General features: G+C 41.5%; 45 protein-coding genes (2 of these 45 only partly in view). 15 read left to right on the top strand and 30 right to left on the bottom strand.

All coding sequences use genetic code 11. The features are described 5' to 3' along the window. The 4 genes from FHW88_RS08515 to FHW88_RS08500 form a co-directional block, all read right to left on the bottom strand. Positions 1 to 3,079: the 5' portion of a VCBS repeat-containing protein gene (locus tag FHW88_RS08515; RefSeq protein ID WP_176624614.1), read on the bottom strand. Its footprint begins 224 nt before the window's first position; the window shows 3,079 of its 3,303 coding nt (coding positions 1-3,079); the start codon lies at positions 3,077 to 3,079; its stop codon lies beyond the left edge, outside the window. 70 nt (positions 3,080 to 3,149) lie between these two features. After that, complete coding sequence (locus tag FHW88_RS08510; RefSeq protein WP_176624612.1) at positions 3,150 to 4,691, bottom strand: RagB/SusD family nutrient uptake outer membrane protein; 1,542 nt, start codon at positions 4,689 to 4,691, stop codon at positions 3,150 to 3,152. A gap of 10 nt (positions 4,692 to 4,701) precedes the next feature. Beyond that, positions 4,702 to 7,743, bottom strand: coding sequence for a SusC/RagA family TonB-linked outer membrane protein (locus FHW88_RS08505; protein WP_176624610.1), 3,042 nt, complete (start codon positions 7,741 to 7,743; stop codon positions 4,702 to 4,704). A gap of 508 nt (positions 7,744 to 8,251) precedes the next feature. Next, positions 8,252 to 9,862, bottom strand: a complete 1,611-nt coding sequence (locus FHW88_RS08500) for a DUF6377 domain-containing protein (protein ID WP_176624608.1) — start codon at positions 9,860 to 9,862, stop codon at positions 8,252 to 8,254. A 479-nt stretch (positions 9,863 to 10,341) separates the two neighbouring features. Between FHW88_RS08500 and FHW88_RS08495 the strand changes: the two genes are divergently transcribed. Further along, positions 10,342 to 10,938, top strand: coding sequence for a hypothetical protein (locus FHW88_RS08495; RefSeq protein ID WP_176624606.1), 597 nt, complete (start codon positions 10,342 to 10,344; stop codon positions 10,936 to 10,938). A 171-nt stretch (positions 10,939 to 11,109) separates the two neighbouring features. After that, the gene (locus FHW88_RS08490) at positions 11,110 to 11,526 is read left to right on the top strand and encodes an RNA recognition motif domain-containing protein (protein ID WP_090525518.1); all 417 of its coding nucleotides are present in this window, start codon (positions 11,110 to 11,112) and stop codon (positions 11,524 to 11,526) included. 82 nt (positions 11,527 to 11,608) lie between these two features. Here FHW88_RS08490 and FHW88_RS08485 read toward each other — a convergent pair whose 3' ends face one another. The 5 genes from FHW88_RS08485 to FHW88_RS08465 form a co-directional block, all read right to left on the bottom strand. Continuing rightward, positions 11,609 to 13,345 (bottom strand): phospho-sugar mutase, encoded by a 1,737-nt coding sequence (locus tag FHW88_RS08485; protein ID WP_090525515.1) that lies wholly within the window; start codon positions 13,343 to 13,345, stop codon positions 11,609 to 11,611. A gap of 277 nt (positions 13,346 to 13,622) precedes the next feature. Next, complete coding sequence (locus FHW88_RS08480) at positions 13,623 to 15,773, bottom strand: hypothetical protein (RefSeq protein WP_176624604.1); 2,151 nt, start codon at positions 15,771 to 15,773, stop codon at positions 13,623 to 13,625. Then, positions 15,770 to 16,870, bottom strand: coding sequence for a S8 family peptidase (locus FHW88_RS08475; RefSeq protein WP_176624602.1), 1,101 nt, complete (start codon positions 16,868 to 16,870; stop codon positions 15,770 to 15,772). The genes FHW88_RS08480 and FHW88_RS08475 overlap by 4 nt, the downstream gene beginning before the upstream one ends. Next, positions 16,870 to 17,925 carry a hypothetical protein gene (locus FHW88_RS08470; protein ID WP_176624600.1) on the bottom strand — a complete coding sequence of 352 codons (1,056 nt, stop codon included), beginning with the start codon at positions 17,923 to 17,925 and terminating at the stop codon, positions 16,870 to 16,872. The genes FHW88_RS08475 and FHW88_RS08470 overlap by 1 nt, the downstream gene beginning before the upstream one ends. A 410-nt stretch (positions 17,926 to 18,335) precedes the next feature. Next, positions 18,336 to 18,707, bottom strand: a complete 372-nt coding sequence (locus tag FHW88_RS08465) for a hypothetical protein (protein ID WP_090525506.1) — start codon at positions 18,705 to 18,707, stop codon at positions 18,336 to 18,338. Between the two features lie 156 nt (positions 18,708 to 18,863). Here FHW88_RS08465 and FHW88_RS08460 point away from each other — a divergent pair, with 156 nt between their 5' ends. After that, on the top strand, positions 18,864 to 20,144 hold the full coding sequence (locus FHW88_RS08460; RefSeq protein WP_176624598.1) for a hypothetical protein: 1,281 nt from the start codon (positions 18,864 to 18,866) through the stop codon (positions 20,142 to 20,144). Here FHW88_RS08460 and FHW88_RS08455 read toward each other — a convergent pair. The 3 genes from FHW88_RS08455 to FHW88_RS08445 form a co-directional block, all read right to left on the bottom strand. Further along, positions 20,126 to 20,449, bottom strand: coding sequence for an HTH domain-containing protein (locus FHW88_RS08455; protein ID WP_090525502.1), 324 nt, complete (start codon positions 20,447 to 20,449; stop codon positions 20,126 to 20,128). The two genes, FHW88_RS08460 and FHW88_RS08455, sit on opposite strands and share 19 nt — an antisense overlap. A 105-nt stretch (positions 20,450 to 20,554) precedes the next feature. Next, positions 20,555 to 21,130, bottom strand: a complete 576-nt coding sequence (locus FHW88_RS08450) for a dihydrofolate reductase family protein (protein WP_176624596.1) — start codon at positions 21,128 to 21,130, stop codon at positions 20,555 to 20,557. A 62-nt stretch (positions 21,131 to 21,192) separates the two neighbouring features. Then, positions 21,193 to 21,615, bottom strand: a complete 423-nt coding sequence (locus FHW88_RS08445) for a DoxX family protein (RefSeq protein WP_176624594.1) — start codon at positions 21,613 to 21,615, stop codon at positions 21,193 to 21,195. Between the two features lie 157 nt (positions 21,616 to 21,772). Here FHW88_RS08445 and FHW88_RS08440 point away from each other — a divergent pair, with 157 nt between their 5' ends. Beyond that, a complete protein-coding gene (locus FHW88_RS08440) occupies positions 21,773 to 22,753 on the top strand; it encodes a GlxA family transcriptional regulator (protein WP_176624592.1) in 981 nt (326 codons plus the stop codon). A gap of 230 nt (positions 22,754 to 22,983) precedes the next feature. Further along, on the top strand, positions 22,984 to 24,378 hold the full coding sequence (locus FHW88_RS08435; protein ID WP_090525492.1) for an arginine decarboxylase: 1,395 nt from the start codon (positions 22,984 to 22,986) through the stop codon (positions 24,376 to 24,378). A gap of 57 nt (positions 24,379 to 24,435) precedes the next feature. Here the strand turns inward: FHW88_RS08435 and FHW88_RS08430 are convergent, their stop codons facing one another. The 4 genes from FHW88_RS08430 to FHW88_RS08415 form a co-directional block, all read right to left on the bottom strand. Next, positions 24,436 to 24,669, bottom strand: coding sequence for a hypothetical protein (locus tag FHW88_RS08430; protein ID WP_090525490.1), 234 nt, complete (start codon positions 24,667 to 24,669; stop codon positions 24,436 to 24,438). Positions 24,670 to 24,687: 18 nt separating this feature from the next. Further along, entirely contained in the window at positions 24,688 to 25,089 is a 402-nt protein-coding gene (locus tag FHW88_RS08425) for a hypothetical protein (RefSeq protein WP_090525488.1), read from the bottom strand. 261 nt (positions 25,090 to 25,350) lie between these two features. Continuing rightward, positions 25,351 to 26,367: a type IX secretion system membrane protein PorP/SprF gene (locus tag FHW88_RS08420; protein WP_176624590.1), complete on the bottom strand. Its 1,017-nt coding sequence runs from the start codon at positions 26,365 to 26,367 to the stop codon at positions 25,351 to 25,353. A gap of 1 nt (position 26,368) precedes the next feature. Continuing rightward, entirely contained in the window at positions 26,369 to 29,902 is a 3,534-nt protein-coding gene (locus tag FHW88_RS08415; protein WP_176624588.1) for a PKD domain-containing protein, read from the bottom strand. Positions 29,903 to 30,094: 192 nt separating this feature from the next. Here FHW88_RS08415 and FHW88_RS08410 point away from each other — a divergent pair, with 192 nt between their 5' ends. Further along, entirely contained in the window at positions 30,095 to 30,256 is a 162-nt protein-coding gene (locus FHW88_RS08410) for a hypothetical protein (protein WP_176624586.1), read from the top strand. A gap of 291 nt (positions 30,257 to 30,547) precedes the next feature. On the opposite strand, the gene FHW88_RS08405 is transcribed toward FHW88_RS08410, so the two are convergent. The 3 genes from FHW88_RS08405 to FHW88_RS08395 form a co-directional block, all read right to left on the bottom strand. Beyond that, positions 30,548 to 31,252 (bottom strand): NUDIX hydrolase, encoded by a 705-nt coding sequence (locus FHW88_RS08405; RefSeq protein ID WP_090525482.1) that lies wholly within the window; start codon positions 31,250 to 31,252, stop codon positions 30,548 to 30,550. A 173-nt stretch (positions 31,253 to 31,425) separates the two neighbouring features. Next, positions 31,426 to 33,186 (bottom strand): ABC transporter ATP-binding protein, encoded by a 1,761-nt coding sequence (locus FHW88_RS08400; protein WP_176624584.1) that lies wholly within the window; start codon positions 33,184 to 33,186, stop codon positions 31,426 to 31,428. A 34-nt stretch (positions 33,187 to 33,220) separates the two neighbouring features. Further along, on the bottom strand, positions 33,221 to 34,975 hold the full coding sequence (locus tag FHW88_RS08395) for an ABC transporter ATP-binding protein (protein WP_090525478.1): 1,755 nt from the start codon (positions 34,973 to 34,975) through the stop codon (positions 33,221 to 33,223). Positions 34,976 to 35,222: 247 nt separating this feature from the next. Here FHW88_RS08395 and FHW88_RS08390 point away from each other — a divergent pair, with 247 nt between their 5' ends. The 5 genes from FHW88_RS08390 (at position 35,223) to FHW88_RS08370 (ending at position 40,547) form a co-directional block, all read left to right on the top strand. Continuing rightward, the gene (locus tag FHW88_RS08390) at positions 35,223 to 35,855 is read left to right on the top strand and encodes a MarR family winged helix-turn-helix transcriptional regulator (RefSeq protein ID WP_090525477.1); all 633 of its coding nucleotides are present in this window, start codon (positions 35,223 to 35,225) and stop codon (positions 35,853 to 35,855) included. Between the two features lie 27 nt (positions 35,856 to 35,882). Then, complete coding sequence (locus FHW88_RS08385; RefSeq protein WP_176624582.1) at positions 35,883 to 36,482, top strand: GNAT family N-acetyltransferase; 600 nt, start codon at positions 35,883 to 35,885, stop codon at positions 36,480 to 36,482. Positions 36,483 to 36,587: 105 nt separating this feature from the next. Further along, positions 36,588 to 37,277, top strand: a complete 690-nt coding sequence (locus FHW88_RS08380; protein WP_176624580.1) for an ABC transporter ATP-binding protein — start codon at positions 36,588 to 36,590, stop codon at positions 37,275 to 37,277. A gap of 4 nt (positions 37,278 to 37,281) precedes the next feature. Beyond that, complete coding sequence (locus tag FHW88_RS08375) at positions 37,282 to 39,840, top strand: ABC transporter permease (RefSeq protein ID WP_218117143.1); 2,559 nt, start codon at positions 37,282 to 37,284, stop codon at positions 39,838 to 39,840. Positions 39,841 to 39,860: 20 nt separating this feature from the next. Further along, positions 39,861 to 40,547, top strand: a complete 687-nt coding sequence (locus FHW88_RS08370) for an arylesterase (RefSeq protein WP_176624578.1) — start codon at positions 39,861 to 39,863, stop codon at positions 40,545 to 40,547. Positions 40,548 to 40,604: 57 nt separating this feature from the next. On the opposite strand, the gene FHW88_RS08365 is transcribed toward FHW88_RS08370, so the two are convergent. Both FHW88_RS08365 and FHW88_RS08360 read right to left on the bottom strand, forming a co-directional pair. Next, positions 40,605 to 41,618: a LacI family DNA-binding transcriptional regulator gene (locus FHW88_RS08365; protein WP_090525468.1), complete on the bottom strand. Its 1,014-nt coding sequence runs from the start codon at positions 41,616 to 41,618 to the stop codon at positions 40,605 to 40,607. A 191-nt stretch (positions 41,619 to 41,809) separates the two neighbouring features. Further along, the gene (locus tag FHW88_RS08360; RefSeq protein WP_176624576.1) at positions 41,810 to 42,613 is read right to left on the bottom strand and encodes a hypothetical protein; all 804 of its coding nucleotides are present in this window, start codon (positions 42,611 to 42,613) and stop codon (positions 41,810 to 41,812) included. A gap of 276 nt (positions 42,614 to 42,889) precedes the next feature. Between FHW88_RS08360 and FHW88_RS08355 the strand changes: the two genes are divergently transcribed. Next, positions 42,890 to 44,197: a PQQ-dependent sugar dehydrogenase gene (locus FHW88_RS08355; protein WP_255485229.1), complete on the top strand. Its 1,308-nt coding sequence runs from the start codon at positions 42,890 to 42,892 to the stop codon at positions 44,195 to 44,197. A 254-nt stretch (positions 44,198 to 44,451) separates the two neighbouring features. On the opposite strand, the gene FHW88_RS08350 is transcribed toward FHW88_RS08355, so the two are convergent. From FHW88_RS08350 to FHW88_RS08315, 8 genes are all read right to left on the bottom strand, one after another. Then, a complete protein-coding gene (locus tag FHW88_RS08350) occupies positions 44,452 to 44,922 on the bottom strand; it encodes a RidA family protein (protein WP_176624574.1) in 471 nt (156 codons plus the stop codon). A 45-nt stretch (positions 44,923 to 44,967) separates the two neighbouring features. Further along, on the bottom strand, positions 44,968 to 46,701 hold the full coding sequence (locus FHW88_RS08345) for a carboxypeptidase-like regulatory domain-containing protein (protein ID WP_176624572.1): 1,734 nt from the start codon (positions 46,699 to 46,701) through the stop codon (positions 44,968 to 44,970). Next, positions 46,701 to 47,663, bottom strand: a complete 963-nt coding sequence (locus FHW88_RS08340; protein WP_176624570.1) for a FecR family protein — start codon at positions 47,661 to 47,663, stop codon at positions 46,701 to 46,703. The genes FHW88_RS08345 and FHW88_RS08340 overlap by 1 nt, the downstream gene beginning before the upstream one ends. Before the next feature lies 1 nt (position 47,664). Further along, positions 47,665 to 48,270, bottom strand: a complete 606-nt coding sequence (locus FHW88_RS08335) for an RNA polymerase sigma-70 factor (RefSeq protein ID WP_176624568.1) — start codon at positions 48,268 to 48,270, stop codon at positions 47,665 to 47,667. Positions 48,271 to 48,511: 241 nt separating this feature from the next. Continuing rightward, positions 48,512 to 50,881, bottom strand: coding sequence for a response regulator (locus FHW88_RS08330; RefSeq protein ID WP_176624566.1), 2,370 nt, complete (start codon positions 50,879 to 50,881; stop codon positions 48,512 to 48,514). Between the two features lie 297 nt (positions 50,882 to 51,178). Then, positions 51,179 to 53,035, bottom strand: coding sequence for a glycoside hydrolase family 35 protein (locus FHW88_RS08325; RefSeq protein WP_218117142.1), 1,857 nt, complete (start codon positions 53,033 to 53,035; stop codon positions 51,179 to 51,181). Positions 53,036 to 53,314: 279 nt separating this feature from the next. Then, positions 53,315 to 54,169 (bottom strand): RNA polymerase sigma factor RpoD/SigA, encoded by an 855-nt coding sequence (locus tag FHW88_RS08320; protein WP_176624562.1) that lies wholly within the window; start codon positions 54,167 to 54,169, stop codon positions 53,315 to 53,317. A gap of 11 nt (positions 54,170 to 54,180) precedes the next feature. Then, complete coding sequence (locus FHW88_RS08315) at positions 54,181 to 55,179, bottom strand: NAD-dependent epimerase/dehydratase family protein (RefSeq protein ID WP_176624560.1); 999 nt, start codon at positions 55,177 to 55,179, stop codon at positions 54,181 to 54,183. 148 nt (positions 55,180 to 55,327) lie between these two features. Between FHW88_RS08315 and FHW88_RS08310 the strand changes: the two genes are divergently transcribed. Beyond that, positions 55,328 to 55,801 (top strand): Lrp/AsnC family transcriptional regulator, encoded by a 474-nt coding sequence (locus FHW88_RS08310; RefSeq protein WP_090525447.1) that lies wholly within the window; start codon positions 55,328 to 55,330, stop codon positions 55,799 to 55,801. Between the two features lie 10 nt (positions 55,802 to 55,811). Here the strand turns inward: FHW88_RS08310 and FHW88_RS08305 are convergent, their stop codons facing one another. Then, positions 55,812 to 56,120 carry a hypothetical protein gene (locus FHW88_RS08305; protein WP_090525443.1) on the bottom strand — a complete coding sequence of 103 codons (309 nt, stop codon included), beginning with the start codon at positions 56,118 to 56,120 and terminating at the stop codon, positions 55,812 to 55,814. Between the two features lie 231 nt (positions 56,121 to 56,351). On the opposite strand from FHW88_RS08305, the gene FHW88_RS08300 reads away from it, so the two are divergent. Both FHW88_RS08300 and FHW88_RS08295 read left to right on the top strand, forming a co-directional pair. Next, the gene (locus FHW88_RS08300; RefSeq protein WP_176624557.1) at positions 56,352 to 56,627 is read left to right on the top strand and encodes an ArsR/SmtB family transcription factor; all 276 of its coding nucleotides are present in this window, start codon (positions 56,352 to 56,354) and stop codon (positions 56,625 to 56,627) included. Positions 56,628 to 56,705: 78 nt separating this feature from the next. Beyond that, positions 56,706 to 57,671 carry the 5' portion of an MFS transporter gene (locus FHW88_RS08295; protein WP_176624555.1) on the top strand. The gene runs 243 nt beyond the window's last position, so the window shows 966 of its 1,209 coding nt (coding positions 1-966); its start codon is at positions 56,706 to 56,708; its stop codon lies beyond the right edge, outside the window.

Genomic DNA, 57,671 nt, shown 5'->3' with positions numbered 1-57,671 from the left:
CTCCTAATATGATCTTCACAGCTCCGGTATTATCAAAATCTGCACACAAAATAGTATTTATCATAGATAACTGTGCATCGGCAGGCAGTGGTTTACAAATAAATTTTCCGCGTTTATTAAAAAATACCGCCGAAGCCAGGAAATTCATTTGGTGCTTTTCGGCGCCATCAAGCATCTCAGCAGGAAATACCTCGTCAAATGGTTTGCCCGCATAGTCAATATAGCGCAGAAAACGTTTTTTGAAGATTGGCATCTGGCCCACTAAATCAGGTTTCATATGAAAAACATAGTTTACCCCATCACTTTTATACATGGAAGTTACACATTCTTTTGTACCGTTATTATCGAAATCCTTTACAAAAATTTCCATTGGTTGCTCAAACGAAGCCCTGAATTTTGAGTTAAGCCCGATGTTACCGCCAATAATATCAAGTGCGCCATCGCCATCCACATCAGCAATTTCAAGACTGCTCCACCAGCCTTTGTAATTAGCCAATTGTTTATCTTCAGCAAATTTTCCTTTGTTGTTTTTGAAAATCTTAATCCCCATCCAATCACCGGCAACTATCAAATCGGGCGAGCCGTTATGGTCAATATCAGCCCATTTGGCTGCTGTTACCATACCGAGCCTTGTATCCGTGCCCAATACTAATTTTGATACATCGGTAAAATGCCCGTTGCCTTCATTATGAAAAACAAATGATTGCGGCGAACATCCGTAAAGCCCGGGCATACTTCTGCCCCCAATAAAAAGGTCGGGCTTGCCATCGCCATCATAATCAGCCGAAATAATGATCGAGGCATTAACAGCTGCATGGAGTGTTCTCTCAGGGTCCCTATGAAAATTCCCTTTACCATCGTTCACAAAAAAGCGGGGATTATAGACTGGTGTTTCGGCTTCATCGGCATTACCTCCTACTCCTATAATCAGGTCCTGGTCGCCATCGCCATCAAAATCGCCAAAAACAGCCCCGGCATTTTCCAGGTATTCCTGCTTTTTAAAATCTTCGGGAATAGTTTGTTTAAACTTACCGTTCTTTTGCTGGATATAGATGCTGGCAAAGCTGTTTTTTGAACTTCCGAAATAAAAATCAGTCAGCCCGTCGCCATTAACGTCACCGGTAGCCATATAAGGATTTTCTGTCGATAACATCTGGAGCATCAGGCGCTCGTTGTCGAAATCGATAAAATCATCCTCCTTATGCTTAGGAATGCTGTCAAATATTGATTTGGTAACATCGGCGAATAGTGTTTTAACAGCAGGCTTTGTCCAGTTATATTTCAAGGCGGCATCGGTTTGCTTAACTGTGTAAACTTTATCCGCGCTTACGTTTTTTAGCAACTGATAAGTATTACCCGGCCAAATCACCTGGACCGAATCAATAGATTTGTATTTACCTATACCTATTGTAAGTAAATTGGGCGATGTGCAACTTTGAAAACCACGTGTAGGCTGATTATAGTAAATTAGCGAACTGCCCTTCATAAACACTTTTACCGTAGTACCTATTCCAAAAGTATTCAGACCTGTTCCTTTTAATTTTATTTGGATATGATGGTTCCCGTTTTTTTCGGCGTTGTTTTTAAAGATCGACACCTGGGCATTTTCGTTATTTACGATGAGGTCATTGTCCCCATCATTATCCAGATCGGCATATGACGAACCGTTACTAAACCCCGGCTTATCCAAACCAAAATCAGTTGATTTATTGGTGAAAGTAAGGTTGTGATTATTCAGATAGGCATAATTAGACAAAGGCGATGAAGCCATTTTATCAGTAAAATCTTTATAATCAAATTTTTTCCGGCCTTCGGCTATTTTGGCCATATTATCACGATTGCCTAAAAATTCAATGTAATCCTGATCGGTCAGGTCTTTATAAATACCGTTTGATACAAAAATATCTTTCCAACCATCGTTATCCATATCAAACATCAGCGCTCCCCAGCTCCAGTCGGTTGCTGCTACGCCCGAATAGAAGGCCGTTTCGGAGAACGTACCATCGCTATTACGCACCTGCAGGCAGTTTTGCATGTATTGGTTATAATAGCCGTCGCGCTGCTTGGCTTTGATCACATCGTATGATTCAAACGAGGTCATTTTTTTTAAACGCCGATCGCCTTCAGGCAGCATCTCTGTAGTAAAAATATCATACTGCCCATCGTTATTGATATCGGCAATATCTGATCCCATTGAGGCCAGGCTCAGGTGCCCCGTTTCATTTTGAATATCCTCTTTAAAAGTTCCGTTTTTTTGGTTGATATAAAGATAATCGCGCTCAAAAAAATCATTGGAGACATAGATATCAGGATATCCATCCTGGTTGATATCGGCGACAGAAACGCCTAAACCAAAACCTATATCACTTGAATATATTCCTGCTTCTTTGGTTACATTTGTAAAATGGCCGCCATCATTACGATAAAGACGGGCACCACCCAACTCATCAACAACAGCACGCAGATTTTTACTAAAATCAAACGACTCTATAGGCCTGAAAGAATTATTTAGTACAAAGCAGTCCAGATCGCCATCATTATCATAGTCGAAAAAAATGGCCTGGGTGGATAACCCATTATCTACCAGGCCATACTTTTGGGCTTCTTCCTTAAACGTACCATCGTGCTGATTAATAAACAGTTCATTACCCTTTTCGTTGCCGCGGGCATTACCACTGTGGCAAACGTAAATATCAAGCCAGCCGTCGCCATTGATATCAACCATGGTAGCTCCGGTGCTCCAGTATTTAGTTCCCTTCACCCCCGCTTTGTCAGTTATGTTTTCAAATTTCCAATTTCCCTTGTTGATATAGAGTTGATTGCCGCCCATGTTTGATGTCAGGTAAACATCATTTAACCCATCATTATTTACATCGCCAATGGCAACCCCGCCTCCATTGTAATAATTACGAAAGGTAAACACATTGGTACGGTCCTGGTCATTGAGCTGATTAGCGAAATTGATGCCGATGGCTTCATTATTTTGCTCGGTAAACAGGGTTTGTTTATTCCCCCCATTACAGGCGCAAAAAATAGTAAGGGTTAAGATAAGCAGAAACAGGGGTATTTTTGGTTGCATATACTTTACGAAAAAACAAACGTAGCGGAAATTTCCGCTACGTTCCTTTCAATCAAATAAATCTCAAATATTAATAACCTGCGTTTTGTTTAAGGTTAGGATTGGTATCAATAGCGCGTTGCGGTATAGGATACACAGTTTTGGTTTTATCTGTTTTAGCCGGACGCTGATCAACCGGATCATTAAATTTCTCAAAACGGATCAGGTCATTCCTTCTCCAGCCTTCCCAATAAAGCTCACGGCCTCTTTCGGCAAGCATGACGGTTAAATCTACTGAGGTTAAAGCCGAAGCGCCACGAGGCACACGGATCTGATTAACAAGTTGTAACGCGGTTTGACCACCTGTAGGCGTACCACCACGTAAAATAGCCTCCGCCTTTTCAAGTACTACGTCGGCATAACGTAAAATAACATAATCGTTTGATGAGTTGTCGTCATTTACGGTATTGTCGGCTTTAGGCTGAGGGAAGTATTTGAAAACCCTTATACCTTGAGCTTCGGTAGAGAAGTTAAGATTTACATCAGGAGTAAAAATCAGCGGTTTACCACTACGCTGGGTTAAGGCTTTATGACCAGGCCCGTATTGCTGCCCAACGGCAAAACCTGCCCTTAAACCAACCCTGTCTGTAAGTCCAGGATAATCTACCCCCCGGCGCTCGTCGGTATTCTCAAACGAGTTATAAAAGTCGGCGAGTGTTGTAAAACCGTTCCAACCGTCAGGGGTCTGATTATAGTGCAGACCCATCCTCCAACGGTTTTTGGCCGATGCAGGGGCTGAAGTTTCGGTGTTGTAAAAACCAAAAATATTTCCATGCGATTTTTCTGAGTTATCCCAGGCAAAATCCTGAAAATACTTACCGGCTGGCTCTAAAGTGTATCCTGCCGCAGTTACCTTATCAGCATACTCAATTACCTTATCCATATCGGCTTTGGCAAATGTAAATGGTCCACCAACCGAGGTGGCAGTATAAACAGCCTTATTAAGGTAAATTTTGGCTAATAGCGCCTCGGCTGCCGCTTTATTAGCTATCCCAATGTTGGCGGTTGTGGCAGCAAGATTTGCTTCAGCAAATTCCAGGTCTTTGATCATGAAATCTGTAGCCTCCGGGCGCTTCATAACTGTTGGTATAGACGAGGTTGGCGCATCCGGATCGCGCATCGGCTGTTGGCCGTACAAGTCAACTATCTGGAACATAAAATACGCCCTCAGGAAACTTGCCTGTGCTTTGATATTATTATCAGTAGCCTTTTTTATAACCTGTGTTGCACGGAACACACCGATATTTAACTGATCCCAGGTATCGTTAACCTGGTTATGAATAGGTGTCCAGGTATGCGTGTGCAATTTGCGCCATGTACCAAAATCGCCCCAGTCAGTACCGCGGGTTGGCCCCATCATTTCGTCTGTAGGATGCTCTTGTAAAGCGTAAGTATTTGCCTGGTCTGTTTGCCCGTATAATTGTGAGTAAACCCCGTTTAGTTCGGCTGTTGAACCCGTAGGATTATTGTTTACGTATTTTGATCCGTAAGTTTTCTCATCCAGTTTTGCGCAACCGCTTGCGATCATCAAAGCCAGGCAACAAATTGCAGCCTGTGATGTAATATTTTTCATTTTCATGTTGTTAAAAACTTGCGTTTACACCTAAAGTAAATATGCGGGCCTTAGGATACGAAGTATAATCAATACCCTTGGATGCCACATCGTTTCGTTGTTTATCTGTGTTAACTTCAGGATCCAAACCTGAATAATTTGTGATCAGGAATAAATTCTGTCCTGTAAATGATACTCTTAAAGTTTTAATCGCGTTCGATTTAATTGGGAAGGTATAACCTAAAGTAGCATTGCTTAACCTTAAAAAATCGCCTTTTTCAAGGAAACGTGTTGATACTTCGCCTGAATTAAGCGGACTTTCGTTGGTTGCAGCTACATCTTTAGTTACGTTACGACCACTAAGCAGATTGCCTTTGTAGAAAAATGCATTGGCGGTGTTGTTATAAATGTAAAAGCCTGTCGCAGCGTTAAGGAAAAAGCTAAGAGTCCAGTTTTTATAGCCAAAATTATTGGTTAAGCTGGCGGTAAATTTAGGATTAGGACTGCCTTGCAGCGAAAATGAATCTATACCCTGAGGATAAATGCCGAAGCCATTTTTATCTAAGCCGGCATAGTTTGGCATATTGAAAGTAAACAAAGGCACACCATTGGTAATAAGCTGTGCATAGGCACCTGAAAGGCCCTGCCCGTCAATATTACCGGTAACAATGTAGTTTTTAAAGTTTTTAAGCGTATTGCTAATAAAGGTCATGTTGTAGGCTACATCCCAGCTAAAATCCTTGCCTTGTACGGCGGCGAAATTTAAACCAACTTCAACGCCCTTATTTATAACATCACCATCAAGGTTTCTGTAAAGTTGCGGTGCCGCAGTAGGTTGGGGAAGATCCTGGAGGAACAACAGATCTCTGATAGATTTATTAAAATAATCTACCGAACCATTCAAACGCCCTTTGATAATGGAGAAATCCAATCCGGCTCCATAAGTGATATTGGTTTGCCATTTCAAGTCGGGGTTGTTTTGGTGCAGGGGGCCGGTTGCACTGCCGGAGAAATTTAATATCTGCCAAAGGTATTCTGAACCTAAAACAGGGATTTCCTGGTTACCGGTTTTGCCGTAGTTTAACCTTAGGCTCAAATCATCAAAGAACCCACCTTTAGGCATAAATTCCTCGTTGGTGATACGCCATTTTGCGGCTACTGCCGGGAAATTACCATATTTGTGTTTGTCTCCAAAGCGCGATGAACCGTCCCTCCTGATTGTACCGGTTAAGATATAACGGTCCTTATAAGAGTAGTTTACACGTGCAAAGTACGATTGTAGTTTATAGCTCGAGCTATCCCCAACCGGATATGGCAGGTGTGTCTTAAAATCATTATAATTTTTAACCAGCACACCCGGGGTTGACGTTCCGAATCCAAATTCGTTACGGGCAAAGTTTTTAAACGTTTGATATGAGTAACCAACCAAGCCGGTTATAGAACTACCGTCTTTCCACTTTTTATCATAATTTAAGGTATGCTCAGTGGTGTAATTCGACACCTCGTTATGAGTGATGATAGCTGTACCATTGCCAGTTGGTGAAGGGAAATTTGTTTGTCTGATACCGATTGCATCGGTAAAGCCAACAATTTTAGGATCATAAAAAGTTTTCCTAACACCTCTTGATATATCCGCACCGAAATTACCTTTGTATGAGATACCTGCAAATAATTTTAAGGTAAGTGTAAGGTTGTTCAGGTACCTGTTAATATTATCGCGGTCATCTATTTGATTTAATAATGAAACAGGGTTCCTGAAGCTGTTGCCATTTGGGTAACCTGCATCGTTATAACCATTTAAGTCAAAATATCTGCCTTGTGAATCAAACACCGGCGCAGTTGGGTTTAACTGTATTGCGGCACCAATTAAGCTTCCGTTAAAACCCGCGTTGTTGGTAACCGGCGCATACTGATTTTTTACGTTTGAATACGTAGATTGCAGATCGAACTTGAGCCTGTCGTTAAGGAAGGATTGCGAAGCATTGATACGTGCGTTTAAACGCTTCAAACCTGATTTTCTTACTATACCTTGTTGATCATCATAACCCAAAGAAGCACGAAAAGTACCAGTATTATCTTTACTGGCCCCGCCAAAGCTAAGATTATAGTTTTGTGACACCGGGCTGCGGAAAATCTGATCCTGCCAATTGGTATTACCACCATAATCAACACCGCCATCGGCAACCGGACCAGCGTTGGCACCAACTGCGGCCACCGCTTTTAAAAATGCGTCGCGGCCAAGCACATCATAGCGTTTTGCCGGAGTTGAAACACTTGTATTTGACGAGAATTGAATCCCCTGCCCTTTCCGACCTTTACGTGTGGTAATTAAAATTACACCATTTGCACCACGTGCACCGTAAATAGCGGCAGAAGACGCATCTTTCAAGACCGAGATATTTTCGATATCAGCCGGGTTTAAAAAAGCTAAGGGGTTACGTGCAGACGAGCTACCGGCACCTACGCCATAGCTGCCGCTTGTACCGCCGCTATTATCGATCGGAATACCGTCGATAACATACAAAGGCCCGTCGCCAGAGCGGATAGACCCGGCACCACGTATAGCAATTGCCGCACCTGCACCAGGCTCACCGCTGGAAGGGGTTACCTGCACACCAGAGATACGTCCCTGTAACAATTGATCAGGGGTTGAAATAACACCTTTGTTAAAATCTTTTGTACCTAAAGTAGCAACCGAACCGGTAGCATCTTTAACTTTCTGTGTACCGTAACCTATCACTACAACTTCGTTCAGTGCACGATTCGCTTCTTCCATCTGCACATCAACAGAAGTCCGACCGTTTAATGGAACAGTTGCGTTGAGGAAACCAACATAAGTAAAAGTAAGGCTCGCGGTATTTGCCGGAACGGAAATTTTGTATGATCCGTCTGTTGCTGTTATAGCGCCACCCTGGGCACCTACAGCAGTTACTACCGATACTCCTATTAAAGGGGAGCCATCTTTTTTGTCGGTTACTTTACCTGTTATTATCTTATTTTGGGCCATAGCAGGCTCCATCAAAAAGAGAAAAACAGCAAAGAAACATACGTTGAGTAAATGTTTAATTTGCATAAAACTTGAGATTTAGTTGAAATTGGTTGTTGTTTGGGTTTAGTTTTCAATCCGTAAAAGAGATCCCCAACATTTTATACGAAGTCATGCTGATATGGTTTCGGGTTATCATAATAAATAATACCCGAAGTATACGCATAATGGCCATGCAAACATCGCCCGTACCGATAGGTTAGCAGGTGAGCACAGGAAAAGGTTAACAATGACCGATCGTTTAAAAATGTAATGGTTTACAATTATTACAGGTTAAATTCTGATGCAATTTACTTATAAATAAACTCAGAAAAAGACTTATGCGTTGCGGTAAACGCGAAAAGGGCTTATTTTAATAATTTTATAATTTTTTTCGATGTTTTTTAAATTTAAAATATTGAAAAACAGATATTTATATAAAAAATGGCGACAAAAAATATAATGTTTTTTTAATCATTTATAATACTTTTTTTGCTAAAAACCCTGTAAGGTTTGGCTACTTTACAGGTTTTTTAGCATGTATCTTCAAAAAAAATCACTCGTAATCAAAAGCCTTAATATCCATAATCCGTTGTTCGAATTGATCAGGGTGCAACGATTTGGCTTTGATCCTCATTTTGTAAACATAGATTGTATTGACAGAATATTCCAATATTTTGGCAATAGTTTCATTATCAGTAATACCCATCCTTATAAGCGCGAATATGCGAAGGTCGGTATTTAATACTTCGTCCTCATCAGGCCAGATCTGATCTTTCTCGGCAAACAAGCTATTGAACACCGTAATAAAGTTAGGGAAGATCTTTAAAAAAATATGATCAAAGCTGTAATACAAGCTCTCCCTTTCTTTTTTAATATCAATATTATTTACAAAAGTATGAATGGCGTCATACTTCTTCATCGAGAGCTTGGCATCAATAGAGATTTTTAAATTTTCAAGCTTAACGATATATCCCGAAATGGCTTTAAAAAACTGCCCGATATATTCCTCTTTAATTTTTGCATCTTCAATTAGTTTCGCATTTATGTGGTTTAATTGCACATTTTTCCCTTCAATTATTGCTTCTTTAACCTTCAACTTTTTTAATTGGTTAATGATCATCAATAGAAAAAAGACAACCAGCAATGCAAGCGCAGTAATAATTAACAGGAACACCAGGAAGCGGTTTTTTTGATGCTCGGTATTATTAAGCTCGGCTGCTGCTATTAATGGTAAAATTGAAGCAATTTGTATTTTACGCTGCCGGGCTCCGTAAAAGTCGGCATCAGCTTTTGCCAATTGAATGAAACTGTAAGCATCTTTGATATTGCCCTGTTTATACAACAGTTCTGCCAGCGTATAAAGCGCAACCGTTTCACGGGTTGATGATTTGATATCGGCTATGGCAGCCCTCATCATCAAATTAAGGCCTTCCTGCCTTTCGTTATCTTCAAGACAGATTGCTCCTAACGAGCATGAGACCATTGCCCGCAAGTGCATGGAAATTGGCATATCTTTCTCCAGTAATTTTTTAAACCGTAAGCGTCCTTCTCCGTAATTCTTTTCCTGGTAATCCTTCAAACCAAGTAAATAAGTATGCATTATATGGTCGTTGCCGCAAAACGAGACCGCCGAATCAATGTATTTATTGCCGGCCTTAATATAATCGGGGCTAAAATATTTGTCATTACTGTAATTCGCCAGGTCATAATTGCACCTGCCTAAAAAGAAATAGTAATCAACTTTATCGGTATTGCTTAGGGCTTTTACATTTACTTTTCGTAAATAGTCAAAGGTTTCGTTAAACATCCCCGACGACAGGAGAATAAAAGCCATCCTTACATAACTATAATACTCCTTTGGTTTATTACCTGTTACCTTGCTTAGCGATATCATTTTATCGACATAAACATACGCTGAATCAAACTGATATGATTTGTATTCGGTGTAAAGCTTGTCCCAGGTATCAAACCGCGCATCATAATTGGTTTGCGAAAGATTTGATTGATATGCCTTTAATTTTCGGATCCTTGCTTCTTTACTGCTATCATATATATTTTTTTTTGCGATTTCAGTTTTTAATTCTTCGAGTAAGGTATTAGGATCAGTGAATGCATTTGCCGAAAGAATAATTAATGAAAAAAACAAACAGAAGATATATTTCATTTTTGTTATAACGGTTTTTAAATAGCATACCGATCCGATGATTAATCAAACACACAATTTCTGCAAATCAAATGCGGCAATAAATTAATTAAACTGCAACCAACAAGGCTATCATTTTAGGAGATAAATTGCACACCTATCCCCGGTTTATATTCTCAAATATATGGATTTACGGCATTGCTAATGCGTTTTAGTTTTGTTTTTTGGTCAACAGAGATTACACTGTCCGAACCGAAAAAAGATTGAGACTATGCCACTCAAACGACGGGCTTTGTTTTTAATCTATAGTTAACAAAAGCAGACAGTATTTTCAATTACTGCGTTCTTTTCTATACAAGAAGTGCGTAACTAATTAAAGTATTGCAATAAATTCAATTATATAAACTCAAATTTTCAAAATTTAAGTAAAAATTAATACAAACTAATTTTTAGGGCGAAGATGGCATCTCCCTTGTTTTTATTATTGTAAAACCTGACTTATGAAAGCCTATTATGAATCTCTAACAACAGGCATCAAAACCCTATTGATTGCAACAGTCTGCCTTTTACCATCGCTGGTTTTCTCACAGTCTAAAACACCAGGATCGGTTGAGTATTTAAAATTTTGCAATGGAATTGGCGGACTGACACTTGGTGAGGACATTAGCCAAATTCCGGCCCGTAAGTTTACCTATTTAGATAATGACGCTAAACCCGATGCAGACAGCTGTATCCGTTATCAATATAAAGACAGTAGCTCATTGATACAGGGAGATAGTTTGTTATTAGATGCAATAGGTTTCCGCGTTTACAAAAACAAAATAGTGAACATTTATCTTTTCTTTAAGATGACTGACGCTTATAAAATACTGGACTATTTCTTAAAAGCATATGGGCCATTTACAGGGCGCCCGAACGCTTATGCTGATATTTATAACTGGGATACAACCGCACTGAATTTGTCATTGAGATACCAGGTAAAAACCGAGATGGGGGTAGCTATATTTAGCAATAAAAACCTTGAAAACGAAATTACAGCCAACCGGCCTTCAGTACTCCTTAAAGATGCATATCAGTCGTTTTCTGTTTTGTATTGATGACGTTCTATTATTAAGGGTCACAAAATGCCTCTTCAGGACCATTACTGACTTGAAAACAACGAATTATTAAATAAACTTTGGTTTTAACGCGAAAACATCCTTTATTTAAAAAAAATCAAACGAAATTTGTGTACGGTGGTTATCTATCATCTTAATCTCAATTTATAAATGGTCAAATTATTTGTAGGCGGCTTTCCTCTGGAAATGACAGAGCTGGAACTTGTTAAAATGATAGGTCCACATGGCGATGTGGAAACGATTAAAATTGTACGCGACAAAAAAACAAGGATATGCAAAGGATATGCATTTCTTGAAATGAAGGACCGCACCGGGGCCGAGAACGCGGTGATTGCCTTAGACGGTACGCCCATTGCCGATCGGGTATTAAGTGTAAAAATAAACGACGACTTTGTTAAGAAAACTCCTCCGCCACGTAAGTCATTTGGATACGGCAACAACAATAATAGAGGCACCGGTGACAGAACTAACAATACCCGAAGCTATAATAGCCCAAGCAATTACCGGAGCAATAATGATCAGTCACCTGGAGGTGACAGACCAAGGCGCCCCAGAAAAACGATGTAACAAACCACTGATAGGTCATACTAAAAAAAATCCCGGCCAGATCTCAATCGGCCGGGATTTTTTCAAACATCATTATCCGTAGTTAAACACCGAGGTCCTGCATAATTGAGGCAATCTTAGCGTCAAGTTGTTTGTCTGTTTCACTGTATGTTTCTTTACTTTCAAGTTTGCCGTTCACACTGCAATAAAACTTAATTTTAGGCTCCGTGCCTGACGGACGGGCCGAGATGATACTGCCGTCCTCGGTAATGAATTGTAAAACATCAGATACAGGCAATTCAATTGGTTTGCTTGTATTGGTTGCTAAATCAGTTTCAATACGTTTTTCATAATCCTTAAGCGTGCTTACTTTTGATCCGCCTAAGGTGGCCGGAGGATTGGTACGGAATTTCTCCATCATTTCCTTAATTTCTTCCGCACCGGTTTTACCTTTTTTAGTCAGGGAGATCAGCTTTTCCTTATAAAACCCATATTGCACGTAAGTATCAATCAATGCTTCAAAAAGGCTGCTTCCTTTGTCTTTGTAATAAGCGGTCATTTCTGCAATGAATGCGCTTGAAACTACAGCGTCCTTATCCCTTACCAGTTCGCCTATCAAATAACCATAGCTTTCTTCACCGCCACCTATAAAAGTTTGTTTACCCTCAAAATGGGTCATTAACTCGCCAATATATTTGAAGCCGGTAAGGGTGTTATAGTAAGTAACATTCTTGGCTTCGGCTATGCGTTCGATAAGATTTGTGGTAACAATGGTTTTAACAATGTATTCTTTACCGGTAAGCTTGCCTTTTTCTTCCCATGCGCTTAATAAATAATTGATCAGCATAGCGCCGGTTTGGTTACCATTGAGCAGAATAAACTCGCCATCGGTATTTTTCACAGCAATACCCACACGGTCTGCGTCCGGATCCGTTGCCAATACCAGATCGGCATCAGTATCCTGGGCTTTTTTAAGAGCAAGTGTAAGCGCTTCTTTTTCTTCGGGGTTAGGGTAAACTACTGTTGGGAAATTTCCATCGGGAGTTATTTGCTCGTCAACCAGGATCACATTCTCAAAACCAAACCGTTTCAGGGCTTGGGGTACCAACGTGATGCCTGTACCATGGATGGGCGAATAAACTATTTTAAGATCTTTTTGACGTTCAATAGCATCAGGCGAAACAGAAAGCTCAGTGATCTTGCTCAGGTAAAGCTCGTCAATGTCCTCCCCTATTTCTTCGATATTAGCATCAACGCGGTTAAATTTGATGTCATCAATGCTGCTGATTGCAGCAACCTCGTCCATTACGGCCTTATCGTGCGGAGAAACAAATTGCCCACCATCGGCCCCATAAGCTTTGTAACCGTTATACTCTTTTGGGTTGTGCGATGCTGTAAGCATTACGCCGCTTTTGCAACCTAAATGGCGCACGGCAAATGAAAGCTCGGGTGTAGGACGCAATGCCTTAAAGAAGTAAACATAAATGTCATTAGCTGAAAAAACTTCGGCCGTAATAGTCGAAAAGAAATCGGCATTGTTACGGCTGTCATGAGCAATAGCTACTTTGATTTTTTCGCCGGGGTAGGTTTTTTTCAGATAATTAGCTAATCCCTGTGTGGCGGCGCCTATAGTATACTTATTGATACGGTTTGAACCCGGCCCCATAATACCGCGAAGGCCACCGGTACCAAACTCCAGATCACGATAAAATGAATCCGTCAGTTCGGTATATGCCTTATCGTCAATTAATTTTTGAATTTCCTGCTTTACATCAGCATCATAATTTCCTTGAAGCCATGAGTTTGCTTTTTGAAGAATGGTGGGGTCTAATTCCTGCATAAGTGGTTGTATATTTTCAATTTATCAGATTCGGTTTTGTTTTAAATATGATAATAAATAATCAAAACAGAACGCCTTAAAGTTAAATCATCTTTTTAATTATGCCAGCCCAATATGCAATAACTTTTAAATATAATGCACGGCAAGAGCGGCGGCCGCCGAACCGTTATCTGAACAAGATACTCCAGTAAAAGTTTTATCAATTTCAAGCTATAAATGGCGCTGCCATCCTTCGCCCTCGATTTATCGTTGGCCGACGAACCGTTGATCAAATCTGTTAACGTCCTTTAGTAAACAAATTGAGTATCGGTATATCAACTAAAACCCCCACCGACCAACGTGTATATAACTTATTATCGCCGTAAGTGTTAGTTATCACATCTTTATTGGCTCCTGTTAAACTAACGCTACGCAAATTTGGCGCAACCTGGAAACCACCCGAAATTGAGATTGGCGTGGATGGTATGCCTACAGATAAAAACAAACCTGGGCTTATGATATTCTTCAGCTCAATTTTAGGCACCTGCGCTACAGTGGCGCTGGTATCTTTTGCTACCGGGGTACTTCCGGATGTAAAACGGTATGAAGCAAGTGCGCCGATATCAATTAAAGAAACAAAAACAGAAGTCGACCATTTTTTATCGCCAGTAGGAACAAATAATAAACGGTGCCCCCAGCTAAATGAAATTCCTACCGGTGCTGAGAGCCCGTATGTGCCTTTATACTTTTCATCAATGCCGTGCACTTTTTCTTTACCTACATAAGGGCCAACATAGGCGTTTAGAGCGACATTAAAAATAGCCTCGCGTTTAACGGTTGAGCTGCCTACCGGTAAAGCAATTGCTTCAATAGCATTTTTTACTTCGTCGCTGTTTTTCGCTTTTGATACCTCAGCGGCAAAATTGGCATATTTAATAAACATTTTATTTATTGCCGGCCACTCGGTGAACGCTGCAATTTTCGCTTCAAGTTCATTTATTTCTTTCTTTATGGCAGTCTTGACGACTGCATCCTGCAGTTTATCATATTCTGCTTTTTTGTCTGCAAGATTTCTAACTAAATCCTGTTTTATTGGGTTAGTAACGACTTTATTAATAAACAGGTTATCGTAAACGCCACTAAGCTCAACTATGGCCGATGGGTACTGTTTTTCGTAAACATCAATGTAAACGTTGCCAAGACTCCTGGCTGATGACAGGTACTGATCAATCTTTGTGTCTTTCCGGTCAATCATTGGTATAGTAATATTGGCCGGGTCGACATTTAAAAGCAATGGTGATTTCAATAATTGCTCAAAAAGGTTTAGTGATGAATTATAAAGCGCGTAATAATCCTGATAATTAAAAGTATTTTCACCTTTTTGCTGAAGTTGCTTTAAATTAATGAAATACCTGTTTACTATTGTTGCTTTTTGGATAAATTCAATGTTATAACTCTGATAAATTTCCTCAAACTTTAAAAAGTCACCACTACGATCTTTCAGAAACTGCTTCATTGACCCCTCTTTAAAATTAATGTCTTTTTTTTCCAATTGCTGATAAAGCAAACCGAGGTAGATTTGGAAAGTTACAGGGTTACTAAACAGCATCTTCGCCGAATCGGCATCGACCCAGTATTTATCTCTCTGATTTGACCGTAATGATTGTGAAAAAAGATCAAAAGCTTGCAATGCCGGATATACATTTTCATTTACAAGCTTTAAGGTGCCATTGCCTGCTTTATTAACCAGATAGGTATGAAAAATATCCCCGGGATGGGAACCCTCATGAAACTCGTTGGCTATATACAAGGCATCGATGAAGATTATCCTGACGTGGGGCATGGCAGCAAACAATTGATCCATGCACGGGTCGTCAATCAAATTGGAAACATTGGGAAGTAATAGTGCCAGGTCTTTCTGAAATGACTCCCGCAGCAAATCCGTATAGGCGGCGTAATTATAGATCTCAACATCTATAGCTGTAAGTGATTTGTAAGTAACCGGGAATAATAACTGCAACTGCCTGGTACTGTCCAGCTCCTTTTTAAATCGTGAAAAAAAGGCAGTGGAAAGTTCCTGCTTTGTTCGTTCCACCAAAAACTTTGCAAGACCGTCGGCAAGATTGGTAACATCAAGAGAGCCGATGGATTGTAGTAATCCGGATGGGCTGGGTATTGTCCCTCCGCTTGCACCGCCAGCTTCATAAATCCCGTTCAGGCTAAAAAAAGGATTTTTCTGAATAACAGTATCTACATTGGTGGTATTTTTAAGATTAAAATAATAAGCAAACAGCGGCTTATTTTGTGGGCTGATCCTTATTTTACCATCTTTATCGTAAAGGCTTTTTAAATATAACACATCATAAAAAACGCGCCTTTCGGGTTGTTGCGCAAACGTTTTGCAGGATAGAAGCAAGAACAAAAAAAGGGAGGCGTATTTATATTTCATACAACATCGTTAAAAAAATTCAACAAAAGTTCGGGTTTTAGCAATGGGAGATCGAAGGATACTTGCGAGCTTCCATCTTCGGTTATAATGAAAGTTGTTTTCTGCGTCATAGCCGCCAATTTTTCAGTGATCGCAGCAAATGAATAACTAAAATTCATTTTTTGAATCATCAGCGCAATTATGCCCGATGTAATAGCCGTCGCAAAACTACTCCCGCTATCAGCTATCAATTCGTTATTCTGATTATATGATTTTATTTGCGAGCCATTGGTCACCACCGATAGGAACTCATTTATACAAGGATCGCCATTCTCTTTATCCGGAACCATGCCTACTCCGATTGTATTTTTTAAACAGGCCGGATAATATTTTCTTGTATCACCGTATACTATCGAATTTCCGATAGAACAAACAACTATTTTATTGTTAGCTACGGCATTGTTTATAGCCTCCTGAATTAAACTTAGAGTAGCCGCATTACTTATACTTGACGACCAACTTATTGACACTATATGAATATCAGTTTTTTTTGCACACCAATTAATCGCGTCAGCATATCTTTGGGCATCTCTCTCCGTGTTTTCAAATGTTCTTTTTTCGGATATTTTACAGGCGAATAAATTACATCCCGGAGCCACACCGACATAGTTGCCGCTGGTATTCCGTAGCCCAACAAGGGAAGCACAAAATGTACCATGACCGGCGTTGTCTTTTATCTCAACATTATCGCCATAAACATAATACTTACTCTGATTATAAAACAGGTCTGTTATGCCTGGCGCAATACCGGTGTCAACCACAGCAACACCAACGCCTGTACCTGCATACCGGCCCCAAATCTCCGGCAGGTTCAAGTCAATCATCCATTGCTGATAATTGCTCCCAACGCCATCTATTTGTTCGGCCCCGCCGCTCCAATAATGACTATTAGCATCGTCACCCACTTTATACCAGGTATTGTTTCCATCAAGTTCCTCTCCCTGCACAGTACCCGTTACTTCTATCTCGTCACCCGGCTCTCTTACAGCACCGGTTTGATAGGTTGTATGAGCGCCTCCTACCCTGGTATTGAGCAGCTTGGTTACTTTAATACGCATTAGCCTACTGGTTTTACGGTTACGGTGGTATTCTTAGTTGGTGTGGTTGCTTCTTCTTCAGGCTTTTTGCCTGCCGCCCGTAAACTTACAATTTTATTGATCAAATCGAACCAAAAGGGAGCGCCTAACATTAAAGCGATAGCTGTTAATAATAAACCCGTTATCTTGATTAAAAGCGACAAAAGGCTTTGACAAAATGTTTTACCCTTCAAATCTGGCGTGTTTTGTGCCGTCCAACCAACAGGGATACCAGAGCTTACCAGAAACGTACTAACTGTGCTGATTTGTTGGGCGACTTTTTTCCCGTTAGGTGCGTTTTTACTCGTATCGGCAGGTATGTTTTTAATAACCGTTACTTTGCTGGCTTCAAACTTTATCGTATCAGTTTTAGGATTATATCCTTTTTCGTTTACTTGTTTAACTACGGTTTGTAAATTATCGGCTGTATGTTTCAGTGCTTCCTGGTTACCCCAAAGCTTGTTCACAATATTTATGGTATCAACATTCAAGGAGGCACAGATTACCACCGAAATAATAAATACAATAAGCTGAGACGATCGTTTATAAACTCCCGAGGCCCTGTCCATGGCCGAATTATAAAATGTTTCGATCTGTTTTTGAAAACTCTGAAGATCGCCCTGGGCGCGTTCATAAAAATTAAGAAGAAGTTTCCTGATCCCGGCAGAGATACCAACCTGTGCCGCTATTCCATCATCTGTTAAAACGTCCCTGATCTTATTCATATCAAGGATAATATTTTTATCGTCTTTAAACTGATCCATTAAAGCCGCGGCAAAATTGCCCGCTGGGATATATGATGGCAAACTGTTTAAATCCTTTTTTAAAGATGTAATGTTCGGATTGTTATAAAGCTTTTCAGCTATTTTTTTCCAGTCCTGGTCAAAAAGTAAACAGTCAATAGCATTTTTCAGATACTCTCCCCGCTTATTAAGCAGAGCGGATAGATACTCATGAATTGTGCTAACAGTTAGACTGAGCGAAAAATAGGTGAACGACAGCGTGAGCGCAAGATCGATAATTGGGGAATTAAACATAAGGTTGCGGGTTTAACAGACATAAAAATGTTTCCCAATTTACAAAGCAATCGGCCAGATATCAATCCGTTAAAATACGGTATTTTCATACGTAATTTTGCGCAAAAACCAGAGGTTCCCTCGTTTTAAACTTGTACCAGACAGGTGGTGTGAGGCTGGATAATTTATGCTTTTAATGACCGTTAGCCGGCTTGCTTGTGCAAGCCGGCTAACAGGTGGATATATATAATTGTTGGTAAGTGTTTGCACAATTCGGCTTCCCTATTTATCCAGTTCAGTTATGATCTTTTTAGGGTTATCTACTTTATTCAAACAGCAACTGTATCGGCCGTTTTTTTTGTTCATGAGATAAGAGTTGGTTTCGTTCATACAACAAACGCATTCATATTACATACGATAGGATATTAATTTTACCCCTGCCGATCGTAGATAGCCGCAAGTATAAAGGCACATGATGCAAGACCGGTATCTTTAAGGGCATTAGTAATTTTACCCGCATCAAAATGACTGTCGATCAGCAGCGGGATATGGATCGTTAAAATAAACACCCATATCATACATCCTAATAAAAAACATCCCCATTGGGCATACAGATTAACATAGATACTAATTGCAGCGGCTATAAGTGCAACCGCCGTAAGATATACCCAAAATAGATGGAATGGGATCCAGCCGGGTACAAGCGTTGCTACAAAATCGGCATACATAAAATGCTGGATACCGAATATGAACATTACTGTGGCATAAATGTATGCACTGATCCTGCTTAGTATTTGTTTCATTGTTGGTTAGGTTATGGTATATTTAGGCTTAATTTCGAATTGCTGATAAAATTAGTTTGCCCGCCAGGCTATTGCAATTCACAGCCTGTACAAGTTGGTACAAGCCCGTACAAATAATATTTGAACTGATTTACCGGCTATTTTTGACCAATGGATATGCCTGCACAAGCGTTGCTTATTACCGAACTGATAAAACAATACGAGGCCTTCACCGGCTGGGGCGACAGTAGTAACTGGAAGAACCAGGATTTTATAAACCTTAGCGAAAAGATAAGGGAGAAGACCGGCGCTTCTATTAGCCACGTTACGCTGAAGCGCATCTGGGGCAAAGTTAAATATGACAGCCTGCCCAATACCTATACCATGGATACGCTGGCTCAGTTTTTAGGTTATGAAAACTTCAGGGTATTCAGTATGCGGTTTGTTCCTGCTGATATACCGGTCAATCTCCCTCAACCGAAACCCCGGCCTGTAAAAAAACAGTTCAGATCAATGCCCTATGCTTTGGGCGCTTTAACGCTGACGGGTATTTTATTGGTTGTGATAATGGCTTCACGTACCGAACATTCGAAAACAACACCGGCTATCAACCCTAAGGATTATACTTTCAGCAGTAAAAAGGTGATCACATCAGGATTACCTAATTCAGTTGTGTTTGATTTTGATGCAAGTAAATCTCCATATGATTCGGTAGCTATTCAGCAATCATGGGACCGGCATTTACGGGTTAACGTTTCCAAAAACGACCGCCAGCATACGTCCATTTATTATTTTCCCGATTTTTATTACGCCAAGCTTATTGTCGGTGGAAAAATTGTAAAACAGCATGAGTTGTTTGTTGAATCGAACGGATGGTTACCCGTAGTTGAAAAGCAGCCTGTTCCCGTTTATTATGAAATAAGGGATGCGTTAGGCGATGGTAAGCTTTCCCTATCGCCCGAAAAGATCAAAGAGCGAAATATTGCCCTGCAACCTGCCCCTCCTTTTGTGGTTTATACCAATGTAAGCGATTACGGCGAGATTTACAGCGATGATTTCACATTTGAAACATTCGTAAAAAACAACTATAACGAGGGCGCGGCTGCTTGCCGTCTAAGTACTGTTTATATACTGTGTAAAGGCACTGCTATCTGGATTCCACTAAGTACTAAAGGCTGTGTATCTGATCTCGACATGTATTTTGCAGGTTATGAGGCATCCGGTAAAAAACATGATCTATCAGCCTTTGGGGTAGATTTTGAAAAATATGTATCGCTTAAAATTGAATCACACAATGGAAAGGCACTGATTTTCATTGATAACAAACCTATTTACACAGTGAATAAAGGAATCAGTCGGGCTAAAATAATCGGGATTGTTTTCCGGTTCCAGGGTACAGGATCGGTAGATTATGTGCGGTTAAAAAATGGAAAGGTAAACTACGACGATGAGTTTTGAGGATCATTATTTACCACACGCGGGATAATTGATAACATTTCATTTTTTATGGCCGCCGGAATAACCAGCATAGGCTGAGAAATGATGTCATTTTTTCTATCGGGTGAAGGGCAGCTTGCGACTAAAACCAAACACCCCTTTTCAGCTTCAAAGGTCACTGTTATTTTTAATTGCTTCAGGCACTCAAGGTCCTGATAGGCTGTACGGGTACTGATATGAAAATGTGATTTCAGCAGGTCGATAGAAACCACATCCCTGGTTTGCAGCAACACCAATACTCTGAGCAACCTGTCGGCTCTGTTCATAACGGATCACATTTTTATTATACAAAGATGTAACTCGCTGTTGACAACAGTGTGTCAGCAGTAAAGACGCGTTTTAACCCGGTCGGTTTGATTCTGTTACCTAAGTTAATTATGTGATTGATAAACCATCAATATAACACCCGATGAAAAAACTTTCTTTAAAACCGGTTTTAAAGGCAAGTTATTTTTTAATCCCTTGAAAAGTGCTTTACCATTGCCTAAAATTACTGGGTGGATCCAAAGCTGGTACTCATCAACTAAATTCGCGGTCACCAGTTTTTTAACCACACTGATGCTTCCGTAAGTAAGGATGTCACGGCCATGCTGCTTTTTTAAATGCTCAACAGCTTTCTTCAGATTTCCTTTGATCAATAATGAATTGTTCCACAACGCGGAGGTCATTGTTGAGGACATAACCACTTTTTGGTAATTGTTCATCATATCTGCATAGGCAATATCCGTACGGGGAAAGTTCATGCACTTAGCTTGAAAGGGCCAATAGGCAGCCATAGCCTGATAGGTGTTTTTGCCTAATAAAATAGTATCGGCCCGGCTAAGCAGTTCTGTTGTTGTCTCGGCTATTTCATCCGTCCAGTATTGATAGTGCCAATCCAGGCCCTCATCCTCCGCCGCTACAAAACCATCCAGCGTAATGTTTAAGGATACGATCAGTTTGCGCATGGTGATAAACAAGCAAACCGGGTTTATTGATAAATCCGGAATTTATAATTAAACTAATAACATTAAGCCAGTTCGGTATTTCCGGCAAGTTTAGTGTTGGTTAAGCCCAGTTCTTTTACCTGCTCATACCTTTTCCATAAATAGTAGGTAAGGAACATAACAAGCAGCATAACTACCGGCGGAATGAGCATGGCAGCCCCGGCTCCAATAGCAAGCCATGATAAAAATGCACCGATAAAGCTGATGGTAAAGCCTGAATAAGCCCATTCTTTAATAACCTGGTACTTGGTTTGAGCTATGGCCAGTACACCTGCTATTTTTGCCCACCCCATAATAACCATGAGGTAAAAAGGGTAACCAAGTTTAGCTAATGAATCTTTGCCCGCCTGCTGCATAGTGATTCCCCCATAAGCATCGCCGAGCATAGCTAATAAAAAAAGGACGGTAAAGATCCAGTACAGGGTTTTAATTGTTTTGGGTTTCATGATGACATTTATTTTGTGTGATTGAATGTTTGTTAACAATACAAAGTTATCTGGAGCGATAAAGTTGTGTAGCACGTAAAAAGGACTTGTTAAGGGGTTGTTTGCGACTTTAGTGTTCACTATCTTTATCCCAGATAACCAGTTATACAATAATAAAATGAAACATGTTGCCATCCTGATACCCAACGAAGCAGTTTTAGCCAGCATCGTTGACGCCCGAACCATTTTTACAGGCGCCAACGATTTTTTACAATCCATGGGGAGGCAACCTGTTTTTGACGTACAGATGGTTGGGCTTTCTAAAGAAGTTAAGGTGCATGGCGGCATGTTTTCGGTTCATACGGATATTTTGTTAAGCGATCTGCAAAAAAGCGATATGGTGATCATTCCTGCCATAAGCGGCGATCTTCAAAACGCGGTAAACGTAAATCGGGATTTTGTACCCTGGATCATCAGCCAGTACAATAATGGTGCAGAAATAGCAAGTCTTTGTATCGGCTCATTCATATTGGCCTCTACAGGGTTATTGAACGGTAAAGAGTGTTCCAGCCATTGGATCACAGCCGATGCTTTCAGAAATATGTTCCCGGAAGTGAAGCTGGTTGACGGGCGTATTGTTACCGAACAGCAGGGTTTATATTCAAGCGGCGGCGCTACCTCTTACTGGAGCTTATTACTGTTATTGATTGAAAAGTATGCCGGCCGGGATATAGCCATCATGGCTGCCAAGATCTACGCCCTGGAGATCGACCGGAAAAGTCAGTCCCCATTTGCGATGTTCACCGGGCAAAAAAAACATGAAGACAATCCTATAAAGCAAGCCCAGGAATACATAGAAAATAACGTTACCGAAAAAATCTCAGTTGAAGATTTATCATCAATGTATGCTATTGGCCGCAGGCATTTTGAACGACGGTTTAAAAAAGCCACCAATAATACCCCGGTTGAATATATACAGCGCGTAAAAATTGAAGCAGCCAAAAAACAATTGGAAAGTACCCCCAAAAACATCAATGAGGTAATGTATGATGTTGGGTATACCGATGCCAAAGCATTTCGTACAGTTTTTAAAAAGATCACCGGGCTCTCGCCAATTGATTACCGTAATAAATATAACAAAGAAGCGGCTGTAGCATAGGTATGTCCATCAGAATTTTGAATTTCTGCTAACCCTCGGTCACCTATACTCCAGGTTTGTTATTATCGAAAATATCTATTGATTATCAACCGGAACCTGCTGTATTGCAGTAAGTACTGGCCAATCCGGCTTCTACCTCAAAAACATTACATTCTGTCAATAAAATTAATCCTAACAAATAGCCAAATATTCCGTTTAAAAATTACATTTTTGCCCCAAAATTTTTAAGGATGCAGAGTTATCAGGAATTTCTTGACTTAAGTGTAGGCTTTCCACAGGATGGTTTTGAGATCATCGACGATGAACTATACTTTCAGGACCTAAATTTGATGGAGATGATTGAAACGTACGGTACTCCCTTACGCTTTACTTATCTGCCTATGATATCCAAAAAGATCCAGCAAGCTAAACTGCTGTTTCAACAGGCCATCATCAAAAACAACTATCGCGGCAGTTATAAATACTGCTATTGTACCAAGAGCTCGCATTTCAAGCACATTGTTGAAGAAGCCCTGAAAAACGAGATCCACCTGGAAACATCATCAGCCTTTGATATGCCGATGATTGATGCGTTGGAGAAAAAAGGTACTGTAACAAAGGATATAACCGTAATATGCAACGGCTTTAAAACCTTCCAGTACAAAACATATATTATTGATATGCTGCATGATGGCTTTAAAAACATCATTCCGGTATTAGATAATAAAGAAGAATTTAACCTTTACGACGACGAAATTGAGATGGACACCCCTTGCAACCTGGGCATCCGGATCGCAGCTGAAGAACAGCCTGATTCTCAGTTTTATACTTCACGTTTGGGTGTGCGTATGGAAGATGTTATTGATTTTTATCATAACAAAATTGAGGATAACCCTAACTTCCAGGTTAAGCTGTTACATTTCTTCATCAACTCCGGTATATCCGATACACCATACTACTGGAACGAGCTTGAAAAATATGTAACTCTTTACTGCAAATTCAAAAAAGTAAACCCGCATCTGGATACGCTTGATATTGGCGGTGGTATGCCATTTAAAGATTCACTGGTTTTCGATTTTGATTATGAATACATGATCAACGAAATAGTAAGCCGGATCAAAGAGATATGTGCTGAGCATGACACCATGGAACCGGATATCATTACCGAATTCGGCAAGTATACTGTAGCCGAAGCTTCAGGTATTTTATACAAGGTATTAGGCCGTAAACAACAAAACGACCGCGAACGCTGGCTGATGCTTGATGGCTCGTTCATTACCAATCTGCCTGACGTCTGGGCGCTGAACCAAAAGTACATCCTGTTGCCGGTTAACAACTGGGATTCGGAATACGAACGTGTAAACCTTGGGGGTATCACCTGCGACGGGCAGGATTATTACAACCAGGAAGCGCATATGAACAGCGTATTTATGCCTAAAACCCGTAAGGTGCAATATTTAGGCTTCTTTAATACCGGCGCCTACCAGGAAGTATTAAGTGGCTACGGCGGTATCCACCACTGCCTACTGCCATCACCCAAGCATGTGATCATTCGCCGTAACAGGGACGAAACGTTTAACTTTGAGGTGTTTGGAGAAGAGCAAAACAGCAAGCAAGTATTGAAAATTCTGGGTTATACCACGTAATTGTAAATCTAATCATAACAGCATAAAAAAGGTGGCCATTTCGGTCACCTTTTTTGCTTAACGGCCTATGGTGCCATCTCCGACGCCTGCTCCTTCAACATTTGGATCCGGAAGATCAGCCAGGCTCCCATCCTCATGTAAAACTTTAAAGTGTTTTCTTTGAGGACCTTTTGTTTCAAGACAGGGGTTGTTTCGGGCAGCATAGTTATAGCTGTCTTTAATGTTACTTTCCCTGGTCTCCTTAATATTACCCTGCCGGGAAGCAGGATAGTCATTTTTATAATCATTCATGATTATACCCTCCTTTTACTAAATTCCTTCAGTTCCTGGTTCATGACCAACCATCCTGCCGGTGGTGCGTCCTTGCGGGCGGCTCTCAAAATCAGTTTTAGCGGGGCCTACCGATGGAAATTCCTTTTTATTCGGCGGTGTAACATCTGTTTGCTCGCTAAATGAGGTGTCGGCGCTTCTGTTGGGCTGGTCAATCTCCGATTGACTATGGGTACCCACCTGTTCGTCTTCGGGTTTTTCTACTTCAGGCTGTTCATCATAGTCTACTATATCGTCTACCTCATCCAGATCATCATCATCGTTTTCAAGATCACGGTTTGGATAGGCTTCATCACCATTCACAGAAAATGAGTTGGTGTTGTTTTCAAAATCATTACGATCATTATCCTGGTTTCCCCAGTTTTCATTATTGGTATTCATAGGTTTTAATTTTAGTTGTTATTTAATAAACCTACGAAACAATTGTATTGTTTTATTTTTTATCCTTTTAAGAAATTAAATATCGTAAATTAAAACTATTATAGTTGTAATTATTAGGAAGCTTCAAAATAGTTTATAAATGTTATGCAGCATGGCATAATTGCGCCTTCGCGAGCCGAACCGGATTACAGAGCTTGATTCGGACTAATCTCGAACGATACGGCAGTTTATCCGCCAGTATATTAAAAACGCTTTTTAAAATTAAAAAGTATGCTGAGGGCAAGTTACTTTATATCGATTATTAAGCAGGATGCCTAACACAATTTCATGCGAACCATGACTCACCGTATTTAGGGCAGATGTTGTAAAATCGTATGAGTAGCCAACATTAATAAGCGAACTCAGGTTAAATCCAACCAATGCCGCGTATGAATCATTGCGGCGGTATGAACCACCAATCCAGAACCTGTCTTTAAATGACATTTTCATGTTCACATCAAAAGTTACCGGAACCGGTGCTATAAATTTCAACAAGGCTGAAGGCATAAGCGTAATATCATCAGATACGAAAAGCTTAACGCCGCCGGTCACAAAATAATGGGGTACCGTTTTGTTTTGTACAGCAGTTGTCGAAGTAGTTACATATAAATTTTGCGGAAGGATTTGCTGTACCGACGCACCAAAAAAATAATTAGATGAATAAGCCCATACGCCTACTCCCAAATCAGGTTTCCACTGCGCGCCCGCGATGCTATTAATGGTTGGGTCGTTTTGATCAACATAAGTGAGTTTACTTTTGTCAATAATATTATGACTTACCCCGGCAGACACCCCTACCGCTACATTCAATGTTTCGGTGAGGCCGAGGTGATAAGCGTAAGTAGCGTCAATATTGGTTTGTGTTATCGGGCCTGTTTTATCAGACACCACCATTAAGCCCACGCCATGATGCGGCTCCGCAGCCATGTAATTTTGTGTATATGACCTGCTTGATGGGTTTAAACCTCCACCCGCAGGAAATGCAGTAGCATCGCCCTGTAAAAACCGGTTACCTATAGGCGCGTTTACTGAAAAATAGGATGTTACCGGCGCGCCTTCAAGCCCTGTCCATTGGCTGCGATAACCCAGTTTTACATCGGTATAGTTTTCAATACCGCTTAACGCAGGGTTCAAAAGGTAATTATTGAATACGTATTGAGTGTACTGCGGCCGTTGCTGTGCTTTTGCTAATTGAATTGTTACGGCAATAATAAGTAGAGTATATAAAATTCGCTTCATTTTATCTGATAATGGTCACATTACCTGCAATAACCTCCCGGCCATTTTTCGGATCAATAATATAATAATAAGTCCCGGGAGGCAAATATGAGCCTTTGTATTTCCCATCCCAGGGTATACTATAACCAATTGACGAATATACCTTTTCTCCGAATCGGTTGTATACGTCAACCTTATTATTTGGATAACTTTCTAAATATTTAACATTCCAAATGTCATTTACCCCATCTCCATTAGGCGTAAACACATTGGGAACGACTAAAAACTTTAAAACCTTTACCGATACACTGGCCATGGCCTGGCATCCATGTGCCGATGTAACCACTACCTGATAGGTAATATCCTGCGACGGACTTGCAACAGGATTAGCCACGCCATCATGATCAAGGCCTGTTGCTGGTGTCCATTTATAACTTAAGTTATTATCGTTTACTATGGGTTTTAAAACACGCTTTGTGCCTTCAAGCATAGTAAAATCCGGCCCCAACGTTACAACAGGCGATGCATCTACCTTAACCTGCTGCATAACTGTATCAGCGCACGCGTCCCGGGTGGTATAAATGTACATGATATCAAATTCGCCGACACCCGAAACAGCAGAGTTAAACACACCATCTGTACTAATCCCTGTTCCTGAAAACACACCGGAGCCAACAGGGCCCTGAGGTTTTGGCAACAATTTTTTGGGCTCCGATTCGATACAAAAAACCGGCGCCTGATCAAAGATGACGACAGGCGATGCTTTTAAATTAACCGGGATTTCTGCGACATCAGAGCATGATGTACCCGAATATGCAATTACTCGCAAGGTAACCTGCCGCGATCCTGATGTAAATAAAGGGTATTTATGCCTGAGTTGCATTCCATATACCGGATGGTCATAAACTATCGTAGTTGATTGGTCGTTGATGTCATAAGTAACCTCCAGCCGGGTAATCTCGCCGAAATTAACCGAGGATTGGTTTTCAAAAAATACTTCCTGAGCGCTGCACAAACCAGCCGGATCCTTAATAATTACTTTAGCTTTTGGTTTGCTACCGTTAATTGTTAATGACTTTGAAGCCGATGTAAAAGAGCATCCATTTTTTGAAGTAACCTTAAGTGTAACCTGATAGTTGCCGGCTAAAAACTTGTGCTTCGGGTTTTTCCCGTGGGAAATATTCGGGTTAGCTGGTGTTGCATTAGGGTCACCAAAATTCCAATCGTAGGTAAAGTCAGCTTCTGTGGCATCAGCAATTGTGCTTCGATCAGTAAACTGAACAAAGTCATCTTCACAGGCATCGGGCAATAAAAAATCCACTACCGGCACAGGATAAACTTTAACAGGCAGCGGGGCTATATTATTTGTACAACCATTATCATTTGTGACGGTTAGCTTAACTAAATAATCTCCCGGTTCACTAAATGTATGGTTAAATGGGTTCTTGCTTTTAAGAATTTCAACCGGTGTGCCATCACCAAAGTCCCATTGCCAGCTAATGATACTTCCTTCGGCAGATGTGGACTTATCCGTAAATGTAACATCCTGACCTGTACAGCTTGGCGACGAATAGCTAAAAGATGCAAGAGGTGGTTTTGATATATGGATCTTTATTGGATCAGATGCAGCGCCGCATCCATTTTCATTGGTAACAAAAAGTTTAACCAGGTAATAACCGGGTTGGGCATATTTGTGTACAGGGTTTTGCACAACATCAGTTAACCCATCGCCAAAGTCCCATCGCCATGTTTTAATTTGCCGTGTACCTGAGGTTGACTGGTCGGTGAATTGAACATCGCTGCCAAAACAGGTATTTGCAAAATTGAACTTTACAACCGGTGGCAATGATATATTAAAATCAAACTCTATATCTTCGTTCGATCCGCATTCATCTGCAATAGGGTTAAATACAGTCGCCACTACACTATAATCCCCATCGATATAGGTTTTATCTACCGGACATTCATAAGTATAAAGCACCTTCGAATCCTTTATGATTGAACCGGTTGGTATTGGGTTGTCTACAACAACAGCAGCACTGCCATCCTTAAAATCCCAGCTTATTTTATTGGTTTGAAATGGCAGCGTAAGCTGCAGTTTATAATGAGTATCGACGCAGCCATTGGCCTGTACCGACTTATCCGAAAGATTTAATAAGGCAATGAACTCATTCAGGTTTTTAAGGTTGGTGCCTGCAGCATAACCGTATGATTCCGTTTTGCCAAACCCATAGGCAATTGCGTTGAACCCGTCTGAAGCTTTGATATTGTGCACGCCTGCGTTTACACTGATTTGTGCATAGGAGTAAATACTGTTCGGCACAGGAGAAAACTGGGTATAAGGTTCTCCATCGAGTGAAAACGTTGGCACTGCAGTTGTTTTAATAATAACATTAATAAAATTATCCAGGATCCGATAGTTTCCGGTTGAGTTTAGCGTAACGTGATCGAGTGTTTGTTCAATCGGGGTCAGATAGATCATTTCAGGATCTCCTGTATCACCTTGAATAAACTGGCAATTTAAACCTTCGCCCTGGGTTACCGCATATTGCGCTACCTGGATTGGTTTATCGGCAGTGATAACATTAGTCGTAGTTGATGTAAACTCGTAATACAAACCATTGTTTAGCCCTCCCGTTGGCGCGGCACCGTTTACTGTAACTTTTGTATCGGGCGAACTAAGCACTATTCTTAAGATATCATAATAGCGCCCTTTTAAAGGTGCGGTCACATAGTTCTTACCCCAAACTGCTAAAGGATAAACCTGCTGAAAGAGGTTATCTGATGATCCCTTATCGCCCTGGCACCCTATGCTTATTTTTGAGCTGCCTGAGAAAACAGCGATTTTTTTACAGGCCCCGGCAGCGCTCACAATTGAGTGGATGCGGGTACCGGTAAGGTCAGTAGCTGATAATCCCTGGTATACTTCGCCTTTTTTTAAATTTACGGTAAATGGTTGGTTTGCAGGGATCCCGTTTAGCAGTGGTTGCGAGGGTGTTATTTCAACCGTGGTATTATCTTCTGTAGCTATTACCGCAAAGGTTGAATATGAGGGTACGCCTTCAGTATTTTTCGTACCGTTGTTTGAGTTTGATATTTGTTTATAGTTAATGGAGAGGTAATCTTTACCGAGCGTATTGACGGGCAGCAGAAGCGTTGCGCCCGATACATTCTCTGCAAAAATATGCGCGTAAACTGCAATAGGTTTTAACGACTTGATATGAATCCCCTTTAAAAACTGCCCCTGGTTTCCTACAAAGGCTTCGGGGGGAATAGCTACCGTTAATATATCCTTCGCCTTAACCTGGTAGGTACTTGAAAAGCTACCATCTGCAACTTCAACTGTTACAGTGGTATTTACGTCGGCAGTTATGTAAAGGTCCATCTGACTACCCCTGCCCAACGCGGTAGGACTGCCTGCTGCACCATCAACGTGATCAATATATGCAGTATAAAACTCCGTACCCTGGTTTGAACCTTGCGCGTTAGTGCAAATAGCAATGCATATGAAAATAAAAGAGAGGCTTAACGACCGCAAAAAAATTATCTTGCTCAAAAGTGTTTAGTTGAATTGGTTTGATAGTATTAAACTAACCCTTTAAAAATACAAAAACCTTTAATTGATACGGTATATGATTATATAAAATAACCATGCCGTTATTTGCCCGGTCAATTTTATAATTAGCTGCGTTTAATTTATAACTAAGCTCAAGTTGCTTTTCCGCGGATCATAAACTTCAAGAGCATTTTGGATGGTGTATTTCTGATCGTCGTGTTGCCATCGTTTGGCAATGGTTTTGGGAACTATCTCCGTGTTAACAGTGTCAGCAACATGGCTATCTATAAAACCCCACCAGCAGGTCCGGATGATAATAAAAAACACATGTTAAAACCGGACACACGCAACTAACAGGGGTTAACACGACTTAACACATTTTAAATACCAAGCATTCAAATACCTAATAATCAATTATTTATATTTTACAGGGTTAACACTAAACAGATTTTCTGAGTAGTCCCATACATTCGAATGTTGCCTGCCATTGGTAAAAGCATGCTGATAAGACCCCGACGAATTTAACCCGCATCAGGTCATAAAACAAGGGTCATTTGATGCTAATAGCTAACCGACATCATCTCGTCAGCTATATAAACAACAAGGCGTTGTCACTAAAATATTAAAACGCATTTGTCCTGCATGTTAAAAAAACTTATCAGGGTTGGGCACCAGGTTCAGGAACTTTTCAAAATTTTCCTCGTAATGTGACTGATCAAGTTTGTAGTAAAATGCACCTTTTTTTGATGAAAGCTTATCCTTTTCAGGGAGCTTTACAAGCAAACCTGTTGAAAGCAGCTTACGGCTAAAGTTCCTGTCATCAAACTTGGTTTGATAAACTCCTTCATAAAGGGCCTGTAATTGCGGAATGGTGAACTTTTCCGGAAGCAATTGAAATAAAATCGGGTGAAGCGCGGCTTTATAGCGCAGTTGTCTTTTAGCGAGGCGCACCATTTCATTATGGTCAAAGATCAAATCGGGCATCTCATCCAGTAAAAACCATTCGGGGTGATATTCTTCACTTAGTTGGGCCTCATATTTATGGATGTCGATAAGCGCGAAATAAGCAACGGAAAGGGTCCTTTCTACCGGGTCACGTTCCGGTTTACCGAATACCTGGAACTGCTCCATATACACATTCTTAAGCCCGGTGCGCAATTCAAGCACACGGTTTGCAGCGTCTTCGGGTGATTCGGTTGGTTTTATAAAACCACCTATCAGGCTCCACTTGTGTTTTTCGGGCTCAAGGCCACGCTGAACAAGCAATAACTTAATATTTGCCCCGTCGAATCCAAATATGATACAATCTGTTGCAACTAAAATGCGCGTTTCGCCGCTGTACTTATGCATAACTTAGGTTAAGTTTATATGCAATTGTAAAAATAATTTAGCAATTATTTAGTGTTGATCGGACAACTATTTTATATACCGGCAATTTATCTCCAAAATTTAAAACGATTTATCAAGTCCGGATAAAAAACAAGGCAAAACCATGATACCGCATATCCATATCCCAAGAAAGATCAGCTTACCCTCTTTCCTTGCAACAATAAATCCATAGCGTCATCAAATGATCCAGCCCTGATCACCTCACCCGAGTTTACAAAAAAGATCTCATCAGCATTTTCAATCGTATTTAAACGATGTGCTATTATTACCCTTGTAGTAGTTTTTGGCAGGTTATCCAAAATGTCGCTCAGCAATTTTTCGGTAATGGTATCAATGTTGGCTGTTGCCTCATCCAGTATCAAAATTTCCGGGTTGCGTAAAACAGCCCGCATAAAGGCAATAAGCTGCTTCTGGCCCAAGCTAATGCTGTCGCCGCCTGATAGAACTTTGGTGTCCAACCCTTCTTCAAAAATTGCCAGCAGGCTGCCCAGGTTGGCATCCCTGATCACCTGTTCCATTTCTTCGTTGGTATGATCTTGAAAAAGCTCGTTGCCATAAAGGATATTATCTCTTACCGTGCCTGTAAACAGGAACGGCTCCTGTAAAATAAAGCCTATTTTTCGGCTGCGTTCCTCGGCCGTAAAACTCCTGATATCTTTCCCGCCAAGTAACACCAACCCTTTAGTAGGGTCATACAAACGTGCTATTAATGAAGCCGTTGTTGTTTTGCCGCCACCTGTGGGGCCAACCAAGGCATAGGTTTTGCCACGCTCTAATTTAAAGCAGATATTATGGAGGATCTCCCGGCTTTCATCATAACTAAAGTGCACATGTCTGAACTCTAATAAAGCAGCATCTGGTTCGTTAATGCCTGCCTGCAGCACGGGTAAATCGGTTTCAAGGGATAAGATCTGCGAGATCCTGTCCCAGCCCGCCATCGCCAGCTGAAAGTTTGTCCATAAAGCAGCTAATTGCCTTAACGGGTTATAAAAATTGGTAGCATATGATAAGTAGCTCACCAGCAACCCGATAGAGAACATACCTTTACTGATCAGGTAGATACCAAAGCACAGGACGGTAAGCTGGGCCATACTGGCAAATAAACCATATACCGGCACAAACACGTTGTTAGCCAGGCCCGATCCGATAGCTGTTTTATAGTTTTGATTGTTAGCTATGTCAAAACGCTTCCTGAAATAATCGCGCCGGTTAAAAGCGATGATCACTTTAAAATTATTAATGCTCTCCTGGATCTCACCGCTCAATGCACCTGTACTTTTCAAATTTGCTGCATTTTTCCTTTTTATCCATGGTGATAATACCAGCGTTAAAAACAGAATGACCAAGGCCGGAGATAAAGCAGCCGCTCCCAGCTCAATATTGATAGCCAGCAAAAAAATACCGGCGCCGATCATAATAGAGATATTGCCGATAAACTGCATCAATGACTGGGAAAAGAATTGATTAAGCTTATCGGTATCGTTGTTAACCCTCGATATCAGGTCGCCGGCCTTGTTCTGATTAAAAAAGGCTACCGGCAATTGCTGTAACTTATTAAAGATAGAATTGCGCAAGGTAAACAACATCCTTTGCCCCACCCCTCCCATCAGCGTGGTTTGCTTATAGCTGGTAAATAAAGCTACCAGGTACATACAAAATAAAATAGCCGCATTATGTAAAACCCCGCTAAAATCCTTGTGCTGCACATATTTGTCAATGGTATGACCGATAATAAGCGGCCCAAGCAGGTTAAGTGTGGAGTTAACAAGGATGGCAAAAAAAGCAATGATGAGCGTACGCTTTTCATGAGCTATCAGCTGCAGCAGCTTTTTTAACCCGGCCAGCGTAGAAGTTTTTGGCTGATTTTTACCTAATTGGTTAAGATCGTAGTTCATTATAATCAATATTTTTCAGGCGCTAACTTTATGTTTAATGGCTAACACCCTGTTCGTAATTGCTGGTGCTTTGCTGTGAATTAAAGATCTGTACATAATCCGGACTGGTTTTCATCAGCTCATCATGCACGCCGCTGGCTACTATTTCGCCTTGCATCAGCAAAATGATCTGGTCGTAATGTTCAACAGAGGCAATCTTTTGGGTTACCGATATCAGTGTTAAACCTGGATAGTTCTTTTGAATATTTGCCAGGATCTTCCTTTCGGTATTGTTATCAACCCTGGCAGTAAAATCATCAAGCAGCAAAACCTTTGGATTAACTGCAAGTGCCCGGGCAAGCATAATGCGTTGCTTTTGTCCGCCCGAAAGGCTTGAGCCCCGTTCAGAAACAATAGTGCTCAATTTGTCGGGCAGGTTATCGATAAACGTACTTAACTCGGCTGTTTCAATCGCTTTTTGAAGCGATTCATCAGTCACCGTATCGCTGAAAGCGATATTTTCACGAATGCTCATATTAAAGATAATGCTATCCTGAAAAACAAAGCCAACCTGCCGGTGAAAGGTTTCACTGTCATATTCGGCAAGGGCTTTGCCGTCAAACAACACTTCACCTTCGGTAGCATTGATCAAGCCGGTGAGCAGGTACAATAATTGCGTTTTACCGGCAGATGTAGGCCCGATGATGGCGATCTTTGAACCTGCCTTAACTTTAAATGAGATGTTTTTCAGCGCCGATTTTTGGCCGTAGCTTATTGTAACGTTCCTCAGTTCCACATCGCCGCGCAAAGTATCCTTCAACGGGCCACCGTCGGTAACATCCGGCGCATTCAAAACCATGCTGATCCTCGTAAATGAAGCCGTAGCCTGGGCTATCAGGTTGCTCATGAAACCTAAAATGAATATCGGAAATATCAATAACGACAGGTAGCTGTTGAAAGCCGCGAAACTACCCAGGGTCATGCTGCCGCTGATTACGAAATGCCCGCCCATTACCAAAATAGTAAATGCTGCCATGTTAGCGGTAAACGTTACAATGGGAATGAGCCCGGCAAAAAAACCAAGGATCTTTAAACCGTAATCCTTTGCTTCGGTATTGGCGGCGAGGAATTTATTGTATTCCAACTGCTGCGAGTTGATCACCCTGATGAGTGCTGCGCCGAGTATGCTCTCGTTAATTACCTTATTAAGCTGGTCGATAACGCCGCGGCTTTTCATAAACAACGCGCGCACGTTTTTCAAAACGTAAAAAAAAGTACCGCCAATGATGGGAATAATAGTGATCACAACCAGCGCAAGTTTCCAGTTAATGGTGAGCAGCATAACACTGCAGCCAATAATGATAAATAGCGACGATACAATAGAAACCAAAGCCTGCGATACGAATAGTTTGATCGAATCGATATCCGAAGTAAGGTTAGTTAACAGTTTTGAAGGGTTTGCCTGCTCGATAAAAGCATGGGTTTGGCGGGATATTTTATCAGCCAGTTGCTGCCTGAGATCACGCGCTACTTTTTCAGATGCATATATTTGCACAATTGCCTGTAAGCCTGCAAACAAAAATACCACAATTGTCGCCGTCAGAAATTTGGCCATAACCTCGTTTATCACAAAATGATGATTGGAGTAGGCATCAATACCGTTAGCTATAATTTTAGGCAGCCAAAGGTTCATGGCGTTGCCCAGTAAAGCAAATAACAGTAACAGCGCCACAAGCCCTTTATATGGTTTCAGCAAACTAAATACGCCGGGAGGTTTATTGTTTGTTTTTTTTGTAGGATCAGGTTGCATAGTGATCTTGATTTATAATTCTCTTTTGCGGGTATCAAATCGCGCTTTTATTATAGTTGACGACTGAACCTGCAAAACATTTTTATTTCAATCTAAAATTATCGAAATAAATCAGAACGGAACGGTAAGCCATTCTCATTTTCCATATATTTCTATTTCGATATAGTTTGACAAATATATTTCTATTTGGGAATAATTAAAACATTTTAGAAATAAATTTATAATTTTACACCTAAACCGGAATAAAATGAAACCAATAGTGCAATTAGTTGAGGAATGGACTGCTTTTGAAGAAGTAAGCGAACAACCTACTGTAGAAGCATTTTGCAGATACTACCTGCAAAAGCAACGCCCAAAGCCTAAACAAGCCGGCAAAAAAGGTGAGCGCATCATGAACGGCGCATACTTGCTTAAAACCCTCGGCCGCATCCTGAGCGCTTATTCACTTTATTTCCGGTCGGCAGTTAACCACATCGGCATCCCTCCTGCCGAAAGTTTCTATTACCTAAATGGTTTACTTCACCTTGGGGAGGTAAGAAAAAGCGACCTGATCAACTATATGTTTGCCGAAACAACAACCGGCATGGAAGTCATTAACCGGCTCATCCGGGAAAACAAGATAGATGAACGAACCTCCCCCGATGACAAACGGGCTAAGCTGATCAAAATAACCGAGAAGGGTATTGCGGCTCTTGACGAATATTATAAGATCTCTGGAAAAGTGGTGGAAATGACTTTTAAAGGTATCGATGATGATATTTTAACCGATTGCTATGAAATGCTAAAATATTGTGAGCAGCGGAACTCGGCTGTTGCCATCGAACTAAAAAATAAACCTTTTGACCAGATGTATGAGCTTGCAATGGCAGATAAAGCTTAACTTCAGTACCAGTAACAACAATTGACGATGAGCACTGCATTCCACCCCGAAGCAACCTATGTTTTAGAAGACGACAGGGTACTATTACGCCCCTTGCAGGAAACTGACCTTGACCACCTGCTCCCTTTTGCCATCAATGAACCCGACACCTGGAATTACTCACTCACAAGTGCTGCCGGCGAGGATGGCATGCGAGCTTATATTAAAGCAGCTGCTAATGGCCGCACTACAGGTAGGGAATATCCTTTTATAATTTTTGATAAAGCAAGCGGCGGGTATGCAGGCAGTACCCGTTTCTATGATATTCAGCCTGCCTATCAAACCTTACAGTTAGGCTATACCTGGTATGGCGAAAAGTTCAGGGGTACGGGACTTAATAAACATTATAAATTTTTGCTGCTTCAATTGGCTTTTGACCAACTGGGAATAGAGCGTGTGGAATTCAGGGCCGATGCTCGAAACGAGCGAAGCATAGCTGCCATGAAAAGCATTGGTTGTACAGTTGAAGGCGTTTTGCGAAATCATACGCCTCTTGCCAATGGCAGCCGCCGTGACTCGATTGTGCTGAGTATTTTAAAAGACGAATGGGAAAATAAACTAAGAGACAGCTTGAAAAGCCGCCTTTAAACTCAATGTCAGCTAAAAGTAAAGATGGCATAATACTTGGACATTCAATGGCCGGGCGTGGTAACAACCCCGGCTTTTTTGTATCTATACCATAAAAAAACATCTGTGGACAATATCCTCAATATCTCTGATTTAAGTAAAACATACCAAAGTGCCGGTCGTACGCTCACCGTGCTCGATCAAATAAATTTTTCGGTGGCGGCAGGTTCAACCAATGCTATAGTTGGGCCATCAGGCAGCGGAAAAACCACCCTGCTTGGCCTTTGTGCCGGGCTCGACCGCTCAACTTCAGGCACTGTTGAGCTTAATGGTATTAACCTTAATAAGCTTACTGAAGATCAGCGTGCACAAGTGCGGAATCAGCATGTAGGTTTCATATTCCAGAATTTCCAGTTGCTACCTACACTTACTGCGCTCGAAAACGTCATGGTGCCACTTGAGCTTAGAGGCGAAAAAAACATCAAAGCAAGGGCTTGGGATCTTTTAGATAAAGTGGGCTTATCAGAGCGCGGACATCATTACCCGCTCCAGCTTTCGGGTGGTGAACAGCAACGTGTATCATTGGCTCGTGCTTTTTCAAATGCCCCCCGGATCCTCTTTGCCGACGAGCCTACGGGAAACCTCGATGCAGAAACCAGTGACAAGGTGATCAAACTCATTTTCGACCTGAATAAGGAAGCGGGTACTACACTTGTAGTGGTGACCCATGATCTTGAGTTGGCAGCCAAAACCCAGCGCATCATCAGGATCAAAGGCGGCAAACTGATTGCCGACGAAAAAACCATTAACGGATAAGCTAATGGATAATACTGCTATTGATTTCAAAAGAAAAATAAATATCCCCTGGCTGTTTCGGATGGCCTGGCGCGATAGCCGGCGCAACCGGTCAAGGCTGTTCCTTTTTATATCGGCCATCGTATTTGGGATTGCTGCGCTGGTGGCTATTTATTCGTTCAAATACAATGTACAGAATGATGTGAACGATCAGGCCGCTACGCTGATTGGTGCCGACTTATCTATTTCCGGCAACAAACCGGTCGACGATAAATTAAAGCATATGCTCGATTCATTAGGCGACGACCGCTCACAGGAACGAAGCTTTGCGTCCATGGCTTATTTTCCGCGCACCAATGGTACCCGGTTGGTGCAGATCAGGGCTTTACACGGAGATTTCCCCTACTACGGCACTTTAGAAACCACACCCGAGGTAGCCGGACTTACCTTCAAGAAAGGCAGAATGGCGTTGGTTGATAAAACCCTGATGCTACAGTTTAATGCTAAAGTGGGTGATTCTGTGAAAGTAGGTAACCTCAACTTCCAGATTGCCGGTATCCTGAATAAAGCACCAGGCCAAAGCGGTGTAATGGCGGGTATTGCCCCCGTAGTTTATATCCCCATGCAATACCTGGAGCAAACCGGGCTTGTAAAAATTGGCAGCCGGGTTAATTATAGTTTTTATTATAAGTTTAATTCGTCGGTTAATGTAGATAAGATCGGGAAAAAGATCGATCCTATGCTTGACAAGGCAGGGATGCGCTTTGAAACCATCGAAACAAAAAAAGACAATACGGGGCGAGCCTTCGGTGATCTAAGCCGTTTTTTATCGCTGGTTGGTTTTGTAGCCTTATTATTAGGTTGCGTTGGTGTAGCCAGCGCAATCCATATTTATGTAAAAGAAAAAATTGCATCGATAGCTATTATGCGTTGTCTTGGTGTTAAATCATCCGAAGCATTTTTGATTTACCTGATACAAATTGTAGGCATCGGGATTATCGGTTCTGTTACCGGGGCTATATTGGGTACCGCTGTTCAACATTTACTCCCCATTGTATTTAAGGACTTTTTACCGTTTACCATTTCCGTACAAATTTCGTGGATGGCTATTGGCCAGGGTATTTTACTGGGTGTGATTATCTCTATACTATTTGCTTTACTACCTTTAATCTCCGTTCGCAATATCTCGCCGCTCAATACGCTTCGTATCTCGTTTGATGAAAGTGGCAACAGGCGTGATCCTTTGCGTTGGCTCGTGTATTTGCTGATACTGGTATTTGTGATAGCATTTACATATTTACAATTAGACAGCATCATTGGCAGTATCCTGTTTACGTTAGGAATCCTGATTGCCTTTATGATCCTTACGGCAACAGCCTGGCTATTAATGCGTATCACAAAAGCAATAGTAAAAGGCTCATGGAGCTACTTATGGAGACAGGGATTTGCGAATTTATACCGCCCCAATAATCAAACCATTATTCTTATCGTATCCATTGGTTTAAGTACCATGTTTATTTGTACACTTTATTTTGTGCAGACATTATTGGTACAGCAAGTCAATCTTTCTACAAGCGGCAATCAATCAAACATGATATTGTTTGATATTCAGAGCAGCCAGGAAAAAGGGGTTGTTCAGTTAACAAAGCAACAGGGACTTCCTGTGCTGCAACAAGTGCCTATTGTTACGATGCGTATTGAACAAATCAACGGTAAAACGGCCGCCGACCTTGCAAAAGACACTACTATTAAAATACAGCATGGTGTGTTTACCTGGGAGTACCGTGTAACGTTCAGAGATTCGTTAACATCATCAGAGAAATTGCTGGATGGCAAATGGATTGGCAAAGCCGATCCTTCAAAAGAAATCCCGGTATCTGTTGAAGAAAACCTCTCTAAACGGGGCAACCTTAAAATTGGCGACAAAATAGTATTTAATGTGCAGGGCGTACAAATGCCGGCATATGTTGCCAGTATCCGCAAGGTTAACTGGGGTAAGGTACAAACCAATTTTCAGGTGGTTTTTCCGAAGGGAATACTTGAGGGTGCACCGCAATTTCATGTGTTGATGACACACGTGCCATCAAACAAGGTATCAGCAGCTTTTCAGCAGGTTGTAGTAAGGGCTTATCCTAACGTTTCGATAATTGATCTGGGGCTAATTTTAAGTGTTGTTGATGAGCTGTTAAGTAAAATCAGCTACGTTATACGTTTCATGAGCGCGTTCAGTATTATAACAGGTATTGTGGTACTAATAGCATCTGTGCGGATCAGCAAATATCAGCGCATCCAGGAAAGTGTTTTATTGCGTACGCTTGGTGCAAGCCGTAAACAAATATTCACTATAACAGCGTTGGAGTATTGGTTTTTGGGCAGCCTGTCGGCCTTAACCGGAATCCTGATAGCTTTTGCGGGTACTTATTTCCTGGCAAAATATAGTTTTGAAATACCATACAGTGTGAATATATTACCAGCACTTGTGCTATTTTTAATAGTAAGTTTGCTGACGGTTGTTATTGGCTTACTGAATAGCCGTGGGGTATTAAACAAACCGCCGCTTGAGATTTTAAGAACAAACGCCTGAGCGCATTGTATTTATTTTATATGAACAAAGTTACATTAAGCGGTATCTTGCTTGCGGCCCTCACAATGGCAGGTTGCGGCGATGGTGCTAAATCATCAAACAATGATCAGGCGCAAGCTGCCACAGAAAATGTCAAAACCGATTCGGCATCAAAGAAAATTGTTTTGTTTTTTGGTGATAGCCTCACTGCCGGGTACGGCCTCGATGATCCTGCAGATGCATTTCCCGGCGTTATCAGTCGCCGGGTTGATTCATTAAAATTACCGTATAAAGTAATAAATGCCGGACTAAGCGGCGAAACTACCGCAGGCGGCAATGGCCGCATAGACTGGCTGTTAAAGCAAAAAGTAGACGTTTTTGTATTAGAGCTTGGCGCCAACGATGGCCTTCGTGGCATCCCGGTAAGCGAAACCGCCAAAAATCTTCAGTCCATAGTAGATAAGGTAAAAGCCAAATATCCTGATGCTAAACTTGTTTTGCTGGGCATGCAGGTACCGCCGAACATGGGCGCCGATTATACCGCTAAGTTTAAAAACGTTTTTCCCCATCTGGCTAAAAAAAACAATATGGCCCTTGTCCCCTTTTTATTGCAAGGCGTTGGAGGCGTACCCTCACTTAACCAGGGCGATGGCATCCACCCTACCGCTCAGGGTGCAAAGATTGTAGCCAATAATGTTTGGGCTATATTGAAAGATGAATTGAAATAATCAATCGTTCAGGACGTGGTGCATCATCACCCTGAATTCATTCTGCAAAATAGTTCATTAGTTTGATGAATCCCTGATAATTAGTTCGGTTGCTAATGTTATGTGTTGATTTTTTTCTTCGGGGACAGCAGCGTTAAGCCTTTCCATCAGCAGCTTGATCACGTTGTCGGCTATTTCGTCAATTGGCTGAGCTATAGCGGTAACAGCTGGGGTATACAATTCAAAAAGTTCGTAATCGTCAAACGCGATCAAAGCAATATCACCCGGTATATTTTTACCTGCCTTACGGATGGCCTTCAAGCCGCATTTGCCCAAATGATTATTGGCGAACAGAATGGCATCGACATCTTTATTTTTTTCCAGGAAGTTTGTCATTAACTTAAGCAGTTCCTGAACAGTAGTGTGAAAATCGACCTCGGTTATATTGGGTTTTAATTTGCTTTGGTGCATGGCTTTTTCATAACCTTCAAGCCTTTCTATCATTTGAGTTTGGATAGAGCTGTAAGTTATAAAAGCTATATTTTTATGTCCTTTATCAATAAGGTACTGTGTGGCGTTAAAGGTGCTGAACAGGTTATCAACCACTACATAGTCGGTAGCTACTTTAGGCAGGTAGCGGTCAAAAAGTACCACAGGGAAACCATCTTTGATCAAATCGCTGATATCCTCTTCAATATTATCGGGCGGGGTAATAATGTACCCATCAACATGCCTGTCGCGAAACATAGCTATCAGTTCGCGCGTTTTTTGCGTATCGTTATCTGTACTGCTGTAAATGATCTTATAACCGTTTTGGTAAGCAAGGTCCTCTATGCGGCGGGCTATTGTGGCAAAAAAATGATTGGAAATATCCTGCACCAGCAAGCCGATGATATTTGATTTGCCGGTGCGTAAACTTTTGGCTAACGAATTGGGTTTATAACCAACCTCTTTCACATATTGAAGTACGCGCTTCACCAACTCATCGCTGATGCGTTTTTCCTGCGCGCGACCATTAAGGATAAAAGATACCGTAGTTTTAGATATATTCAGGCTATTGGCAATGTCAACTATAGATAATTTCTTCTTCAAGGATTTAGTATTTTAAAACCAAATATATAATATAAATGGTAATGCTAAACAGGTTTAGTAGATAATAAATGGTTTATATTACTTATTAATTAATGCATGCAGGATAACTCAAAAATGCACAACAATATATAAAACAAAAAAGATCGCCCATAACAGGCGACCTTTCAGTTAATATATAGGGAGTTAGAATATTAAAACCTGCGCATGCCCCGGCCGTAATTTCCATTTTGAGAAAAACGCTCACCACCATTGCCCCTGTCATAACCGCCGCCGTTTGATGGTCGGCCACCCCAATTGCCGCGATTGTCATGACCGCCATGGTTATCATTGTTGCCATTGTTAGGCTGTCCGTTACCCCATCCGCCATGGTTACCATGGTTGTCATTGTCAGATTGGTTTCCATTACCCCAGTTACCACGGTCATGATTACCGTTGCCCCAGTTATGATTATCTCTACCATTTCCCCAGTTACCACGGTTATCATACGGATTAGGTCTTCTGCCCCAGCTTCCACGGTCACCACCCCAACCCGGGCGATAAGCATAGTCGCCTGCAGGCCTTCTGTCAAAACGGTGACCCCAGTTACCACGGTCGCCCATGTAACCGCCCCACCTTTGCCTGTAAAAATCGTGACGCAAGTATGGTCGTGGCGCTCTTACCTCGTATCGTACAGCAGTACGCCAGTTATAGTCACGGTAAGCGCCTGGCAGATAAGCACAGCTTACCCAGCGGCTGCCGTCATTGTAGTAGTAGCATCCTGCACCTACATTATAGTAAGCTTCTACTTCCGGTAAATAGTAATAATCATCGTCGTCACTAACATTTACGTTATCATCATAAACAGGCTCTTCTTCTACTACCGGCGGAGGAGGGACAGGTACGTAAACGCGATGAGCGGGGATATTGATACCAAATTGTATAGATACCTGTGCGTTGGCTTTACTGATAAATAAGCTTCCGGCTGCTATTGCTGATAATATGGCTAACTTCTTCATAATTGTAAATTTTATACAGTTAGGACGATATCTATCAGCAATGGTTTAATCAAACACAGCATTATATGCCACAACATTAGTTGATTGATACTATGTTTCACCCGCAAGCCATTTAACCCAATTTTATTTCAAACAATTAAGGCCGCAATCTATTGTTGCCAAATTTTATTAATTGATATGCTTAGATAAAAAAACAACAATGTCACTCGATTACTACAAAACAGATTTTAGGATTATAGGTATATTTACTTAATTTGATAACCATTAATCTTTACCATGAAAAACCGCAAATTATTACGTTCCATACTGCCCGTAGTCGCTATGGCAGGTATTATGTTTATTACAGCCTGCAAAAGTAATAACGACTCGAAGAAAACTGCTGATAGCACTTCCTCTCCTGCTCCATCAACAGAAAATGCAGGTCTTAAAACTCCAGAAGGCTTTAGCGCCAGTATTATTGCTGAAAAACTTGGGGGCACCCGCCATATTGCCATCACTCCACAGGGCGACATCTACGTAAAACTTACTAACGTCAAAAACAACAAGGGGATATTAATGCTTCACGAAGATGGCGGCAAGGCTACCGTAAAGAACAGCTTTGGTGCTTATAGCGGTACAGGCATGTCGATTAAAAATGGGTACCTGTATGCATCTTCAGACGAAGAGGTTTTTCGTTATAAACTCAACGACAAAAGCGAGGTTATCAATCCTGATCAGCCCGAGAAAATCGTTACAGGGCTTATCAGCCGCCACGAGCACGAAGCTAAGGCCATAACGCTTGATAACGATGGCAACATTTACGTAAACATTGGCGCTTACTCAAATGCCTGCCAGGTTGAAGACCGAAAAAAGGGTTCCCCGGGCCAAAAGGGCTGCCCTATTTTAGATTCGGCCGGAGGCATCTGGCAGTTTAAGGCTGATAAATTGAATCAGCATTATGGCGATGGTGTACGTTATGCTACCGGTCTGCGTAATGTTGTAGGTATCACCTGGAACCAGCAAAACAACCAGCTTTTTGTAATGCAGCACGGCCGCGATCAGCTTTTTGAATTCTATCCACAATATTTCACTGCTAAACAATCGGCCATATTACCTGCCGAGTGTATGTATGCGCTTAAAAAAGGAGATAATGCAGGCTGGCCTTATATGTATTACGACCAGGAACAACATAAAAAAATGCTTATGCCTGAATATGGAGGCGACGGTAAGATTGAAGGCGGAAAAGATGCTATCGACCCTGTTGCTGCTTATCCGGGCCATCTTGCCCCTAACGGCCTGTTATTTTATACCGGCGATCAGTTTCCGGTGAAATATAAAAATGGTGCATTCATAGCTTTTCATGGTTCATGGAACCGCGCTCCTGAACCGCAGGCTGGTTACTTCGTGGTATTTCAACCGTTTAAAGATGGCAAACCCGATGGGCAATGGGAAGTTTTTGCTGATGGTTTTTCTGGCTCTGCTGCTAATACTGCTTCAGGTGCTGCGGCCCACCGTCCATGCGGCTTGGCGCAAGGCCCGGATGGCTCACTTTACGTTACCGATGATGTAGCTGGAAATATTTATAAAATCACCTATAAAAAATAATAACAGACTGAAAAAAGCTCTCATTTTATTATTCATAATCTCACTTACAAGTATTGCCTCACAGGCATAAACAAGGCATAAAAACCGGCGACAAGGAAACCTGTCGTCGGTTTTTTTTAAATTAATGGCCTTTGGCAATAAGGCAAATACGGTAACTACTGCACAGGTAAAGGCAGCAAGGGTCGTCAATAAAAAATGGTAACACGTAAATCAGCCTGCGAAGTTTTTAAAACTTCGTAGGCTTAATATTAACCTCACTTCTTTTTGATAACAGCCGTCGCTTTTATCTCAATTAAAATATCATCCCTGAAAAGCTTGCTTACCTGCACCAGTGTACTTGCCGGTGGTTGCTTTGTATTCACATATCTATCCCTTATATTACGAACTACCTGCACCTGCGATGCGTCTATGATATAGTAGTTCAACTCAACCAGATCATTCATGGTCCCGCCTGCAGCCTCAACAATGTTCTTGATATTGGCAAAAACCTGTTCAGTTTGGCTCGCGAGATCACCTTTGCCGGCAAGCTTACCGGCCTGATCCAAACCAACCTGACCCGACATGATCACCATTTTATTTTTACCCAGATCAACAATTACAGCGTGAGAATAGCCAAATGGCTTACCAACTGTAGATGGGTTTAAGAAAGTTACGTCTTTATTCGAATCCTGGGCAAAACAAGCTGACGGTGCGCAGAACAAAATGAGATAAAGGAGTTTTTTCATCAGGTGATTAGTGATTTGTACAAATTTGGACATATTAAAGCACACTTACAATATCGTGATACCGGCCGACCAACCGATCCAACCTTTTGTGCGGTTACCCCAATCAATCAAACCAGGTTTGTTTTTTATGATCTGCTGAATATCGCTGTCTCCGGGATGATTGCCATAATTAGTGTAAACATTAAACGACGGCCCTGCAAAGAAGCTAACTTTTGAACCTGCCCTGAAATTGAGCAACGCGCTTACCCGGTTTATCTGATTTTGGTTTTTCCATCCTTTTGCCAATAGTAAGTGAGTCGAACCTTCAGCTGACAGTGACATATTGTTATTGAAGATAAAATCGTGACCTAAGCCAAAACCTGTGCTATAATAAACATGCTTATCTGTAAAATTAACGCCGCCTGATATGATGGAATACAGTTTGGCATTCCCCGATTTAAAGGCGATGTTTGTTGTAGTGATCTCGTTACTGTACACTTCAATTTTAGCATATCCATTACGCGAAATATTCAATAAGCCGATGCCATAACCATCAAGCGTATCGGCAATATTTACCATAGCAAATGACACGCCTTTTATCACCCGGGCTTTATTAAAAATTCCTGCTACCTGTATTCCGCTTGCTTCGTTGCCTGTAACATTGGCTATCCCCGCAATACTAAAACCTTTGTTGTTTTTCCGGGTGTAATTGTAAATACCTGCCGCCTGGATGCCTTTGCTATTGCTCACGTGGTTAAAGATCCCGGCAAGCTGAACGCCTTTAAGACTGTCTTTTACCATATTATATATACCAGCCGCCTGGATACCTTCTATGTTTTTCTGGTCGTTATTATTAATGCCGGCCAGTTGAATGCCTTTGCTGTTACCCCCAACAATATTAAAGAGCCCGGCGGCCTGTACATATTTAACTTCCTGTTTGTTGATATTAAATAGTCCGCCAAGTTCAACGCCATTAACGCCACCGTTATATCCCCCTAAAATATTGAGCGAAAAGTTATTGACTATTTGCCCGCTCATCATACCATGGCTTCCTAAACTTGGTAAAAGCGAGGTTTGTACCGGAACCGTTGAAAGATATCCACCTAAATTAAGGTTCTGTATTTTCTGGCCGGATGAAAGGAACATTCTGCCCAGCCAGCTCCTGTCTGATTTTGAATTCGCGGCATCGGCGCTGTAATAATATTCGCGTGACTTTATGGATACGTTTACATTATTTAAAAAATTGATACTGGTATCACGATATAGCTCCTTACTTACATTAAGTGTAATCATACCATTGGCTTTTATCTTGAGCTGGAAGTAACCGTTCTGATCGGTAAGGGTTGATTCCAGCGAATTTTTTTCATAAACACTGGCATTGTAAAGTTTTTTGCCGGTGATATCATCATACACGTAACCGCTGATGTAATAAACATTGCCTGGCCCGGCCAGGGTATCAGGCACAAGGGTTAACCTGTACGGGGTAGGCTGGAGTATAATATATCCCGGCGACTCCTTATAATCAACCCTGCCATGAAACAGCTCATCAAGTAAGTTTTTGATCGTTTGCCCGGATGATACTATGCTCACCACGCTATCGGTTTTGATGACATCATTGCTGTACGAAAAATAAAACTTCCCTTTTTCGCCGATAATGGTGAGGATCTCGGCTATCTTTTTTTGTTTAACATTGAGCGCTACAGTACGGTTCAGGTTATCCTGCGCCAGCGCATTGGTAATGAGCAGGCAGCCCGCCAACACGAGCATTATATAAAATAATATGCTTAGTTTCTTTTCCATCAGTTTTTGATTATGATGAGATGAGGTTTTTTGACCACTTTAACATCGCCCAGGGTTTTGCTTATGACCTCTAATATCCCATCAAGTGAATCTGCTTTAAATGTGGTTGTTATAGTCCTGTTAGCCAGTTTTTTATTATCTATCACAATATTTGCGTGATAGGCTTCATTAAGCACATCCACAAGCCGCCACAGTGGTGTTTTATTGGCTACGAACTTTTGAGTACGATAATAATTATATAGCTCATCCTGGCTGCTGCCTTTCTGCAGGCGGCCACTTTGTACCGATGCTTTCTCCTTAGGTTTTAGTTTCACCACTATCTCCTGCTGAATTACCTGCACAACGCCGGTTTCAACAATAACCTCGGTATTGGGGCCGGTAGTTTTAATATTGAACGATGTACCTACCACCTTCACAACCAGGTCATTTACGTGGATCATAAATGGTTTTGATTTGTCATGAGCCACATCAAAAAAGGCTTCCCCCTTTAATGATATCTCCCTGGTACCGCCGGTAAATCTGTCCGGGTAATTCAATACCGAGTTTTTATTCATGGTGATCGATGACCCATCTGATAAGGTAACCTTGCGTACTATATTACCGCTTTGCAGTGCAAGCATATTAACTTTTACCGGCTTGAGCAGGGTGTATAAGATACTGGCAGTGCCTAATATCACCAGCCACATAACAGCCATTTTAAGCCAGCGGTTTACCGGCTTTAAAGATTTAATTTTAGCCGGTGCTTCACCCCTGTTTTGTGCCAGCTGTTTAAATTCGGTCCATGAAGTATCGGGATCAAGCTTACTTTCTATTTTAAGTTCGCGGCTGGTATCCCAGATCAGTTTAAAATGATCGAAATATTTCCGGTTATCGTCATTTTCGCCAAGCCAGCGGTTGATGGTTTCATTCTCAACCGGCGTGGTCTCGTTCAGCATGTATTTGGTTAATAAATCGTCCATCATGTTAAATAATATTAAAAGCCCGGCTGATAACCCAAATGATCAACGGCAGGTAATCAACTAATTTGAGCCGTAATGTTTTCAGGGCCTTGCCCATCTGGTTTTCTACTGTTTTTATGGAGATGCCTAATTCATCAGCAATTTCCTGGTATTTTAAATCCTCAAACCTGCTCAGCTGAAACACTGTGCGGCATTTTTCGGGGAGGTCATTCAATGCCTGTTGTAATTTTTCCTTGAGGTCAAGCAGTTCCATACCGGCGCCCCCATCAACTTTATCCTTTGTCATATACAGTACGTGCTGCTGGTGATTAACCTTTACTTTCTGGTGCCTGAGGTTGTTAAGGCATTCGTTATAAACCGCGCCATACAAGTAGGCCTTTATCGAGCCGGTAAAATTCAGCCGTTCCTTTCGTTCCCACAGCCGCATAAAAACGTTTTGTACCATCCCCTTCGCTGTATCTTCATCTCTTAAAATAGAGATAGCGTACACATGCAACGGCCTGATGAAGTGCTTATATACCTTTTCAAAGGTCGCTTCATCGCCCGAGAGCAACAGCGGGATCAATTGTTCGCTATTTATATCCAAAATATCATCAGTTTGGGTTAACATTCAATTAAATCTTAACGCGGTAATTAATGGTTGTAAGGATGTTTATCCATTTATTTTCCTCAATCATCCGGCTGGCCCGATTATTATCGGGAGGGTAAATAAAAGTAATAAGAAGTAATAAGGAAGCTAATCTGTTCATTTTAGTGAAATTTATCCTGAAACACGCCAGGATCATTTTACCCCTATGAGTAAATGAAATTTTTATTCAGAAAATAAACAGGAAGTTTGATTCAGGAACATCTTACACATGCTCCTGCTTAAAAACGTGGTGCAATACTTTACTATGCAGTTCATCGGGTAAAAAAGGTTTCATCACAATATCGTCAAAACCTGTTTTATAAGCTTCGTCCTCTACATCTTTGGGAAGATTGGCGGTAAGCGCTATAATGGGGATATTTATACCGTTCAATCTCATTTTTTTTGTGGATTCATACCCATCCATCACAGGCATTTGCAAATCCATCAACACAAGACGATGTTTTGACGTATCCAGCTTGTCAAGTGCTTCCTGTCCGTTGGTTGCCACATCGGTAGCAGCCCCCCAGCGTTTTAAATAAGTTTGCGCCACCAGCACATTCATCGGGTTATCATCAACCAGCAAGATAGAGATCCCGTTCAGAAGCTTATCATTTGCATCGGGTTTAACGTTAACATTAACCGCCTCTGATATTTTACCAGCTTTTTCAAAGGTTTTAATAAAATAAAATACCGAGCCTACTCCTTCCTCACTAATCAACTGCAAGGACGATTCTTGTAACTCCAATATTTTTTTACTGATTGCGAGACCTAAACCTGTCCCACCAAAACTGCGTGATATGGACGAATCGGCCTGGGTAAAGCGTTCAAATATGAGTTTTTGTTTGCCACGGGGGATACCGATACCGGTATCTTTAACAAACACCATTAATGTGGCCGTAGTTTCGGTTTGTTCTTTCACCTCAATCCCTAACACAACCTCCCCGCTTGGGGTAAACTTTATAGCATTATGAACCAGGTTAGTAATTACCTGCGATAAGCGGGTGGGATCGCCAAGCAGTTTATGCTGCAATTTCTTATCAAAATCAAGGCGTAGGGTTATATCCTTATCATGTGCTACTGTTTGCAAACCACCTACTACATTACGGGCAAGTGCAGCCAGGTCCATTTCAATGCTTTCAAAAGTTATCTTCCCGGCTTCTATCTTGTTATAATCCAGTACATCATTCACTATTGCCAAAAGGTTATTAGCCGAAAAAAGCATGACGTTGAGATGTTCGATCTGATCCTTGCGTGGCTCGTTCTTAAGCAGCAGATGGCTCATCCCTATTACCGAATTAAGCGGTGTCCGGATTTCGTGGCTCATCGTGCTCAAAAATTCACTTTTAACCTTTAAACCCTGTTCGGCTTCAGCCCTCGCCTTTTTCAATACAAATGATACCCGGTGCGCTAACACAAGCGACTGCAAAAAGAAAAAAGCGATATATCCTAAAAAACTAACCAGCTGCAACGGAGGTATTAATGCCCAGTAATGAAAAAGCGATATCGCAAATACCGACATTAAAGCAAACGCGCTCATTAAAGCATAAACAGATCCAGGCCTGTTATTGCGCCAGGCTTTTGAGTATACATATGGAATATAAACGAGGCAAAACAGCATCACTGCTAAAAATGGGTTCACGAGCTGGGTAAAAATCCACGGAGGACTAAATAATGTCATTAAAGTGAACGAAAAGCAAATGCCATTAATAATATTTACAACCCGCCGATTTACATCTGCCGGATATAAGTATAACGTGTAAAGCCCAAACAGACCTATCCCCGAAAATAAGCTCATATATTCCAACCGGGCCGTTATGTACCAGTTAATATCAGGCAATAAGGTGTGCAGCACATAGTTATCTGTACCTATGATCCGGTAACTATAAACTATCGAGAACAAGGCAAAAAGTAAAATGGCTTTATCACGGCTGCCCAGCAGATATAAACCAAGAAAAAATAATCCCCCCATCAGTAAACAGCCCGTCAGCATCAGATCAATACCTTCGGCGCGATGCCGGGCCAGGTCAATTCTTTCCGCAGGCCCTATGAAAATGGGTTTACTGATTCCTCCTTTACTGTGTATAAAATTGGAAATTTGTAATGTAATATTGATGGTATCACTGTTGGGCAGGGCAACAGCATGATATTCCCAATGTGCTTCAAATCCCTTTCCGGAAGTAGTTACCTTCCCGTTTGATGATACTAACTTTTTGTTAATATACAGCCTGTACGCGCTGTAAACATCAGGCATGCCCAGCTTTAATTCGCCATGTTTTTGGGGAAGTAAAATTTTAAGCCGGTATGTACCATAGCCAAACGCAGGTAGCTTTTTGCCCCGCCAGGCATATCCACTCCATTTAAATGGAAACTCAACCAAAAGCCTGTCCTTAATAGCAGTAGTGTCATTGGGATTTATTAATTGGTTCCAATAAAACAGCCAGTTTCCGGTCAGTTCAATTTTATCATTGACAGGCTGATTACGAAGATCGAGTACGCCGTGCACCGCGGCTACATAGGTATTTTGGGCAGATACCCTCGCTATGGTTCCGATCAATAATATAAATATAACATATAGAACCTTACTGATCTTCATCGATTTACGGCACTTATTATCAAACCAAAAGCTTACAAATTGTTTCGTTCGGGAATAAGAAACAGGATTTATCTTCCTTAATCTAACTTAAGGATTTCATAATTAAGTGTGAATATACCAACCCGTACGAATATTTAGAACTATTATTAAGGCTTATCTATTGATATAAACAATAGGTTAAATTACTTCTTATTTTTAAATAGTAATAGTTAAATATTAAAACCCAATCCTGTTAAATAACAGCCATAAAAAAACGACAGGATAGTCTCCTGCCGTCATTCATTAAGTTAAATTATATTATTTACTTACCAGGCCATCTAATACCGGCACGGTTACCGTAGCGATCTCTGTTTGCTGGATATCATTCAACTGATCAAGTACAACGATGCTGTTTGTACCTTTTTTAAGCCAGCAGCCTGGCAAATAAAGCGTTTGCTGCGGGCCAATTTTCCAATAGCGACCAATGTTGATCCCGTTTATGAATACTATACCTTTACCCCAATTCTTCATGTCTAAAAAAGTATCTCCCACTTTATTCAGGTCAAATGTCCCCTGGTAAAGTGCTGGATGGCCGGTGGTGTTTGTTGTGCCTGCCCCGAGCGTCGGTACTTTATCCATAGGTAGCTTATACATTTGCCAGTTGCCTGTAATTTCATGATCATCAACCTTCACCGGGCTAATGATTCCTTTAAGATTGTGAATGATCTCGGCCCCGTAATTGATCCTGCCAAGGTTTTCAACCAAAATATCCAAACGCGCATTAAAAGGAATATTTATAGGGCAGCTAAATTTATTACTTTGCCTGTTAAGCTCTGCAACTTTTTCGCCATTTACATATATGGTCGCATAATCCCGCAGGCCTTCCAAGTTTAAAGTGCCGCTGACAGGTTGGGTAAATTTACGGCTGTATAATACATAGCCATGACCTTGCTTAAGCGTTTCAAATGTTTGCGGGGTATCGCTTTCTACAGCGGGCTGGTCTTTCGCCATCTCCAGCAAATCGGCCGTTTTGGTAAGCTTAATAGCCGGAATGCGGATCACCGGAAGCTGCGCGGGCACTTCAGGAACAGCATAAGCTGCATACTTTTTCATCAGGTTGCGGATAGCTGTAAACTTGGGAGTTACCCATCCTGCCTCGCTGATAGGGGCGTCATAATCATAGCTGGTAATATCCGGCTGAATTTGATGTTCCTTGTCATAATTAGCACCGCTTGTGAAACCAAAATTGGTGCCACCATGTGCCATGTATATATTAAACGATACGGTATCTTTCAAATACTTCTCCAGGTCTTTAATTACCGAGGTTTCTGATACTTTTTCAAATTTCTCGCCCCAATGGTCAAGCCAGCCAGGATAATATTCGGCCACCATATAAGGGCCTTTTCCTCCGTTATATTGGTTAATGAGCTTCTTCAAATTTTTGGTATCACCTTCGCCATTGGCAGTTGGCAATGCCCCTTTAATTACGCCGCCTTCAAACAACCAGTCGCCATCAGAAGTAAACAATGGCACATCAACGCCCGCTTTTAAAAGCAGATCTTTTATAGCTGCGCTGTAAATTTTATGATCGGCAAGCGGCACATCCTTACGCTGGGCTACATATGATCCAAATTCATTTTCGGCCTGAACCATGATTATTGGCCCGCCATGGGTTATTTGCAGGTCTTTAACCTGCCCCATCAACTGGTTAATATAAGTTTTGCATGAATCAAGGAAGCGTTCGTTTTTACTGCGGATAACCAATTGTTTATCATTTTGGAGCCACCACGGATAGCCGCCAAATTCCCATTCGGCACAAGCGTAGGGCCCCGGCCTTAATATTACCATTAAGCCCTCCTGCTGTGCGGTTTTTACAAACTCGCGGATATCACGATTATCGGTTTTAAAGTCCCATACACCCGGACTAACCTCATGATGGTTCCAGAAAACGTAAGTGGCAACCGCATTCATACCCATTGCCCTGAGCATTTGCAGGCGCTGCTTCCAGTAAGCTTTAGGGATTCTTGCAAAATGCATTTCGCCCGAGTGGATTTGGATGGGTTTTCCATCATAAATAAAATTGCCATCAGCAATTTTAAAACTATGTTTCGCCTGGCTAAAAACCTGTGAAATTATGAGGGTTAGCAATAATAAAGAGAGGAGCATTTTTTTCATTTGCATTTGTAGGGTTGAACATGATTGACCGTATATTAAGTATACCGACCATGATGTTTTTAAGTTCCTAAATTATAAAGGTTAAATAGGAATGCCTAATTTCCTGCGATCTTAATTTAGCGCAAACGTTTGCTTAATTCAGCGAATGCAAGATAAATGGTTCCGGAACTCATTTTAGTCGCAAATTAGCCCTGAATAATGGGCTGGTGAAGTTAACCAACAAAGGATAAAGCACCGAAATAAATTAAGACACAGAAAATAAAATCCCTACCCCTTATCTTAAATTTCAAGTTTTTGCAAATTAGCACTTTCCCTAAGCTTGTCAATAGCCCGGTTTCTTAGCTGCCTCACCCTTTCTGCGCTAATACCAAGCCGGTTACCGATTTCGGGAGCCGAGAGTTCACTGTGCCCGTCCAGACCATAATGATAAAACACAACAGATCGTTCAGCATCGTTTAGCTTATTAAGCAAATCATCAAGCTGTTGTTTAAGTTGGTAAGCTTCCAAAAGGCCTTCTATTCCGGGTTCATCTGTATGTAAACGATCAAGCAGGCTGTATCCGTCATTGCCGGGTGTACCGGCTTTATCATACGAATGTGTAAAAGGCGCCGCATGCAAAGCTTCTTTCACTTTCCATTCAGCAGTTTCCAGGAATGCCGCTATTTCATCCTGAACGGGCAGTCGCTCAAGTCGTTGTTCCAGAACCCCTGTAGCCCTGTTAACATGAACAATCATATCTACCTGGTTGGCAGGCAGGCGGATCATCCGCGTTTTATCTAACAGTGCTTCCATGATTCGCTGCCTGATCCACCAAACTGCATAAGATATAAACTTGAAGCCGCGGGTTTCGTCAAACCGTTTCGCGGCTTCAAGCAAACCCAAATTACCTTCGCTTATCAGGTCGCCCATGGGCATGCCCTGGTGCTGATACTTTTTTGCCACGGAAACCACAAAACGCAGATTGGCCTTTACCAACCTATGCAAAGCCGACAGATCTCCCTGCCGGATCTTCCGAGCTAACAGAACTTCTTCTTCCGTATTGATAGTTGGCTCGCGGGCAATATCACTAAAATACTTCTCCAGCGAAGCGGCATCCCGGGCTGTGATCGATTGGGTAATGTTCAGGTCTCTCATTAAACCCTTATTTAACTCACTGCGGCAGTATTGCTGTTATTTTTATAAACAGGTGTAAGATGACCGAGCATATCTGCAGTCATAGTAACAAGATCATATTCAGGACGCCAGTTCCAGTCGCGCCTTGCTTCAGCATCCTCAACACCGGCGGGCCATGAGTTCGCAATGGACTGGCGCTTGTCGGTGTTATAACTAATGGTAAAATCGGGCAAGTGATTTTTCAACTCTACGGCAAGCTGAGCAGGTGTAAAACTTAAAGCACCGATATTATATGCTCCGCGTTCTTTGAGTGCTTCCACGGGCGCGTTCATCAGTTGAAGTGTAGCCCTTACCGCGTCATCCATATACATCATAGGTAATGCGGTGTTGGGGCTTAGGTAGCATTCGTAACGTCCATTCTGCAAAGCTTCGTGAAATATAGCTACTGCGTAGTCTGTAGTCCCCCCGCCAGCCGGGGCGCTGTAGCTGATCAATCCTGGATAACGCAAGCTGCGTACATCCACTCCATAATGCTCCCTGTAATAGGCGCACCATTGTTCACCAGCTTCCTTGCTGATACCGTAGACCGTTTGCGGATCAAGCAAAGCATTCTGGGGACTGATCTTACGTGCTGTTGAAGGCCCGAATACAGCGATACTGCTCGGCCAAAACACTTTATCCAATTTATGATCTTTGGCTGCTTCCAATATATTAAGCAGGCTTTGCATGTTCAGGTGCCATGCTTTTAGCGGGGCCTCTTCTCCTTTGGCAGATAAAGTAGCTGCAAGGTGATAAATTTGAGTTACTCTACACGTAGCAACCAGGTTTTCCAGCTCATCTTTATCTAATACATTTAACTGATGATATGGCCCCTCTAAATCCGGGGTTGCCATAGCATCATGTAAGTCGGTGGCAATTACTTGTTCCCTGCCATAAACATTTCTTAAAGCGGCAACCAGTTCGGTACCGATCTGCCCCCGGGCGCCCGTAACAAGGATTACCGGCGATAGTTGTTTTTTGTCGTGCTTCATAGTATTACGATGTAAAATTGTATATTCACAATCTCATAATCCACACAGCACTTAAAATTTGGTTTTTAAGACTAAAAATCTTCTTAAAAACAGGTTTTAAAACTTTTGATAAATATTTAAAGCTTATATTTTAGTTTTTATAACTCTCATGCTCAACCAACTCGATGAAACAGATATCCGCATACTCCAGCTTTTACAGGAAAATGCGCGCCTTACCGGCCAGGAGATAGGCCTTAAGCTTAACAAAACCACTACTCCTATCAATAACAGGATCCGTTCGCTCCAGGAGCGAGGCTATATTAAAAAATACGTTGCGGTGCTTGATCATGAAAAGCTCGAGCTGGATTTCATGACCTTTACGCATGTGCAACTGAAAGATCACAGTCAGCACAGTTTAAGTCATTTTGAAAGTGAGATCATTAAACTTCCGGAAGTACTGGAATGCTATCACCTCACCGGCGATTTTGACTTTATACTTAAGGTAACCGTAAAAGACCGCAAAGAGTACTATGATTTTTTGATGAACCGGCTTTTCGCGGTCGTTGCAATTGGTAAAGTAGAAACCAAACTCGTGATGAAAGCTGCGAAAACAGAAACGGCTTTACCAATCGGCAAACAGTAGTTTTAGTGCATTAAAAATAGGTCTCCGTAGACGCCACAAGCGAAAGCAGCTCAAGCTTGGGTTCGACTTCTAAATCACTGGCTTCAAGTTCGTCAGCAAACTTATGGAACGAAGCCAGCCCTTGTAATACCAGGTGGGCTTCTTCATTTTCGAGCTGATCGAAATGCATAAATGTTTTACCGTCGGGCAATAGCCATGCTGTATATTTAATACCGGGATGATTTAAAATTTTCAACTCTTCAACAATGGCAGCGATGTTCCGCTGATTGGTGGCCGCAAACTCCGCGCGTGTGGTGTATTGTACTCTTACTACTTTCATACCATAAAATTAAGATCAGCACGATCACTATTAAACAGGCAAAAGTGCCAACAAACGGGGGTATTTGTGACAAAATGAAGCATCGGAGAAGCATCTCTCCTCCATAAGGCCTGCCCATATATCCTTTTATTGTCATTTATATGCTTTAAATACATAGAAACATTTCTATATGTTAATATTATTTTACCTTTACATTATAACGTTGATTACATATAATTGACGGCAAAAAAAATGGACAACAAAAAAATAGAGAAAATATCCAGGGCGCTGAGCGATGCAAACCGGATAGCTATTTTACAACAGTTTAAAAAAAGGAAAGATTGCCTTTACTGTGCAGAGGTAAACGACCTCCTTGACCTTACCCAACCTTCCGTATCACACCATCTTAAACAGCTGGTTGATGCCGATTTATTGTTATCACAAAAAGAAGGCCGCAACCTTAAATATGTATTGAACCAGCAGGTACTTGATGAATACATTGCCTGCCTGAACGAATTGAAAAGTTAAGTATTAATATCTTCTGATTTAACCTGCTATTTCAATGCGAAAACATCGAAACATTCAAATATTTAAATATATCTACTCATGAATAGATTAATCTACATTATGGCCCTTGGTGCCTTCGGTATCATAACCACGGAGTTCGGGGTTATCGGTATCCTTCCCGACCTGGTGAAAGAATTTCATATTTCCATTGATACGGCAGGCTGGCTGCTTAGTGCCTTCGCGTTAACGGTGGCGCTTGCAGGACCGTTTACCAATATGCTAACAGCACGTCTTAACCGCAAATTTGTGATGTGCCTGGTATTAGGGATATTTGTTATTTCTAACCTGTTATCGGCAATAGCGCCGAACTTCACCGTACTTATAATTGCCCGTATACTACCGGCATTTTTGCACCCGGTGTTCTGGGCAGTATCCATGACTGCGGCTGCAAAACAAGCGGGGCCAAAAGATGCGCCCAAAGCCATCTCTATAATAATGGCCGGGCTTAGCGTTGCTACCGTATTGGGGGTGCCTCTCACCACCTACATGGCAGATCTTTTTAGTTGGAGGGCATCTTTTATCTTATCAGCCGTTATTAACTTATTAGCCTTTGGCGCGTTGACGCTATTTGCACCTTCAATGCCGGTTAATGAGGAACAGGCAAGTCCCAAAAGCCAGGTAAAGCTGCTGCGGAGTGTACACTTATGGATTAAGCTACTGGCTTCAACCATTATCCTGGCAGGCATGTTTGCCACCTATGGTTATCTTGCCGAATACCTGGATAAAGTTTCGCGTATGAGCGGAGCTCAAATTAGCATCATGTTGCTGGTATTTGGAGGTACAGGGATAGCCGGCAACTGGCTTATGGGTATAGCGCTTAGTAAAAATGTAACGTTTACAACGCGGCTGTTTTTGCTGTCTTTAGTTGCAACCCATGTATTGGCCTATATGTTTGGCGGACATTTTATTCCAATGGTTATTATTCTTTCAGTTTGGGGATTTATACACACCGGAGGATTTTTAGCGGCAAATATACAGCTTACCCATGGCATTCAGGAACCAGCG

Source organism: Mucilaginibacter sp. SG538B (genome assembly GCF_013376065.1).
Lineage (GTDB): Bacteria > Bacteroidota > Bacteroidia > Sphingobacteriales > Sphingobacteriaceae > Mucilaginibacter > Mucilaginibacter rubeus.
This window is presented reverse-complemented; position numbering and strand designations above follow the sequence as displayed.

Coding starts and splice junctions, on each gene's coding strand:
- FHW88_RS08510 (WP_176624612.1), bottom strand. CDS start 4,691: ATGAAAAATATTACATCACAGGCTGCAATTTGTTGCCTGGCTTTGATG.
- FHW88_RS08505 (WP_176624610.1), bottom strand. CDS start 7,743: ATGCAAATTAAACATTTACTCAACGTATGTTTCTTTGCTGTTTTTCTC.
- FHW88_RS08500 (WP_176624608.1), bottom strand. CDS start 9,862: ATGAAATATATCTTCTGTTTGTTTTTTTCATTAATTATTCTTTCGGCA.
- FHW88_RS08495 (WP_176624606.1), top strand. CDS start 10,342: ATGAAAGCCTATTATGAATCTCTAACAACAGGCATCAAAACCCTATTG.
- FHW88_RS08490 (WP_090525518.1), top strand. CDS start 11,110: ATGGTCAAATTATTTGTAGGCGGCTTTCCTCTGGAAATGACAGAGCTG.
- FHW88_RS08485 (WP_090525515.1), bottom strand. CDS start 13,345: ATGCAGGAATTAGACCCCACCATTCTTCAAAAAGCAAACTCATGGCTT.
- FHW88_RS08480 (WP_176624604.1), bottom strand. CDS start 15,773: ATGAAATATAAATACGCCTCCCTTTTTTTGTTCTTGCTTCTATCCTGC.
- FHW88_RS08475 (WP_176624602.1), bottom strand. CDS start 16,870: ATGCGTATTAAAGTAACCAAGCTGCTCAATACCAGGGTAGGAGGCGCT.
- FHW88_RS08470 (WP_176624600.1), bottom strand. CDS start 17,925: ATGTTTAATTCCCCAATTATCGATCTTGCGCTCACGCTGTCGTTCACC.
- FHW88_RS08465 (WP_090525506.1), bottom strand. CDS start 18,707: ATGAAACAAATACTAAGCAGGATCAGTGCATACATTTATGCCACAGTA.
- FHW88_RS08460 (WP_176624598.1), top strand. CDS start 18,864: ATGCCTGCACAAGCGTTGCTTATTACCGAACTGATAAAACAATACGAG.
- FHW88_RS08455 (WP_090525502.1), bottom strand. CDS start 20,449: ATGAACAGAGCCGACAGGTTGCTCAGAGTATTGGTGTTGCTGCAAACC.
- FHW88_RS08450 (WP_176624596.1), bottom strand. CDS start 21,130: ATGCGCAAACTGATCGTATCCTTAAACATTACGCTGGATGGTTTTGTA.
- FHW88_RS08445 (WP_176624594.1), bottom strand. CDS start 21,615: ATGAAACCCAAAACAATTAAAACCCTGTACTGGATCTTTACCGTCCTT.
- FHW88_RS08440 (WP_176624592.1), top strand. CDS start 21,773: ATGAAACATGTTGCCATCCTGATACCCAACGAAGCAGTTTTAGCCAGC.
- FHW88_RS08435 (WP_090525492.1), top strand. CDS start 22,984: ATGCAGAGTTATCAGGAATTTCTTGACTTAAGTGTAGGCTTTCCACAG.
- FHW88_RS08430 (WP_090525490.1), bottom strand. CDS start 24,669: ATGAATGATTATAAAAATGACTATCCTGCTTCCCGGCAGGGTAATATT.
- FHW88_RS08425 (WP_090525488.1), bottom strand. CDS start 25,089: ATGAATACCAATAATGAAAACTGGGGAAACCAGGATAATGATCGTAAT.
- FHW88_RS08420 (WP_176624590.1), bottom strand. CDS start 26,367: ATGAAGCGAATTTTATATACTCTACTTATTATTGCCGTAACAATTCAA.
- FHW88_RS08405 (WP_090525482.1), bottom strand. CDS start 31,252: ATGCATAAGTACAGCGGCGAAACGCGCATTTTAGTTGCAACAGATTGT.
- FHW88_RS08400 (WP_176624584.1), bottom strand. CDS start 33,186: ATGAACTACGATCTTAACCAATTAGGTAAAAATCAGCCAAAAACTTCT.
- FHW88_RS08395 (WP_090525478.1), bottom strand. CDS start 34,975: ATGCAACCTGATCCTACAAAAAAAACAAACAATAAACCTCCCGGCGTA.
- FHW88_RS08390 (WP_090525477.1), top strand. CDS start 35,223: ATGAAACCAATAGTGCAATTAGTTGAGGAATGGACTGCTTTTGAAGAA.
- FHW88_RS08385 (WP_176624582.1), top strand. CDS start 35,883: ATGAGCACTGCATTCCACCCCGAAGCAACCTATGTTTTAGAAGACGAC.
- FHW88_RS08375 (WP_218117143.1), top strand. CDS start 37,282: ATGGATAATACTGCTATTGATTTCAAAAGAAAAATAAATATCCCCTGG.
- FHW88_RS08370 (WP_176624578.1), top strand. CDS start 39,861: ATGAACAAAGTTACATTAAGCGGTATCTTGCTTGCGGCCCTCACAATG.
- FHW88_RS08360 (WP_176624576.1), bottom strand. CDS start 42,613: ATGAAGAAGTTAGCCATATTATCAGCAATAGCAGCCGGAAGCTTATTT.
- FHW88_RS08355 (WP_255485229.1), top strand. CDS start 42,890: ATGAAAAACCGCAAATTATTACGTTCCATACTGCCCGTAGTCGCTATG.
- FHW88_RS08350 (WP_176624574.1), bottom strand. CDS start 44,922: ATGAAAAAACTCCTTTATCTCATTTTGTTCTGCGCACCGTCAGCTTGT.
- FHW88_RS08345 (WP_176624572.1), bottom strand. CDS start 46,701: ATGGAAAAGAAACTAAGCATATTATTTTATATAATGCTCGTGTTGGCG.
- FHW88_RS08340 (WP_176624570.1), bottom strand. CDS start 47,663: ATGATGGACGATTTATTAACCAAATACATGCTGAACGAGACCACGCCG.
- FHW88_RS08335 (WP_176624568.1), bottom strand. CDS start 48,270: ATGTTAACCCAAACTGATGATATTTTGGATATAAATAGCGAACAATTG.
- FHW88_RS08330 (WP_176624566.1), bottom strand. CDS start 50,881: ATGAAGATCAGTAAGGTTCTATATGTTATATTTATATTATTGATCGGA.
- FHW88_RS08325 (WP_218117142.1), bottom strand. CDS start 53,035: ATGAAAAAAATGCTCCTCTCTTTATTATTGCTAACCCTCATAATTTCA.
- FHW88_RS08320 (WP_176624562.1), bottom strand. CDS start 54,169: ATGAGAGACCTGAACATTACCCAATCGATCACAGCCCGGGATGCCGCT.
- FHW88_RS08315 (WP_176624560.1), bottom strand. CDS start 55,179: ATGAAGCACGACAAAAAACAACTATCGCCGGTAATCCTTGTTACGGGC.
- FHW88_RS08310 (WP_090525447.1), top strand. CDS start 55,328: ATGCTCAACCAACTCGATGAAACAGATATCCGCATACTCCAGCTTTTA.
- FHW88_RS08305 (WP_090525443.1), bottom strand. CDS start 56,120: ATGAAAGTAGTAAGAGTACAATACACCACACGCGCGGAGTTTGCGGCC.
- FHW88_RS08300 (WP_176624557.1), top strand. CDS start 56,352: ATGGACAACAAAAAAATAGAGAAAATATCCAGGGCGCTGAGCGATGCA.